Genomic DNA, 57,671 nt, shown 5'->3' with positions numbered 1-57,671 from the left:
GGTTGGCGAAGGACACCATCAGGATGCCGTGCTTGGTGATGAGCCCGATCAGGGTGACAAGGCCGATCTGCGTGTAGATGTTGAGCGTGGCAAAGCCCAGGAACAGCGGCAGAAGCGCGCCCGAGATCGCCAGCGGCACGGTGACGAGGATCACCAGCGGATCGCGGAAGCTCTCGAACTGGGCGGCGAGCACCAGGAAGATGACCACCAGCGCAAAGGCGAAGGAGACCGTCAGCTGGTTGCCCTCCTGGACGTACTGGCGGCTGTTCGAGAGCCAGTCGACGCTGGTGCCCTCGGGCAGGTCCTGCGCCTGCAGGAAGGCGACCGCCTGTCCCATCGTCACGCCGGGCATGAGCACGGCCGACATTGTCGCCGAGTTCATCTGGTTGAACTGGGGCAGGAGGTTGGGCTGGGGCTCGATCTCGACCTTGGCGACGGTGGAAAGGGGGACAAGATCGCCCGATCCGGTGCGCACGTAGTAGCCGCCCAGATCCCCGGGGGTGGCGCGCTCGCCGCGCGGGACCTGCGTGATCACGTCGTAGGAGCGGTCGTGCCAGTTGAAGCGGTTGACGTAGTTCTCGCCCACCATCAGCGCCAGTGTGTCGGCGATTTCCGACATGGGGATGCCCATGTCGCCCGCCTTGTCGCGGTCCACCGTGATGTGCGCCTGCTGGCTGTCGAAGGCGAGGTCGGCATCGACGAAGGCGAACAGGCCGCTCTGCCAGGCCGCGCCCTTGAGCTGGTCGAGCGTGCGGTTGATCGCGGCGAAATCGTCGGGCGAGCGGATCACCATCTGCACGGGGAGGCCGCCACTGCCCGCGGGGAGCGGGCTGTCCTGGAAGACGGTGGAGGTGACGCCGGTGACGCCGGCGGTCTTGCCCGCCAGTTCCTGCTGCACGTCCTCGGCGGTTCTTTCACGCTCAGCCCAGGGCGAAAGGATGATGCCGCCAAAGCCGATGTTGGCGCCTTGCGCGCCGCCCATCGCGTAGAAGCTGCCGTCGAACTCGGGCAGGTCGTGGAACAGGGCTTCGACCTGCTTGGAGAAGCGCACGGTGTAGTCGACGCTGGCGTACTGCGGGCCCTTGGTCTGGACGAAGACGTAGCCCATGTCCTCGGGCGGCGCGAGTTCGCGCTTGGCGCCCAGGAAGAAGACGACGCTTGCCGCCAGGATCGCCGCCCCCGCGACGAGAACCGCCGCGCGGTTGACCAGCGTCTTGCCGAGTAGCCGCTCGTAGCGGTGGGTGAGACCGTGCATCGAACGCTCGATGGTCTTTTCCAGGCGGCTCTCGCCCATCTTGTTGTGGAGGAGACGGCTGCTCATCATCGGCGAGAGCGTCAGGGCCACGACGCCCGAGACGATCACCGATCCGGCAAGGGTAAAGGCGAACTCGCGGAAGAGCGCGCCGGTCAGGCCGCCCATGAGCCCGATGGGCGCATAGACGGCGGCAAGGGTGATGGTCATGGCGATGACCGGCCCCACGATCTCACGCGCGCCTTTGAGCGCCGCGTTGATGGGGGAAAGACCTTCCTCGATGTGGCGGTGGATGTTCTCGACCACGACGATGGCGTCATCGACCACAAGGCCGATGGCAAGGACCATCGCAAGAAGGGTGAGGAGGTTGAGCGAAAAACCGAAGAGCAGCATCAGCGCGGCTGTTCCCAGCAGCGAGAGCGGAATGGTGACGATAGGGATGATGACGGCCCGGAAGGTGCCGAGGAACAGGAAGATGACGACGATCACGATGATGACCGCCTCGATGAGGGTGTGCTCGACTTCCTCGATCGAGGCATCGACGAAGCGCGCGCGGTCGAACATCGATTTGATTTCCATACCCGGAGGCGCCATGCGCTCGAGCTGGGGCAGGAGTTCGTTGACCGCATCGACGATCTCGAGCGGGTTGCCGTCGGGCGTAGGCGAAATCGGCAGCAGGATCGCGTCCTTGCCCGCCCCCATCGCGGCATCGTCGTAGTTCTGGCCGCCCAGTTCGACCGTGGCGACGTCGCCCAGGCGCACGATGCCATCCGGCCCGGTCTTGACCACCATGTCGCGGAACGAGGCTGCGCTGCGAAGGTCCGTCTCGGCGGTGATGTTGATGGCGGTCGCGCTGCCCTTGAGCTGGCCGGGGGCGGCCTGGACGTTGTTGGCGCGCAGCGCCGTCGCAATGTCGCCCGCCGTCATGCCGCGTCCGGCGAGCTTGTCGGGATCGACCCAGATGCGCATGGCCAGCGGGGCCCCGCCGTTGATCTCGACCGAGGCAACGCCCGGAACCGAGGTCAGCAGAGGGCGTGCAACGCGGGTCACGAAGTCGTTGATCTGCGAAGGGGCCAGCGTCGGGCTGGTGAAGCTGATGTACTGCACCGCCGAGGCGCCGTCGGTGATCTTGGAAATGACCGGGTCGAAGGCCCCTTCGGGCAGGCGGTACTTCACCTGCTGCACCTTGGAGAGGATCTCGGTCATCGAACGGTCCGCGTCCGCGTTCAGCACCAGCTTGGCTGCGATATGGCTCTTGCCCGAGGTGGAAGTGGAGGAGAGGTACTCGATTCCGCTGGCGGTTGCGATCTCCTGCGCGATGGGGGTGGTGACGAAGCCCTGCATGACGTCCTGCGTGGCGCCGGGAAGCTGGGTGTCGATGGTGATCGTGGCGCTTTCCATGCGCGGGTATTGGCGGATCTGCAGCCCGAAGACGGCGGAGATACCTACCAGCAGGATCAGCAGGCTGACCACGATGGCCGCGATGGGGCGGCGGATGAACAGGTCGGTGAAGCGCATCTTACCGCGCTCCTGCATCGGCGTTGTCAGCCTTTGCCGGGGCAGGGGTCTTGGTGGCCTCGCTGCCGATCAACTGCGCGACGGTCACTTCGCTGCCCGGCTGCACGCGCAGCTGGCCTTGCGCAACAACGACGTCGCCGGGTGCAAGCTTGCCGGTCACGACCACTTCGTCGCCCATGCGGCGGCCGGTGGTGATGGGCACGATCTCCGCTTTGCCGCCCTTGCGCGCGTTCTCGCCGCGAATAACGATCACGCTGTCGCCCTGCGCCGAGGTCTGGATCGCGGTGACGGGAAGGACGAGCGCGTCGTCCTGTTCCCCCAGCTTCAACGCGACCGAGACGTACATGCCCGGGCGCAGCGCGCCGTCGGGATTGGCGAGCACGGCCTGCGCGGTCACGTTGCGCGTGTCCTTGCTCACCTGCGGCTCGATGGTGGAGATACGCGCGGTGAAGGTGCGCCCGGGCCAGGCATCGCTGGTCAGCGTCAGGCTGGCCCCGTCGCCCAGGCGCCCCAGGTCCTGCTGGGGCAGGGTGAAGTCGACGTAGAGGCGGTCGAGCGCGGTCAGCGTGGCAACCGGATCGCCCGGGTTCATGTACTGGCCCGGGTTCACGCGGCGAATGCCAAGCTTGCCGGAAAAGGGCGCGCGCACCTGCTTCTGGCGCAGGCGCGCTTCGATCTGGCCAACCTCGGCGCGGGCCTGCGCCAGTTCGGCGCGGCGCTGCTGGAGAACTTCGCGCGGCTCCGCGCCTGTCGGTGCCAGTTCTTCCGAGCGCTTGAGCTGAAGCGCGGCAAAGTCCGCGCGGGCGCGGGCTGCGGCCAGATCGGCCTTTTCCGGGCCATCATAGAGCTGGACGATCAGTGCATTGGCGCCCACGTGCTGCCCGGCGCGGAAGTGAAGGCCCGAGACGCGGCCGCTCGTTTCCGGCGCCAGCGTGACTTCGCGCACCGCGCTGAGCGAGCCGACGACGTCCATCGTATCGGGCACGGTCCGCGCGGCAAGGACGGTCGCGGTGACCGGCGTCGCCTGCTGCGGCCAGCCTGCGCCGCCGCCCATGCGCCAGGTCCGCCAGCCATACAGCGCGGCCATCAGAACCACCAGCACGAGCACGGTGAGAATGATGGCCCGCGTGCGGCGCGGCGAGGCGCTTGCGCGTTCCGGGCCTTGCGCTTCCGCCTGCGATTCGGGGCCGGTTTGCGATTCGCTCATGCCAGCCTCCCCATGCGGGCGGTCGAGACAGGGGCCGCCCTTTTCCAGGTTTTCGGCAGGTTTGCAGGCGAAGAATTCATGTCGGCTCCGGACGCTCGAGTTGCGCTGACTGGTGCCCCTTGTGGGGCGATCCGACACTTCACGTACAACCTCAACAATGGTTGAGGTCAAGCACTATCTGTGGCACTTCGTGGATCGCACGGACCGCTGCCTCTTGCAGCGAATGCAAGTGGAGAGGTTGGAGCGATGCCGGTCAATCGGGAAAAAGCGCTAAGTGTCGGGGAGTTGGCCCGCCGTAGCGGGGTTGCGGTCTCCACGATCCATTTCTACGAAAAGAAGAACCTGATCGAAGGTTGGCGCACAAGCGGCAATCAGCGGCGCTATGCCCGTGGCACCTTGCGCCGGATCGCGATAATCCGCGTCGCGCAGAAGGCCGGGGTTTCACTCTCGATCATCAAGCAGCACCTCGATCGCTTTCCCGCGACGCCGATCACGGTGGACGAATGGGCGAAGATCAGTCAGGACTGGCACGCGATGTTGGACGAGCGGATCACGGCTTTGACGCAGTTGCGCGATCAGCTTGGCTCGTGCATCGGATGTGGCTGTCTTTCCTTGAAAGATTGCCCTTTGCGCAATCCCGATGATGTCCTTGGAGAAGAAGGCGCCGGGCCACAATTGCTCACGACGCCGCAATAGATGCGGGCGCTTGAACGGTCAGAGACGAGGGAAATGGGTGAGGCGCCAAGATGGCCTTCGCGCACCAAAGAAGCGGGACAGGATTGACTATGATGGGTGAGGGCGTTCGCGCGAGGAAAACGGCGCGCAGCGTGAGGGCAGGCATTGGCCTTGGTGCGTTAGCGACGCTTCTGGCAGGAGTGCCCGCCAAGGGTGCGGAGTTGCAGGTGCAAGCCGTGCAGATCGATCCTTCGCGGCCCGACTGGGAGAACCCGGCGGTCTTCGCGCAAGGGACGCTTCCCGCCAGTTCTACGGGTTTTCCCTATGAAAGCCGTGCCAAGGCGCTCGAAGGCGATCCGCAAGGCTCGGATCGCTATCTCAGCCTCGATGGAATCTGGAAGTTCGCCTTCTCGCCCAGCGCCGATGCGCTCCCCGAAGGTTTCGAGCGCCCCGGCTTCGATGTGTCGGACTGGAAGGACATCGCCGTGCCTGCGGACTGGCAGGCCGAAGGTTTCGGGCAGGCGCGCTACAACAACTGGATCTATCCCTTCCCGGCCAACCGCCCGCTGATCCCGCACGAGACCAACCCGGTGGGCTCCTACCGGCGCGATTTCACCCTCCCGCAAAGCTGGAGCGGGGACGAGCAGGTGATCCTGCACATCGGGGCGGCCGGCTCGGCCTACTACGTGTGGGTGAACGGGCAGAAGGTGGGCTATGCGCAGGACAGCAAGCTGCCCTCCGAGTTCGACGTGACCTCTGCCCTGAAGCCGGGCGCGAACACCATCGCGATCCAGGTCTTTCGCTGGTCGGACGGCTCCTACCTGGAAGATCAGGACTTCTGGCGCGTCTCGGGGATCGAGCGGTCGGTCTACCTGAAGGCGGTGCCCACGCGCCGGGTGCGCGACGTCTTCGCGCACGCCGGGCTCGACGCCGCCTACCGCACCGGCGAACTGGCCGTGGACCTCGCCTTGACGCCGGGCACAGCGGCGCGCGCGCGGATCACCCTGCTCGACGGCGAGGACACCGTGCTGACGCGTGAGGCGAAGCTGGCGAAGACAGACACCGAGCAACGCGTAACGCTGTCCGGCGAGATCCCCGACGTGCGCCGCTGGAGCGCGGAAACGCCCAACCTCTACACGCTGCTCGTTGAACTCTTCGATGATCGCGGCGCGCTTCTCCAGGCTACGCCGACCCGGATCGGCTTTCGCACGGTCGAGGTGCTCAACGGCCAGGTCGCGGTCAACGGCAAGCCCATCACGATCAAGGGCGTGAACCGCCACGAGCACGATCCCGAAACCTTCCACGTCATCTCGCGCGCCTCGATGGAGCGCGACGTCGAACTGATGAAGGCGAACAACGTCAACGCCATCCGCGCCGCGCATTATCCCAACGATCCCTACATCTACGAGCTGGCGGACCGCTATGGCCTCTACGTCATGGACGAGGCCAACATCGAGAGCCACCAGTACATGGACTATGGCAACCGCCATCCCGAGGAGCGCGCCAAGTACCAGATCGGCTTCGATCCGGCGTGGAAGGCGGCGCACTTGGCGCGCGTTGCCAATATGGTCGAGCGCGACAAGAACCACCCCTCGATCCTGTTCTGGTCCTTGGGCAATGAGGCAGGAATAGGCCCGACCTTCGAGGAGGCGGCCAAGGCCACGCGGGAACGCGATCCGAGCCGCCTCATCAGCTATCTTGGCTGGGGTCCGCTGCCCTTCGGCGATCACCGCCCCAACTGGTATGCGGACATCTATGCGCCGATGTACGATCCGGCCGCGAAGATGGCCGACTACGCGACCAACTGGTCCTACGGCCAGCCCATGATCCAGTGCGAATACGCGCACATGATGGGCAATTCGGGTGGCAATCTGACCGAGTACTGGGACACGATCCACGCTCACCCCGAAACCTTGCAGGGCGGCTTCATCTGGGACTGGGTCGACCAGTCGATGTTCGGCACCACCGAAGATGGCACCCGCTACTGGGCGGATGGCAGCGAGTACGGCCCCAACCCGGGCGGCGACATCGAGTTCGGCGACGGGATCATCCAGTCCGACCGCACGCCCAACCCGGCCTTGTACGAACTGCGCAAGGCCTATGCGCCGGTAGCCTTCTCCGACCTTGACCTTTCGGGCGGTACGCTGAGGGTCCACAACCGGCAGGACTTCGCCGACCTCTCCGGTTACCGCTTCACCTGGGCCTTGCAGGAAAACGGCGTGGACGTCGCAACCGGCGATCTGGCCGCGCCCGACATCGCGGCGCGCGCGAGCGGCACGATGGCGCTCAATCTCGGCAGCTACCCGAGAAAGGCGGACGCGGAGTATTTCGTGACCGTGGAGGCCAAGGCGGGCGAGGGGCAGATTCCTCTGGTCGAGGCGGGGCAGGTCATGGCCTTCGAACAGTTTGCGCTGGACAGTGCGGTCCCGTCCTTGCCGCAGGAGGCCTCGGGCGCGGTGTCCCTGTCGGACGAGGGCGAAGAGGTCATCCTTTCGGCGGCGGGCAGTTCGCTTGCGATCAGCCGCAAGACGGGCCTCATCCGCAATTTCGATGCCAAGGGCAAGACGCTTGCCGAAGGGGGCGAGCCCTATTTCTGGCGCGCGCTGACCGACAGCAATGTCGGTACGCGCACCGGAGACCAGCTCGCCGTCTGGAAGACCCTGAGCGAGACCCGTTCGGTGTCCGACTTGCAGATTGAGCGCGCAATGGATGGCGCGCGAGAGGTCGCCGTCACGTTCACGCTGGGCGAGGGGCAGGCAACCTTCACCAACCGCTACCGCATGGCCGGGGACGGGAGCGTACGCCTCACGGCCCATTTCGAGCCGGTCGCAAAGGACCTGCCGCCGCCTTTCCGCATCGGCGTGAAGTTCGCACTGCCCGAGGCCATGGATACGGTCGAGTGGTATGGGCGCGGACCGCACGAAAGCTATGTCGATCGCAAGAGCTCGGCCCCGATTGGCTTGTGGCGCGGCGCGCTTGCCGACCAGGACCACGACTACATTCGCCCGCAGGAGACGGGCAACAAGACTGACGTGCGCTGGATGACGTTGAGCGGTCAGGGGCGGGCTCTGCGCGTCGCGGGAGATCGGCCGCTGATGATGAACGCGCTCGCGTTCCCCTATTCCGACCTCTACCGCCGCGCGCCCGGCACCTGGAAGTCGAGCGACATCCGGCCCCACGATCACGGCACGCTGCTGGTCGATGCGGCGCAGTGGGGGCTGGGCGGCGACACACAGTGGAGCGAGGAGGGTAAGCCTCTCGCGCGCTACCGCCCGAAGGTGGAGCCGACGACCTTCATCATTCGTCTTTCCTCCACCAGCGGCGAGCCCTCTGTGGGGGCGCGTCCGGGTGGGGACAGGTGAACCGGAATGGAGCGGGCAGGGTCTTGGTGCTTTCCCTTGTCAGGGTTAGCGTCTAGCACTCAGGCGATCTGAACGAATGAACCGGGATGTCTGAGACCACGCCGCCATCGGGCCTTGAAGCCGCCTTCCTTGCGCACCGCGAGACCTTGCTGCGCTTCCTGCGCGCGCGCGGCGCGGGCGAGGCGGCCGAGGACATCCTGCACGAGGTCTGGCTGCGCGTGAGCACGCGCGAAAGTGGGCCGGTGGCGGCGCCCTTGGCCTACCTGCATTCGGTGGCGAACTCGCTGATGATCGACCGCTATCGCTCGCAGCAGAAGGCCCAGGCGCGTGAGCGCGAATGGAGCGCGGCGCAGACGCTGAGCGGGGAAGCCTCGCCCCACCCCTCGGCCGAGCGCGAGGTCTTTGCCGCGCGCGAGGCCGCGCGCGTGCTGGCGATGCTCGATGGCCTTGGCGCGCGGGTCGCCCGGGTCTTTCGCCTCCACCGGGTGGAGGGCATGGCGCAGAAGGACGTCGCCCGCGAAGTGGGCATCAGTCTCAGCACGGTCGAGGGCGATCTGCGCAAGGCCTACCGCGCTCTGGACGAATGGAAACGGCACGGCGAAGGAGAGGAGCCATGAGGCTGCGGGCCGATGTCTCCGTCTGCGTCATGAAAGGAACGTGTGGTGCCCATTGACGAGACGATCCGCGCGCAGGCCCTCGACTGGGCGGTGCGGACACAGGACCCCGGTTTTTATGACTGGGAGAGCTTTACCACCTGGCTGGAGCGGGATTCGGCGCATGGCGAGGCCTATGATGCGGCCTGCGCGGCGGCGCTGGACGGCGCTGAGCTCCTGGCACGGGCCAGCCCTGCCAACGATACCGAGCCCGCCATCGCCTCGCCGGACGAGGCCGAGGGCAACGCGGCCTTTGTCGACGACACGCTGAAAAGCTACGCTCCCGTACCGCGTCGGCGCTGGCTGGCAGGCGCGCTCGCGGCCAGTGTGGCGCTCGTGGCCGGGATCGGCCTCTGGCACGAGAGCGGCCCGGCTACCTACGAGGTGGCCACCGCAGCTGGCGAGACGCGCACCGTGCGCCTGGGCGGCGAGACGACCGTGACGCTGGGCGGGGATACCCGCCTTGCGATGGAGCAGGGCAACGCACGCTTCGTTCGGCTGGAGCAGGGACAGGCGCTGTTCTCGGTGCGCCACGATCCCGACGCGCCCTTTGAAGTCGCCGTGGGCGAAGAGCGGCTGCGCGACATCGGCACCGTCTTCGACGTGCGGCACGTGAACGGGACGTTGCGGGTCGCCGTGTCCGAGGGCGAGGTCGAGGTCAATCCCGAGCGCGAGAAGGTCCGGGTGAAGCCCGGACAGGTCCTGACCCGGGCGGCCGGGGAGGATCGTTTCGAACTGGCCGCGATTGCGCCCGAACAAGTCGGGGAATGGCGGGCGGGACGCCTGACCTTCGTCGATGCCCCGCTGGGCGATGTGGCCTCCGATCTGACCCGCGCGACGGGAATCGCGTTTTCGGTGCGCCCTGAGGCGCGCGGGCGCACGGTTTCGGGATCCTTGCAGATCGAACCTATCCGCAACGATCCGCAATCGCTCGGCGCGCTGCTCGGCCTTGGTGTTGTGCGCGAAGGCGCAGGATGGAGCCTGGGTCCCCGCTGAGCCATGCGCCAGGTTCTGAGCCTTTCCCTGGGTGCTGTCCTGGTGCTGGGCAGCGTATGGCCCGTTTCCGCTGTCGCGCGGGAGCGGAAAGCCCGTGTCCACACTCAGGCCGGTAGCGCCTCGCAGGCGGCCATCGCGATTGCGCGCCAGACGGGGGCGAGTGTCGTCATTGTCGACCCCAAGCTCGCGCGCCGCGCGGTGCCCGCGCTCGACGCGCGTGTTCCTGCGGCCGAGGCCGTGCGACGGCTGGCGCGTGCGGCGGGGGGACGCGTTGTGGCGACTGGCCCGGCGGCCTGGCGCATCGAACCGGTTTCCCGTCCGGCCCGCACACCTCACGCCGCGCCGCAGGTGTCCGAAGCCCCCCGCGAAATCACCGGCGCGCCGATCATCGTCCTTTCCAGCAAGCGCGAGCTGGCGCTCAGCGACCTCCCGGCCCAGGTCGCGATCCTGGAGCCCGAGGAACTGGAGGCGGGCGGCCTCGGCGGGACCGAGAAGATCACTCGCCAGCTTCCGACGGTCGCCTCCACGCACCTGGGCAGCGGGCGCAACAAGCTGTTCATTCGCGGCATTGCGGATTCCAGCTTCACCGGCCCCACGCAGGCGACCGTGGGGCAGTACCTAGGTGACATGCGCCTCACCTACAACGCGCCCGACCCGGACCTGCGCCTCACCGACATGGCCCGCGTGGAGGTGCTGGAGGGCCCGCAGGGCACGCTCTATGGCGCAGGCTCGCTGGGCGGTATCATCCGACTGGTCCCGAATGCACCTGACCTTGACGAGGTGACTGGTTCCGCCGTTCTGGGCGGGTCTTTTACGCGCCATGGCGAACCCGGTCTCGATGGCAGCGCCATGCTCAATCTGCCTCTGGTGGAGGGGCGCGTGGGCCTGCGCGCCTCCCTCGATGCGCAGCATCTGGGCGGCTACATCGACAAGCCGCGCATCGATGGCCGCAACGTCAATGGCAGCGATATCCTGGGCGGGCGGGTGGCCTTGCGGCTCGAACCTGCGCCCGACTGGTCGGTGACGCTGATGGCCCTTGGCCAGCGGACCGACAACGCCGACAGCCAGTACGCCGACCGGGAGGGATCGGGGCTGGAGAACGGCGCGCGCGTGGCCGAGCAGGCCGATGCGGATTACGCCATGGGGCAACTCGTCGTGGCGGGAAGGCTGGGTGCGATCCACCTGCGCTCGACGACAGGCCTCGTGCGCCAGACCTTGCGGGAGAATTTCGATGCGACCCCGCAAGGCGGGCCGCCGCGCCTCTTCACGCAGGCCAACCGCACGCGCATGGTAGCCCATGAAACCCGGCTCTGGCAGAGCGAGCGCGGCGGCTTTGGGTGGGTCGCAGGGGTGAGTTTTACCCACAACGAGACGCGCCTCAACCGCTCGCTGACGTCATTTGCACTGCGCGCGGTCCCGGCTGGCGTGCGCAATGTCGTGGACGAAGGCACGGTCTATGGCGAGGCCAGCCTGCGCTTGGCCGAGCCGCTTGTCGCGACAGCGGGCGCGCGCATCACCCATTCGCGGCTGGGCGGCGGCGGGGAGGATATCCGCCCCGAGATCCAGCTTGCGAATGCCGCGATGGACATAGCCGCGCGCCGTTCCTTCACGCGTGTCCTGCCCTCGGCGGCGCTCAACCTGACACTCGCGCCCGAGGCCTCACTCTTCCTGCGCTACCAGGAGGGGTTCCGCCCCGGCGGCCTGGCTATCGAAAGCGACTACGTCCGGCGTTTTCGCGATGACCGCACGCAGACTTTCGAGGTGGGCGCCCGTCACGGCCAGCGCGGGCGCGGCGCATTCGATTTCGCGCTCTCGCTCTCCTACACGCGCTGGCAGGACATTCAGGCCGACTTTATCGACGCGAGCGGGTTACCGAGCACGGCCAATATCGGGGACGGGCGGATCTGGACGGCGAGCGCGTCCGGTGGCCTGCGCCTTGCCCGGGGGCTTCGGGCCGAGGCAGGCATTTCATGGAACCGCAGCAAGGTGGACGAGCCTGCACTGCCGCTCATGCTCCTCGCCACGCGCTCGATGCAGGTGCCCAACATTGCCCATCTGGCCGCGCGCGTGGCGATGAACTGGGATCGCGAGCTTCGCGGCGATATCCGGCTGAAGGCGCAGGGCTGGGCGAGCTACGTGGGGCGTTCGCGTCTCGGCGTCGGGCCCGAACTCGGCGCGCCGCAGGGCGACTACCTCGATACCGGCGCGCTGCTGCGGGTGGGCACCGAGCGTCTGGGCGTGACCCTTGGCATCACCAATATTGCCGATGTGCGCGGCAACCGTTTCGCCCTGGGGACGCCGTTCGGCACCGGGCGTGAGCAGGTCACGCCGCTGCGCCCACGCACGCTGCGCATCGGTCTCGACACCGCGTTCTGAACTTTTTTCAAGGCTGTCCGCCTGTGGCTCCGTCCTATCGGTCAAAACGACCTGAAGGGACTGAAATGCCGCGATACCTGCTAGCCTCTACTGCCGTTCTTGCCCTCGCCGCCGCCGCGCAGCCCGCGGCAGCCGAGGACGTCACCGACGCCCGCACATCCCCCTTGCGCACTTCGACCATTGCCGATGGCGCGCCCGGGTCCATCGCAATCACCGAGGATGGCTCGGTCACTCTCACGGGCGGCACGGCGGTGACGATGGACAGCAATCACGCCGTCTCCAACGCGGGCGAAATCGCGGTGAGCAACGGCGAGGCCGGGATCCTCGCCCAGGCCGGGACGCAGGGCGACATCACCAACACCGGCTCGATTACGGTGGATGAGCCCTATGCGCCTGAAGACGAGGACAACGACGGCGATCTCGACGGACCTTTCGCGCTGGGCTCGAATCGGTACGGCATCCGTACGATGGGCGCCCACGAAGGCTCGATCACGAACAGCGGCGAGATCGCCGTGCAGGGCAACGATTCTGCCGGTATCGCCCTTGGCGGTCCGCTGACCGGGGACCTTGTCCATGACGGCGAAACGGTGGTGACGGGCGATCGCTCGGTTGGCATTGAGGCCGGGGACATCTCCGGCGACGTGCGCCTTGCCGGGACGATCCGTGCGCAGGGCGAGGATGCCATTGGCGCGCGCGTCTCTGGCGATGTGGGCGGTGCGATGGTGGTGCAGGGCACGCTTGCTGCCACCGGCTACCGCTATACCAGTGTTCCGGCCGATCCTTCGGACCTTGATGCGGACGACCTGCTTCAGGGCGGCTCGGCGCTGGTGATTGGCGGCGATGTCGCAGGCGGCATCGTGCTCGCCGTCGCGCCGGCCGACGCGGACCCCGATGTCGATGATGAGGATGGCGATGGCCTACCCGATGCCGACGAAGGCAGCGCACGCGTGGTCTCCTACGGCGAGGCCCCGGCAATGGTCATCGGGGCAGCGGACAGGAATATCGCTATTGGCGCGGTCGAGAGCACGGCGCGTGGTTACGGGCTCCAGGTCGATGGCGTGATTGAGGGGCGTGGTCTCTACGAAGGCATCGATGCGAACGCGCTCGTCATTGGTGGGCAGGGCGGCGATGTCGCGATTGCCAACGGTATCGGCGTCAACGGCACCATTGCTGCGCTGTCCGATGGCGGCAATGCGACGGCGGTGCGTATCGGTGCGGGCGCGGATGTCCCCGAACTGCGCAATGCCGGGACCATCCGCGCCTCGGGCGGGGAGCAGGTCGCGGCCATTCACGTGGAGCAGGGCGCAACTCTTGGGGCGCTGCGCAACAGCGGTACGATCCAGGCGACGAGCGGCGAGGACGGCACGACCTACGCCGTGCGCGATGAGAGCGGCACGCTGACCGCGCTCGACAACAGCGGCGTAATCAGTGCGAGCGGTTCGGACGATGCGAACGTCGCCATCGACCTGTCCGCGGCAAACGCGGATGTGACCGTGCGCCAGACGGCCGTCGCGGCGGGATACGATGCTCCCGAGATTACGGGCGATGTGCGCCTTGGCAGCGGCAATGACACGCTCTCGATTGCCGATGGCACGCTGACCGGCAATGTCGCGTTCGGGGCCGGCGACAACACGCTGACGCTCTCGGGCGATGCGGTGCAGACAGGCGATGTGACGTTCGGCTCGGGTGCGGATCGGGTGAGCCTGGAAGGCTCGGCCAGCTACGAAGGTACGCTCGACTTCGGTGGCGGTGCGGACCGGCTGGACCTTGCCGGGAACGCCTACTTCATGGGCGCGCTCGCCAACGCGGGCCAGGCCGCGGTCACGCTCTCGGGCGGGGCGCTGGATCTGCGCAGCCCGGCCAGCATCGGCTCGCTCGAGGTAGGTGAGGGCAGTGTGCTTGTGGCCACGCTCGATTCTACGCCGGGACAGGGCAGCGCCTACAATGTGGCGGGTACCGCGCGGTTCGCCGAAGGTTCGCGTCTCGCTCTGCGGCTGGCCGATGTCACGACCGCCGAAGGCAGCTACGAGGTCCTGACGGCGGGCACGCTGGAAGGGCGCGACAATATCGAGACCGTCACCGATCTGGTGCCCTTCATGTTCAAGGCGCAGCTTGATGAAGAGGGAGGCGCCAACTCCATCGTCGTCGACATCACGCGCCGCACGCGCGAGGAACTGGGGCTCAACCGTTCGCAGGCGAGCGCCTACGACGCGGCCTTTGCCGCGCTGGCCGCAGATGAGGAGATCGAGGACGTGTTCCTCGCCATTACCGATGGCGATACCTTCCGCGACACCGTGGGGCAGATGCTCCCCGACCATGCGGGTGGTGGCTTCGAGGGGATCAGCCTGGGCGTGCGCACGCTGGCCCGCCAGCTCCAGGATCCGCCGCATCCCGCAGGCGATGAAAGCCGCTTCTCGACCAACGTAAACCTGGCCTTCTGGGGGAGCGAGAAGGATACCGGGGCGACTGCGGCCTATGACCTCAACGGCTATGCCTGGTCGCTCACTGGAGAATACCGCACCGGCATCGGCTATTTCGGCGCGACGGCCTCCTACATCTGGAACCAGCACACGAGTGGCGCGGCGAGCGAGGTCAAGTCCCAGTCGGTCGAGGGCGCGGTGCACTGGCGCGGGCACTTCGGTCCGATCGGAGGCTTTGCGCGCGCCTCCATCGGCCATGCCGACTTCGACAGTGAGCGCACCTTCTCGGGCGTGACGGCGCAGGAGACCGTCACGCGCACGATCGATGGCAGCTGGAACGGCCGCTTCGTCAGCGCCATCGGCGGCATCTCGGCCGAGGGAGGCAGCCAGCACTTCTTCTTCCGCCCGCAGGTCTCGCTCGACTACGTGCGCCTGAAGGAGGACGGCTACGGCGAAACCGGCGACGATGCGCTGGGCCTCTTGGTCGAGAATCGCACCAGCGACGAGCTCGGCCTCAATGCGGGGATGACCGTGGGCGTCGATGTGCTGGGCATGTCGGCGGGCGATGAAGGTTGGATGCGGATCGAGACCGAAGGCGGTTGGCGCGAAGTGCTGAGCGGCGGCCTTGGCGCGACCACGGCGCGCTTCGGTACCGGCGATGTCGAGCCGGGTGAGGCGTTTCGGCTCGATCCCGATGGTACGACCGGCGGCTGGTACGGGCGCCTGCGGGCCTATGGTGGCCCCAGTGGCTTCATCATGGGCGGCGAGCTCTCGGCGGATCGCCGTCACGGCGAGGTCGCCCTGGCGCTTCGGGGCAGCGTCACCGTGAAGTGGTAAGGCACGGCGACAGGCCGGAGGGGAGAGGACGGCGCCCAGGTGTCGCTCCCTCCTGGCCGCCTGTCGGGCATCACGCAGGAAGTGCCTCGGCCCCCGGTGCAGACCGGGGGCTTTTTACATGCCGCAGGACGGATCGTCACTGTCGCGGCTCCCCTTCAACGCAGATTCGCAAAGGCCCTCAGAACCGCACGAATCGGGGATTTCAGTGAGTTTTGAGCCCGGTCCACTGTGCGCATTTTGCAACGCATTATGGGGAAAGCCGACGCACAATCAGCGACTTGCCAATTTGGCTTGACGAAATTCGGGCAAATGATTTAGCGCTAAAAACAACAGGCCGATGCGGGTCGCATTGAAGCCTGACGTGTTTAGTGGAGAGGATCCGATGAATTTCCGAAAGACTGAGCTGGCCTGCGGTATCGCGGCCGGTGTGATGGCACTGGCGCTGGGCGCTCCGGCCTTCGCGCAGGACATGGCGGCCGAAGCCGCCGCCGAGGACACTGTCACCGGCAACGCCATCATCGTCACCGCGAACATGCGTGAGGAAACGCTTCAGGAAGTTCCCATCGCGGTTTCGGTTGTCAGCGGCGAGCAGCTGCAGGCAGCAGGCGTCAGCGCGGTCGAGGGTCTTGTCCAGGTCTCTCCCTCGCTCACCTTCACCCAGGGCGACAATCCGGGTGACAGCTCGCTCAACATTCGCGGTATCGGCACCACCGTCTTCTCGGTCGCGACCGAGCCTGCGGTCTCGATCGTCGTCGACGACGTCGTGATGGCGCGCGCCGGGCAGGGCTTCCAGGACCTCATCGACGTGCAGCGCGTCGAAGTCCTGCGCGGTCCCCAGTCGACCCTGTTCGGCAAGAACGCCTCGGCCGGTCTCGTGTCGGTCACCACGTCGGATCCGACCTCCTACCTCTCGGGCAAGGTCGACGGCAGCTTCGCCCAGGGCGGCGAATGGCAGGCGCGCGGCATCATCTCGGGCCCGGTGGCCAAGGATGCGGGCCTCAGCGTCAGCGGCTACTACAAGGATTTCGACGGCTTCATCGACAATGTCTCGGGCATTGGTGATGACAAGCTGGGCGGTTATCGCAACTATGGCGGCCGCGCCAAGTTTGTCTACGAGCCGCATGGCGACCTCAAGATCACGCTGATCGGCGACTACCGCAACGGCACCAACGATGCGAGCCCGACCCTGCGCGCGGTCGATGGCCAGGCCTATGCCGACGCCGTGTCCCCGGTCGTCCCTTCGGCGAAGAACCGCGACGTCAACCTCAACGCCGACACCACCAACGACAGCGAACAGTGGGGCGTCTCGGGCCGCATCCAGGCGCGCCTGAACGATGATTTCCAGGTGGTCTCGATCACGGCCATGCGCGGCTGGGACTTCACCGCCCGCGCCGACGTCGACTACACCTCGCTCTCCGAGCCCGTGCCCGGCGTGAACCTGTGGGACGTCAACACCGGCACCACCAGCCTCAAGCAGTACTCGCAGGAATTGCGCGTGGTCTCCGATGACCTCGGCGGCTTCGACGTGCTGTTCGGCGGCTATGCCTTCCTGCTCGACCTCGACACCGGCTTCCAGCGTCGCCAGATCTTCCCGACCGGCCCGCGCAGCGGCCAGTTCACGGGTTCGACCAAGAACACCAACCTTGCTGTCTTTGCCAGCACCAACATCTATCTCACCGACACGCTCGAGATGTTCGGTGGCCTGCGCCTCCTCCACGAGACGCTGGACTGGGACGTGTACCGCGACCCCAGCGACGTGCTCGTGGCTGGCGACAGTGCGCTTGGCGGCGCGACGGGCGTCCCGGCCGACTTCGATGGCAAGACCAGCGACACCGCGCTCGTCGGCAAGATCGGCCTGCGCTACCAGCTGGGCAGCCTCGGCAATGCCTACGCCAGCTACTCGCGCGGCTACAAGGGCAAGGGCTTCAACCTGATCTTCGGTGCGCAGGAAAGCTACGAGCCGGTCGACGCCGAGCAGTCCGACGCCTTCGAAGTCGGTGCCAAGCTGCAGAGCCTGGACGGCGTGTGGTCGCTTAACGCAGCGCTGTTCTACACCAAGTACAAGAACTTCCAGTCGCAGGCACAGCTGCCCGGTGACGTCGCGTTCTACCTGCTCAACGCCGGTTCGACCTCGACCAAGGGTATCGAGCTGGAAGGCACGGTCCGCCCGACTTCGCTGACCACGCTGAACCTGGGCATGACGCTGCTCGACGCGCGTATCGACTCCTTCCCGCTCGGCCCGTGCTATCGCGGCCAGACTGCGGCAGAGGGCTGCGTCGATGGGGTGCAGGATCTGTCGGGTGGCGATCTGCCCAACGCGCCGGACTTCCGTCTCACCGGCTCGCTGCGCCAGACAGTGCCTTTCGGTGACAGTGCGCCTGTCGACGGCTTCGTGATGGTCGATGGCAGCTACCAGACCAAGGTGTCCTACCAGATCGACCAGAACCCGCGCGCCGCGCAGGGGGGCTTTGGCCTGGTGAACCTCTCGGCCGGTGTGGAATCGAAGGATGACAGCTACTCGGTGACCGTCTTCGTGCGCAACCTGTTCGACCAGAACAACGTGTCCAACATCTTCGACTCCGGCTTCAATGGCGGTCGTACCTACCAGCAGGTCCTGCGCGATGGCGCACGCTACTGGGGTGTGCGCGCGTCCTACAGTTTCTGAGGGCCCACCCTCCCTCAGGAAAACCGTCTGGCGGCGGCCCGCTCTCTCCTCCTCCTCCCAGGGCCGCCGCCAGCACATCCGCCACCAAGATGGACCTGGCCTAGATGACCGACTGCGAACTGAATGACCCTGTGACCATCGATCCCCTGGCGCTTTCGTCCGAGGATCGGGCCTGGGTCGAGGGCACGCTCGACACGCTCAGCGTCGAGGGCAAGGTCGGTCAGCTCTTCGCACTCAGTTCGATCGGCGATGACCTCGCCGAAATTTCCCGCCACTGCGCACTGGGCGTGGGCGGGATCCATCGCTTCCCCGGGCACGACCTCAAGGCGGCCTGGGAAGCGACCCGCGCGGCCATTCAGGAATCGCGCATTCCCCCGCTCATCAGCGGGGATATCGAAGGGGGCACGGTCAGCCAGGCCTTCGCCACCGCCGTTCCCAACCAGATGGGCCTTGCCGCCTGCGCGGACGAGGACCTCTCGCGCCGCATCTCGGCGATCGTCCTTCGCGAAGCACGCCGTCAGGGCTTCAACTGGACCTTCAGTCCGGTCGTCGACATCAACCGCAATTTTCGCAACCCGGTCGTGGGCACACGTTCCTATGGCTCGGACATGGCGACGATCCTGCGCGAAGCCGGGATCATGACCGAGGTGCTCCAGGCGGGCGGCATCGCCACCTGCGCCAAGCACTGGCCGGGCGATGGCATCGATGATCGCGACCAGCACCTCGTCACCAGCGTCAATGGCCTCTCCATGGACGAGTGGCACGCGAGCTTCGGCAAGATCTACCGCACCATGTTTGCCAAGGGCGTGATGTCGGTGATGTCCGCGCATATCGCGCTGCCCGCCGCCTTTCCCGCGGATGCCGGGGCCGGGCGGTTCGTGCCCGCGTCGGTTTCGAAGCGCCTGAACCTCGAACTCCTGCGCGGCGAACTGGGCTTCAAGGGCCTGATCGTGTCCGATGCGACGCCCATGGGCGGCCTCACCGGCTGGCAGGAGCGCGCCGAGGCCGTGCCCGCCGTGATCGAGAACGGCTGTGACATGTTCCTGTTCTCGCCCGATCCGGGCGGGGACTATCGCCACATGATGGACGGCCTTCGCCGCGGCGCGCTGAGCGAGCAGCGTCTGGAAGATGCCGTGCGCATGATCCTGACCCTGAAGGCCCGGCTTGGCCTTCACCGCATGACCCTGGATGAATGGGTGCCCCCGCTTGAGGAGGGCACGACACGCCTCTCCACGCCCGAGAGCGAGGCTGTGGCGGCCGAGGCGAACGCGCGCGCCATCACACTGGTCAAGGATACGCAGGAGCTTCTGCCGCTCGACCCTGCGCGCCACAGGCGCGTGGTGCTGCTGGCCGAGGAAGGCTGGAATTTCATCTCCGGCGCGCTGCCGCGCAGTCTGGATGTGTTCTGCGAGGACATGCGCAGGGCCGGTTTCGACCTGCGCATGTATGACGCGGAGACCCCTCCGGCTCCTGAGGACACCGACCTTGTCGTCTACCTCATCGGCCAGGAGGCAACCGCCAGCCTCTCGCACATCTACCTGGACTGGACGGCGCTCCACGGCGGCGCGCGCAAGGCGATGAAGCGCTTCTCGCGCGAGATACCGACGCTGATGATCTCGCTGGGGCAGCCCTATTACCTTTACGATGCGCCTGACGTGCGCACCTACATCAATGGCTACAGTGCGCTGCCTACAGTGCAGACCGCGCTGGTCGAACGGCTGCTCGGCAAGGCGCCGTTCACGGGCGTGAGCCCGGTCGATCCCTTCTGTGGCGAAGAGCAGCTTCGCTACTGAAACCAGAGCGCTTCGGGTCGCAACGCGCCTCAGGACGAAGGGGGCGCAACCGAATTTCGCTCGATGATCTGGTAGTCGACGAAGGTGGTTCCGCCCGGAGCCGCCTTCGTCTCCTTGTCGCGCGCCTGCAACTCGGCCACCAGGTGGCGCGTGGCGACTTCGGCGATCTCGCCAAGCGGCTGGCGCACGGTGGTGAGCGCGGGCCAGATCTTCACCGCGATGGGCGTATCGTCGAAGCCGACCACCGAGATATCTTCGGGAATGCGCAGGTTCGTGCGCAGCGCCACGTTCACGAAGGCGGCGGCCATGTCGTCGTTGCCTGCGAACATGGCGGTGATCGCGCGCTTGCCGGGCAGTATTTCCTCGGCGAGGCGCAGGCCCGCATCGAAGGTCGGCCGGGCGTTCCAGACCAGCGCTTCATCCAGCGCGAGGCCATGGTCGGCGAGCGCGCGGGCGTAGCCGGCAAAGCGGCTTTCCCCGGCAAGGCTGGGAATGCGCACGAAGCCGATGCGGCGGTGGCCTGCGCGCAGCAGGATGCCGGTCGTCTCGTAGGCCGCCTGTTCGTCGTCGATGCGCACGCAGTGCATGTTGCCCAGTTCCCGGCCCGAGGCGAGGGCGACCATGGGCACGTCGTATTCCTCAGGTAGGCCTGCCGCGCTCACCCGTTCGCACAGCGGCGGGGGCAGGAGCAGGCCGTCGGGTGACGTGCTCAGGAATTCGCGCACCGAATCGAGCGGGCTCTTCTGGTCGTAGACCTTGATGTTGAGCTGGACGCCGAGCCGGGCCGAGGCATTGAGCGCGCCGACCAGCATCGCGCTCAAAAGCGCGCTGTCGCTGTCGCGGTGGAACAGGCCGATGCGGTAATTGCTGGCGCTGGCCAGCGCTCGCGCGGCGGTGTTGGGCCGGTAGTCGAGTTCGGCGATGGCCTTGAGGACCGCCTCGCGCGTGGCGGGAAGAACGCTAGGCTTGTTGTTGAGAACATTGGAAACCGTCATCGAGGAGACACCGGCGTGGCGCGCGACGGCGGCCATCGTGACCCCGCCGCCCGAACGCCTGCGCGACCGTGTGCCCACTTTCTTGTCCATCATCCACGTCCCCGGTCTTCCCCGGGCTGGTTGACAAGGGCCCGAGCTTTTACTAGCAATTTAGCGCTACATTGCGTCATGCCGTCCTGTCTTGCAAGACAGTTCGTACAGGTGCAATCGCTTCGTGTCGCCAGACTGCACGCTAAAGAACACGGCGCAAACGATAATGCGCACTGCGAGAGGATCCCGATGACCGCCACCCCCGCATCCGAGGCCGCCACCGAGGCGCCCTGGCCACCTGCGCGCGAAGCGTGGACCGCCGCGATCCTGCTTATGCTGGCCTACACGCTGGCTTTTGTCGACCGCCAGGCGCTGGCGCTCCTCGTGCAGCCGATCAAGGAGGACTTCGGGGTCAGCGATACCGCGATGAGCCTGCTTTACGGCCTCTCGTTCACGCTGTTCTACGTCCTTGTCGGGATCCCGGTCGCCTGGGTGGCGGACCGCTCGAACCGGCGCAACATCATTGCGGCCTCGATCTTCATCTGGAGCCTTGCGACGGCGGCCTGCGGTATGGTGCGCAGCTTTACCGGCCTGTTTACCGCGCGCATCGCGGTGGGCGTGGGTGAGGGCGGCCTTTCGCCCTCGGCCTACTCGATCCTCGCCGACTATTTTCCCAAGGAAAAGCTGGGCCTTGCGATGGGCGTCTACAACATGGGCGTCTACTTCGGCGGCGCGGGTGCGCTGATCCTGGGTGGTCTCATCGCAGGCGCGATCCCGCCCAATTCCGATGTTCTCATTCCGATGCTCGGCACGATGAAGGGCTGGCACATCATCTTCCTGCTGCTGGGCATTCCGGGCGCGCTGCTTTCGCTGGCGATGTTCCTCGTGCGCGAGCCCAAGCGCCGGGGCAGCGTCAGTGACGCTCAGCCTGCAGCCGCGCCCATGGGCCATTTCTTCAGCCAGCTGCGCACGCATGGGCGTGCCTATTTCGGGATCATCGTCGGCTTTTCGCTGATGATCTTCGTGGGCAACGGCACAGGCGCCTGGATCCCGGCCTTCCTGGAACGTTCCTACGGCATGAACATCAGCGAGATCGGTGCGTCCTATGGCTGGATCGTGTTCTTTTGCGGCACCGGCGGCGCGCTTTCGGGCGGCTTCGTGGCGAGTGCGCTGGAAAAGCGTACGCCCTATGGCAACCTCAAGGCGGCCGTTATCGGCTTTACCGCGCTGATCCCGCTTACCATCGGCTTCCCGCTGATGCCGACCGCCGCGCTGGCGCTCGCCGGGATCGGGGCGATGAACTTCTTTGCCGGGTTCAACTTCGGCGGCGGCCTTGCCGCGCTGCAGGGGCTGACGCCCAACCGCATGCGGGCGATGGTCTCGGTCGTCTACATGCTCTCGATCAACCTGATCGGCTCCACCCTCGGCCCGACGGCTGTGGCGCTGGTGACCGACCTCGTCTTTGGCGACCCGGCGCGGGTGGGCGAATCCATTTCGCTCGTGTGCGCGGTGGCCTCGCCGCTGGCTCTCGTCCTGCTGCTGGTGGGCATGGCCGGCCTCAAGGCATCTGCCCGGAAGGAAAGTGTGGCATGAAGAACCTGCCCTCGCGCAAGAGCCCGCTTGGCGCGCGCATGAAGAAGCTCGCCCTTGCTCTCGCTGGCACGGCGGCGATCGCCAGCCTGCCGCTCTCCACCGCGCCGGTGCAGGCGCAGTCGGCGGCCCCTGCGGCCGAGGCGGGCGCGCAGCCGGTGCGCACCGTCAATGGCAAGCCGATGAACATGATCTTCGTGCTTGTCGATGACCTGCGTTTCGATGCCATGGGCTTCCTGACGCCCGGTCTCAACACGCCCAACATCGACTATCTGGCGAGCCACGGGACCTATTTTCCCAATGCGGTGGTGACCTCGTCGCTGTGCAGCCCGAGCCGCGCGACGATCCTGACGGGCCAGACCGCGCGCAACCACGGCGTGATCGACAACACCAATTCGAGCGAGAAGGGCCTCACCTTCTTTCCGAGCTACCTCCAGCAGGCGGGTTACCAGACCGGCTTCTTCGGCAAGTGGCACATGGGCGATGCCAACGCGGACCCGCGCCCCGGCTTCGACCGCTGGGTCAGCTTCCAGGGGCAGGGCACCTACTTTCCGACCGAGCGTCTTTCGCCTGAGGAGATCGCGGCGGGCAAGCGCCAGCAGCTCAATGTCGATGGCGTGGAGGTGAACCGCAAGAAGTACATCACCACCGAGCTCACCGACTACGCGCTCGACTGGCTGAAGGAGCGCGACACGAAGCAGCCCTTCTTCCTCTACCTCAGCCACAAGGCGGTCCACTCCGACCCGACGCCCGAGGAGAGCCACAAGGGCGAATACGCGGACCTTGCCGTCGATCTGCCCGAGAGCTGGGCGGACACGCCGCGCAACAACGAAGGCAAGCCCATGTGGGTGCGTAACCAGCGCAACAGCTGGCACGGCGCGGACTTCCCCTACCACACCGACGAGCCGCTGCCCGAGTACATCCGGCGCTATTACGAGACGCTGGGTTCGGTCGACGACAGCCTTGGCCGCATCCTCGCGTACCTGCGCACGAACAAGCTCGATCGCAGCACGATGATCGTGTTCTATTCCGACAACGGCTTCCTGTTCGGCGACCATGGCCTGATCGACAAGCGCAACGCCTATGAGCCTTCGGTGCGCGTGCCGATGGTGGTCTGGGCGCCCGAGATCGTGCCCGAGGGCAAGACCGTGCCCAACCTTGTGCGCAATCTTGACCTCGCCCCGACGTTCCTCGATCTGGCGGGTGTGGCCGAGCCCGAACAGATGGAAGGCAAGAGCTTTCTCTCGCTCGCCGAGGGGCGCACCGCGCCGGAGAACTGGAACGCGGGCGACTTCGTCTACGAGTATTACTGGGACTGGCAGTTCCCGCAGACGCCGACCACGTTCGCCATCGAGCGCGACGGGTGGAAGTACATTCAGTACCACGGCATCTGGGACACCGAGGAACTCTACAACGTCGCGCAGGACCCTGAGGAACTGCACAACCGCATCGAGGATCCTGCGCAGCTTGACCGCAAGAACGAGCTGCGCGCCGCGCTCTACGCCGACCTCGCCAACCAGCGCGGCAAGCACGACATCCCCTACACGCAGCGCGCCAGCAAGGGCCTGGTCCTGCGCCACAAGGATGGGCACCGCGCGGCTGACTTCCCGAGCGAGTGGTACGCAGAGCCCAACCTTCCGGGCAAGATGAACGACCTCTATCCCGACACCGAGGCCAAGATCGAGGCCGACCGCAAGGGTGAGCGCTACGTGCCGGATCGCCGCGGCCATTGAGCCAGGCATCTGCCGATGTGAAAAAGGCCCGGTCGCTCGTGGGAGCGGCCGGGCCTTTTCGTTGGTTGCATGTCAGTGCGGAACGCTCATGTCTCCGGCCAACATGCAGAAGCTGGCGGGCGGCGGGGTCAGTTCCGGCCCGACCCAGCGTGTCCATTCGCTGTGCCAGAGGCGCTGCATCTCGGCGAGTTTCTGCGGGTGGCTCGCGGCAAGGTCATGGGCTTCGGCAAAGTCCTCGGCCGTGTTGAAGAGTTGCCACTGATCGTGTGCAAAGGTGTCGGAGGCGCAATCGTGCAGGGCAACGGCACGCCAGTTTCCATCGGTGATGGCGCGGTTGCCGCGCAGCTCGAAGAACTGGCGCTGGCGGCCCGGGGCCTGGGCATCGTTCAGGGTGCGCAGGAACGAACGACCGGCCACGGGGCGCTGCGGCGTTCCGTTCACCGTGGGCGCGAAGTCGAGACCAGCGGCGTCCAGCAGGGTCGGGCCGACATCGATGACATCGACGTACTGCTCGCGGATCGCGCCGCCTGTGCGGACATGCGCGGGCCAGGACACGATCAGCGCGGTGCGTACCCCGCCCAGGAACGGCCAGAGCTTGTAACGGCGAAACGGGGCCGAGCTCGCGCTCGCCCAGGGGCGGGGGTATTCGGACTGTGTGGCGACCGTGCCGAGCTCGATCATGCGCGCGCGCTGCTCGGCAGGTGTCAGCGTATTGGCCTGGTAGAGCCCCTCGAAGAAGCCACGCTGGCCTGCCTCCGACGCGGCCCCGTTGTCCGAGAGGACGAGGATCAGCGTGTTTTCGAGCAGGTCGTGGGAGCGCAGATGCTCGACCAAGCGGCCGATCTGGGCATCGGCATGCTCGATGAAACCGGCGTAGACTTCCATGTAGCGGGCGAAGACGAGCTGTTCGTCCTCGCTCAATTCGTCCCAGGCGCGGTCATCCTCCTCGCGCGGGGGCAGGGTGCAATTGGCAGGGATCAGCCCCATCTCCTTCATGCGCGCGAAGCGCTCGCCCCGCACGATGTCCCACCCGCGCCGGTAGCGGTTGGCGTAGCGCGCGGAGAATTCGGCCGGGGCCTGGATCGGCGAATGGGCAACGCCCATGCCCATCTGCAGGAAGAACGGACGATCCCGCTCGCCATTGTCCACGTGGGCCGAGACGAGCGCCATGGCCTTGTCCGCCATGTCGACCGAGAAGTGGTAGTCGCTGGGCAGGTCCGGGTCGATGTAGTCGTCGTTTTCGACCAGGTCGGGCCTGTACTGGTCGGTCCAGCCTTTGGCGAAGCCGTAGAAATAGTCGAACCCGCGCTGGCGTGGCCAGTTGCGGCGTGAGGTCCCCGGCTCCAGTTCGTCGCTGGGGATCAGGTGCCACTTGCCCAGTAGCCAGGTCGCGTAGCCGCCGTCCTGCAGGACCTCTGCCGTTGTCTGGATGTCATCGGGCAGGCGGAAGGCGTCGGCGTCGTAGCGCTCGGCGAAGGGCCCGAAGTTGGTGTCGGGCACGTCGGGGAAGTTGACCGAGTGGCCATTGCGCCCGGTAAGAAGCGCCGCGCGCGTGGTCGAGCACACGGCCTTGGTGTCAAACCGGTTGTAGCGCACGCCGCGCTTTGCCAGCGCGTCGATGTGGGGCGTGCTGATTTCCCCGCCAAAGCAGCCGAGGTCCGAAAAGCCGATATCGTCGAGCACGATGGTGACGATGTTGGGCGTTCTCGGAGCCTGCCGGGTCGCCGCACGGGACTGTCCGGCCAGCATGGTCCCGGCCAGCAGGGCGCCTGCGAACCGGCGTCTGGAAAGCTGTATCATCAAATTCGTGTCCTGTGATTTGTCCGGGCCCGGGGATGGCGTCGTGGCCTGCCAGTCCTTCGCGTATCGCAATCCAGGGCAGGGCAAAAGGTTGCGAGGCCCAAGGGGCTGGGAACATTCGCCGTTTTCAAGCGTGCCGCGCTGGTCTAGCTCTGCCTTCGCCAAAAGGACTGCGGGAGGGACCCGCGAGAGAGAGGATGAGTTAGCCCATGCGTCATGCCGCCACCGCGATTGCCGGAGCCCTAGCCCTGAGCGCAGCGCTCGTGGTGCCTGCCGGAGCGCAGACGCGCGTGGACGGCGATCCCCATGCGCAGGACCCGGTGGGCATTGTCGAGGAGCCGTGCCCGCACCATCCCATGCCCAGTGATGGTGAGGGCTGGCACATCTGGAACCTCCATATGCTGACGCGCGACTTCGGCCAGTTGTGCCGCTACGCCGAGGCGAACACGGAGCTCAAGGCGAAGAACGCTCCGGTGGAGGTCGTCTTCATGGGCGATTCGATCACCGACAACTGGCAGAACATCGACCCGGATTTCTGGACGGGCGGCCGGGTGGATCGGGGCATCTCGGGCCAGACCACGCAGCAGATGCTGGTGCGCTACCGCGAAGACGTGCTCAATCTGAAGCCCCGCGCGGTCCATATCCTGGCCGCGACCAACGACATCGCCGGAAACACCGGAGCCGCGACGATGGAACAGGTCACCGGCAACATCGAGACCATGGCCGAACTCGCCCGTGCGCACGGGATCAAGGTGATCCTGGGCTCGGTGCCCCCGGCAAAGGCCTTTCCCTGGGCGCCCGACAAAACGCCCGATCCGCAGGTGCGCGCGCTCAACGCCTGGCTAAAGGCCTATGCGGCGCGCGAAGGGCTCACCTATGTCGACTACTGGAGCGCACTTGCGGCCCCCGACGGGGCGATGCGGGAGGGGCTCTCTTCGGACGGCGTGCATCCCACCGCGAAGGGCTATGCGATCATGGCCCCGCTGGCGAAGGCCGCCATTGCCCATACGCTTGGGAACGCCGATTAAGGACAGTCGTCGGGCGGCTCGGCGTGGAAAGCGGGCGTGAGAAGTTCGTGATCGAAGGCCTCGACCCGCTCGACCAGCTTGCCGCAGCGGTGAATTGTTTCCAGGCGATAGACACCGGGCGCTAGCGAATAGCCCATTTCGGCAAGGCGGCGCGGATCGTCGGTTCCGCTCTGGATGACGGTGCGTGTCTCGCAGCCGTTGTACTCGGTGGTCTCCAGCCCGCGGCCGTGCCCGGGAATGTCGAGGGGATGGCTTTCGCGCCGCATCGAGCCGTCCAGGTTGTAGGCCGCGCCGCGCAGGAAGCGTCCCGCCTCGTCGTATTCGGCCAAGGCGAGGAGAGTGCCGTCCTTGCTCCACAGCGGTTGCGGACCGACAGGACGCCCCATGGCGTAGTGCTTGTGGCCGACCGCGCCTGAAGCCCGGTATTCCACCTGGTCGCCATCGGCACGGCCCTTGCGGTAGTTACCGTATTCCTTGAGCCGTCCGTCGCGTGCGTAGTTGATGTAAGGCCCGTCGCGCTTGCCCTCGCGCCAGTGCGCCTTGGAGGCAAGCTGGCCGTTTTCGTGAAAGACGTAGTAATCGCCCTCAAGTCCGCTCGGGCCATAGGTCCAGCGTTCGAGGAGGGTGCCCTCGTCCGACCAGTGGCGGTAGGGGCCATCGAGCGCGCCCTCGCTCCAGCTGCGCTCCACCGCCAGGACGCCCGTGGGATAGAACTGGCGGTCGAGGCCGTCCTTACGCCCGTCGCGGCATTCGACACGGCGGCGCAAGGTGCCATCGGCTGCGCGAAGATCGAGAATGCCGGTGAAGGCATCGCGCTGCGAAACGGCGCAGAGTTCGGCTTCGGAATAGTCGCGCTGGTAGGGCTTTTCGACCGCCTCGGACGGCGCGCCATGGGCAGGGGCGACGACGAGCGCGGCGGCGATGAGGGGCAAACTTCCGTGAATATGCAAGGACATGGGGCGCGTTCTAAGGATTACGCCCCCGACCTTGCAAGGGACCTACGGTTCAGGCGGTCACTGCGCGGGTCTTCTGGAAGCGGGCAAGCGCGATGGCGGCGGCGGTCGCTAGGGTGAGGACAAGCGCGCTCACCATGAACTCGTGCACGGCGCCTAGCGTGTCGAAGCCGATCCCGCCCAGCGTCGCGCCCAGGGTAATGGCGACCTGGATGATGGCGACCATCAGGCCGCCACCCGCTTCGGCGTCTTCGGGCACGGTGCGGGCCAGCCAGGTCCACCAGGCGACGGGTGCGGAGGTCGCGGCAAAGCCCCAGATGGCGAGCAGCGCGATGGTAACAGGCAGCATGTCGCCGAACTGGGCAAGGGCCAGCGCGACCACCGCCATGACCGCCGGAAGCGTGGCAAGCAGGGCAAAGAGGCGCCCCTCTACGATGCGCCCGATGACGAGCGTGCCGACGAAACCCGAACCGCCCACGATGAGCAGCAGAGTGGAGAGCAGCGAGACGCCCACGCCGGTCACCTGTTCCAGGAAGGGGCGCAGGTAGGTGAAGAGCGAAAACTGGCCAATGAAGAGGAGCGCGACCGTCACGAGGCCCGCGGTCAGGGGAGCATGGCGCAGCAGGTCGAGCAGGCGTCCGCCCTCGGTCTTGCGGTCAGGGTGCAGGCGCGGGAGCGCGAAGGCCTGCCAGGCCACGGCCAGGACCGCCAGCGGGACAACGCACCAGAACGCGCCGCGCCACCCGATCCACCCGCCCAGCAGGCTTCCCAGCGGCGCGGCCAACGTCATCGCCAGCGCGTTGCCGCCGTTGATGATCGCCAGCGCCTTGGGCACGTCGGCATCGGGCACGAGGCGGATCGAAACGGCCGCGGACATCGACCAGAATCCGCCCAGGGCAAGGCCCAGGAACGCGCGCCCGGTCATCAGCACGGCGTAGCTGGGCGCCAGCGAGACAAGCACGCTCGCGATGACGAGGAGCGTGGTCAGGGCCAGCAGGACGTGCTGGCGCTGCAAGCTGCGGGTCAGACGGCCGAGCGAGAGGCTGGCGATGACGGCAAAGAGGCCGGAGGCCGCAATCGTCTGACCGGCCTGACCTTCGGTGAGGTCAAGCGAGGCGGCCATCGGGCTCAGCAGGCTGACGGGCAGGAATTCGGAAGCGACCAGCACGAAGCTGCACAGGGCCATGGCATAGACCGCGCCCCAATGGGCCGGGCTTTCAGACGGCGGTGGCGAGGTGGGGGAGGTGTGCGGGGAGCTCATGGTCATCAGGTCCGGTTCGGGCAGGTCTATGCCGTGCGTGGTCGGGGAGTGTGCCCTCTAGGGGATCTTTCGCAATTGAATTAGAGGGTGTTTTCTTGAATGCTTTATGAGTACGGCTCAGGAATGGAACGCCATGACCTGTCCGACTTCGTTGCCTTCGTCACGATCGCGCGCCTGCGCAGCTTTACCCGCGCAGCGGCACAGCTGGGGGTGACACCGTCAGCGCTCAGCCATCGCATGAAGGCGTTGGAGGCGCGTCTGGGCATCCGCCTCCTCAACCGCACGACGCGCAGTGTCTCGCCGACCGAAGCCGGGGAACGGCTGCTTGGGTCGGTCGGGGCCAAACTCGATGGGATCGAGGCCGATATCGCCCGGCTGGCCGAGCTGCGTGACCGGCCGGCGGGAAACATCCGGGTGAACTCGGACGAACTGGCCGCGCACAAGATCCTCTGGCCGATGCTGCGCGATTTCCTACCGCGCTTTCCCGACATCAACGTCGAAGTCACCATCGACAACGGCTTCACGGACATCGTGGCGAGTGGCGCCGATGCGGGCGTGCGGCTTGGCGGAGTGGTGGAGAAGGACATGATCGGGGTCGCGATTTCGCCGCCGCTGCGGATGCTCGCCGTCGCTGCGCCCGACTACTTCGCGAAACATGGACGGCCCAGGACGCCACGTGATCTGGTCGATCACGCCTGCCTCAACTACCGCTTCACATCGAACGGGGGGATCTACGCCTGGGAGTTCGAGGAGCAGGGGCAGGCGCTCGATGTGCGCGTGGGTGGCCAGCTCATCTTCAACAGCATCTTCCCGATCATGCAGGCCGCGCTCGATGGGGCGGGGATCGGGTGCGTGCTCGACATCCATGCCGCCGAGTATCTGGAAAGCGGAGCGCTGGAGGCCGTGCTGGAAGACTATTCGCTGCCTTTCGAGGGCTACCAGCTCTATTACCCGAGCCGCCGCCAGCCCACGCCCGCCTTCTCCGAATTCGTGAAGGCGCTGCACTACCGGGGCAGATGAACCGACCCGGTCGCGCAGCGCTGGGGTATCACGAAATACGGCGCAGGTGCCGGAAGCGGCCGTAGCGCGTCAGGAGGTCGTCGATGACCTGAGCACGGGAGAAGCCGGTGACATCGTGCGGGGCACTGGCGTCGGAGGCCTGCGCCATCGCGCGGAAGTGGCGGCGTTCGGAATCGTGGGACTTACGCGTTTCGGCCCAGACGAAGCTGGGCTTGAGATAAGGACGACTGCGCACCTGGTATACGAAATCGCCGCGATCGCCGTGGGCCACGGTCAGGCGTACATGGCCCTTGTCCGCGTCGAGTTCGGGCACGAGGCCGTTGTCGCGCATCTCGTCCGCCACGGCGTCGAGCGCGGGGCCGACGGTGTCGGTGAGGAAGGCGTCGATCTCGGCCTGGTGGAAGACACCGGCAATGTGGCCCAGGCGCTGCTGCCAGTTGATTTCGGCGCGCGGCGCTGCGGGCGTGAGCGAGGCCGAAAGGTCGCTCGACTCGCCTTCACGTTCGCCGTTCAGAGCCTTGAGCAGGCCATAGCACATGAAGACCATGATGATCGCGAAGGGCAGGGCGCTCGCGATCGCGGCGGTCTGCAGCGCGTCGAGGCCGCCCGCGACCAGGAGAGCCGCCGCAATGCCGCCTGCGCAGACCGCCCAGAAGACGCGCTGCCACACCGGCGGGTTTTCCGCCGCGCCCGAGGTGATCATGTCGATCACGAGCGCGCCGGAGTCCGCCGAGGTCACGAAGAAGGTGACGATGAGGATGGTCGCGATGAACGAGGTGATCATGCCGAAGGGCAGGGCCTGCAGCGTCTCGAACAGGGCGACGGGCATGTTGTTCTTCACGGTTTCGGCAATCGGGGCGACGCCCGACATGTCGAGCGAGATCGCGGTGTTGCCGAAGACGGTCATCCACAGGAAGGTGAAGAGCGCGGGGACGAGCAGCACGCCGCCCACGAATTCACGAATGGTGCGTCCGCGCGAGATGCGCGCGATGAACATGCCAACGAACGGCGACCAGGCGATCCACCAGCCCCAGTAGAACAGGGTCCAGTCCGCCAGCCAGGGGTTGGGCTCATAGGCGTACATCCGGAAGGTGCGTGAGACGAGGGCACCCAGATAGGCGCCGATGTTCTGGACGTAGGCCTGGAGCAGGAACACGGTCGAACCGGCAAAGAGCACGAAGCCCAGCAGCAGCACGGCCATGATGATGTTGAGTTCCGACAGGCGCTTGACGCCCTTGTCGAGCCCAAGGACGACTGAGAGCGTGGCGAGCGCGGTGATGACGGCGATCAGGACCAGCTGCACGGCGGTGTCGATGGGAAGGCCGAAGAGGTAGCTGAAGCCCGCGTTGACCTGCAGCACACCCAGGCCAAGCGAGGTCGCGACACCGAACATGGTGCCCAGTACCGCGAAGATGTCGATGGCATCGCCGATGGGGCCGTTGATCTTGCGCCCGATCAGCGGGAACAGCGCCGAACGGATGGTGAGGGGAAGGCCACGGCGGAACGAGAAGTAGGCAAGGGCCAGGCCAACGACGATGTAGACCGCCCAAGCGTGCACGCCCCAGTGGAAGAAGGTCAACACCAGCGCGCGCCGGGCCGCCTCGATGCTGCCGGGCTCGCCGCTTGGCGGCGAGGCGAAGTGCTGGATCGGTTCGGCGACCCCGAAGAAGACGAGGCCGATGCCCATGCCCGCGCTGAACAGCATCGCGAACCAGGACAGGTAGCTGTACTCCGGCTCGCTGTCGTCAGGCCCCAGCTTGATGTTGCCGTGGCGGCTGAGCATCAGGAAGATCACGAAGACGAGGAAACCCGCCACCGCCAGGATGTAGAACCATCCGAAATTCTGGACCAGGAACTCCTGGACGTGGGTGAAGATCCGCTCCGCGCGCTTGGGGGCAAGCACGGCCGCCAGTGCGAAGGCGAGGATCAGGACTGCGGACGTGAAGAACACCGGTGGATTGACCGCCATGCGGAAGCCGGATGGGCGCTCTGTCAGTTCGCTGACGTTCGGATTGGGGGGGGTATCTTCGCTCATCAGGGCCATCGTCTACGTATTGAGATTGCATGAGGCAACTTTTGAACGGGAAACTTGTTGCCCCCCGACGTGAAACAAATCGGCAATGGGGCGTGGCGGACGTGCGCTGAACGGTGCCCACGGTGGGAACGAAGCTGTCAGATGTTGGCGCTTTCATCGGTTGACAAAGACAACCCAATCTCTCAGTTGACCTAAATCAACTGAGAGATTGGGTTCAATTCATGGTAGATGACACGAAGGACGCGGTCCTGCGGGTGGGGCGCGGTTGTCGCTGCGCCGGTGCCGTCGGGCGCGGCTGAACGGGTATGGACAAGAAGCCCCTGCTGGGCCTTGCGGGCGCGATCGTTGCGGCCATGGCGGCCGAATTCAACGACCAGGTCAGCGCCATTGCCCTTGTCGACGTGCGCGGCGCGATGGGCATCGGCCATGACGCGGGCACCTGGATCGAAAGCCTCTACGTGACTGCGATGGTGATCGGCATGGCGCTTTCGCCGTTCTGGTCGACGGTCGTGACGTTGCGGCGCATCGTGCTCTTTGCGATCGGCCTTAATCTCGCATCAAGCGTGCTCATCCCCTTTGCACCCAATATCGAGATTCTCTACCTCCTGCGCATCTTCCAGGGCCTTGCCCAGGGTTTCACGATTCCCCTGCTGATGGCCGCCGCGCTGCGTTTCCTTCCCCCGCCGATCCGGCTCTGGGGGCTGTGCTGCTATGCCCTTACCGCCACCTTCTTTCCCAATCTCAGCGCGGGCGTGGCGGCGCTGTGGACCGAGTTCGTCGACTGGCGCTTCGTCTTCTGGGAAGCGATCCCGCTGTGCACGCTGGCGGGACTTCTGGTGTGGCACGGTATGCCGCAGGACCCGATGAACCTGGCGCGCATCCGCCAGTGCGACTGGAGCGGAACGGCCCTTGTCATTCTGGGGATGGGCGCGCTGACGACGATGCTGGAGCACGGCAACAGGCTCGACTGGTTCAACTCGCCCCTCATCTGCGTGCTCGGGCTGGTGAGCGCGGTAGCTGTGCCGCTTTTCGTCCTTAACGAATGGCGCAGTCCGGCTCCGCTCATCGGGGTGCGTCTGCTCGGACGGCCCAATGTGGCCTATGCGGTGATCACGCTGTTCTGCTTCATCATGATCGGCATGTCGTCTTCGGCGGTGCCGATGGCCTACCTCGCCGAAGTGCAGGGCTACCGCCCGCTCCAGTCGGCCACGATTATGCTGGAGATCGCTGCGCTCCAGTTTCTCTACCTGCCGCTCGCGGTCTACGTGCTGAAGCAGGACTGGGTGGATTCGCGCTGGGTGAACGGTTTTGGCCTCGTCTGCGTGATCGTCGCTTGCATCGGCTGCAGCCAGCTGACCTCGGCCTGGAACCGTGAGCAGTTCTACATGTGGCAGGCGATCTCGGGCCTGGGTCAGGCGTTCGTCGTCGTCTCGCTGCTGATGATGGGGACGAACGCGGTGGTGCCCCAGGAGGGGCCGCAGGTCTCCCCGCTTATCAACATGCCGCGCGCGGTGGCACAGGCGCTGGGCACGTGCCTTCTCGAACTGGTCGCGCATTTTCGCGGCGAGCTGCATGCTACGCGCCTGATCGAACGGGCCGGGAGCCATGCCTTCGCGCTGATCCGTGGCCCCGTGCTCGACCCGCGCCACGCCCCGCCACTGGCCGCAGATGGCAGTGCGCGCAGCGCAGAGGCGCTGGGCGCCTTCCATGAGGCCATCGTGCGCCAGCAGGCGGTCATGGTGGCAAGCGACCAGTACCTGTTCCTGGCCGGGCTGGCCGGTTTCGTCCTCCTCGTCCTGATCGTGCTGCCGGTGCGCACCTATCCACCGCACATCGCGCTGGTGAAGGCGGCGCCGGGCAAAGCACCTCCCACAAGGACCGGGATGCCATCGGCCCCGGCTCCTGTGCCAGCCTGAACAGCGCATAGTTCTCTTCTTCTCTCCCATCGCCGAACTTCCTGGAACCCCTTATGTCCAAGACACTCCCTCCCGCCGAGCGCGGGCCGCGCCGCCCCTGGATCGTCGGCTCGATCATCATCCCGGGTGATAACGACCGCTACGTCCTCCACCCGCACTGGCCCTGGTACGCGGGCGGGTTCGTGATCCTGGCTTTCATCGCCTACGTCCTGTTCAGCCTCTTCGTGCCGCGCTCGGAGGTTGCCACCGACGATGCGCGTGTCACCGCGCACTACGCCGTGATCGCCCCGCGCGTCGCGGGCCAGGTCGTCTCGGTCGATGTCGAGGACAACCAGATGGTGAAGAAGGGGCAGCTCCTTGCCCGCCTTGATGATCGCGATTTCCGTGTGGCGGTGGACGAGGCGCAGGCGCAGCTCGACCGTGACCTTGCGCAGGTCGCCAACGCCGAGGCCGCGCTGGCGCGTCAGCCCGCGCTGGTCGCCCAGGAGCAGGCGCAGGTGCGCCAGGCCAGCGCGCGTCTCGACCTCGCCGAGGCCAACGCCACGCGCTACGACAACCTCGCCAATTCCGGTTCCGGATCGCGCCAGGCCCAGCAGCAGGCGCGCGCGACCCAGCGCGAGCAGGCCTCGCGCGTGGAGGAGGCCCGGGCCGCCGTCCAGGCCGCGACCCGCGAACTGGCCGTCCTGCGCGCCGCGCGCGAGGCCGCGCTGTCGGCTGTAAAGGCCGACCGGGCACGGCTCGCACAAGCCAAACTTGACCTCGGGTACACCCGCATCACCGCTCCGGTCGATGGCATGGTCGGCCAGCGCGAGGCCGAGCCCGGCAACTATGTTGCGCCCGGCTCGGCGCTGATGGCGGTCGTGCCGCTGGAGGAGACTTTCGTCGAGGCGAACTACCGCGAAGTTGCGCTCAAGCACGTGGCGCCGGGGCAGCACGTGCGCATTCACGTCGATGCCTACGACATTGACCTCGACGGCGTGGTCGACAGCGTGCCACCGGCGACCGGCGCGGCGTTCTCGCCCGTGGGGCCGGAGAACGCGACCGGCAACTTCACCAAGATCGTCCAGCGCCTGCCGGTCAAGATCCGTTTTTCCGCAGGGCAGCCCGAGGTGCGCCACCTGCGCATGGGCATGTCGGTCGAGACCCGCATCGAGACCCACTTTGCCAATGTCATCGGGGGCGAGACGCAGACCGCCTACTTCGGCAGCAAGGAGGCGGTGGAGTGATGCCGCGTCGTCTCGCCGCGCTCGCGCTGGCCGCAAGCTCCCTTGCCGCACTTTCGGCCTGCACGGTTGGCCCGGACTACACCCACCCCGTGGCCGAAGCCCCGCCGCAGTGGGCCGAACGTCCCGAGGCCCCCAGTACGACCATTGGGGGCGAAGTCGACGGGCGCTGGTGGGAAACCTTCCAGGACCCGCAGCTCTCGGCGCTGGTCGAGCGCCTCCTGGCGCAGAACCTCGATCTGGCTGTCGCCGCCGAGCGTATCCAGCAGGCGCAGGCCCAGAGCCGGGTGACGGGGGCGCAGGGGCGTCCCCAACTGGGCGCGCAGGCAAGCTACGCGCGTACCCGCCGCAGCCCGCAGGGCCTCTTCTCGCAGTTGATGCCAGCCCCGGGCTCGAACCCGGAAGTCAACGAGTTTGCCGATACGCTGGGCGCTTCGTGGGAACTCGATCTCTTCGGCAAGGTGCGCCGCGCCGTTGAGGCGGCCGACGCGCGCACCGGTGCGCTGATCGAGGCGCGCCACGCGGTCGCGCTCGATGCCGTGGGGGAACTGGCGGCCCGCTACATGGAGCTGCGCGGGGTGCAGGCGCGTGAGGCGATTGCACAGGACAACCTTGAAACGGCGCAGCGGACCTTGACGGTGGTCGAGGACCGCTTTGCCAATGGTCTTGGCACGCGCCTCGATGTCGCGCGGGCGAGGGCGCAGGTCGAGGCAATCTCGGCGCGCCTCCCCCAGCTGCACAGCCGCCGCGTCCAACTCATCAACGCGCTCGGCACGCTCCTTGCCAAACCTCCGCGTGAACTCGAGGCCGAGCTGGCGCCGGTGCGCGCGCTGCCGGGGGTACCGCCTACCGTGCCGGTCGGCCTGCCCGGAGAACTCATGCGCCGCCGCCCGGATATCCGCGAGGCCGAGCAACGCCTTCATGCCGCAACGGCCGAGACCGGCGTTGCGGTGGCGGCCTTCTATCCCTCGATCAGCCTTGGCGGCCGCTTTGGCACGGAAGGTTTCCACGCGAAGAATATCGGCGAGTGGGCAAGCCGGGCGTTCAGTGTCGGCCCGGTGATCAGCTTGCCGATCTTCCAGGGCGGGCGCCTCAAGGGCACGCTGGAGCTGCGCGAGAGCGAGCAGCGCGAGGCCGCGCTGGTATACCAGAAGGCGGTGGTCGAGGCGCTCAACGATGTCGACAACGCGCTGGTCTCCTACGCCGATATTCAGGCGCAGCGCGACCGCCTGGCCCGCGAAGTCGCGCAGGACCGCACCGCGCTTGGCGCCGCGCGCGACATGTACCGCGAAGGCGCGGTGGGGCTGCTGGATGTCACCCTGGCGCAGGCGGCCCTGCTGGAAGGCGAGGATCGTCTGGCCCTGTCCGAAACGGCTGTCAGAGGAGGGCTGGTGCGGCTCTACAAGGCACTCGGTGGTGGCTGGGAGGCTGCCGATGCGGCGCCGCACAATAACCTGACGCAGAAGGCTGAGTAGTTAGGTAGCTATACAAATATATACGCGCTGGAAATCTTCGGAAGAATCGGTAACCTCGGCATGAAACGCACGAACAATACGGCGTGACCATGACGGAGAGTGCTGAAATGATCGAAGGAAAGGGTGGGCCTGCGGGTGGAGCCTGTGTCGATACGGACTTCGCGGAAGTCGACAGCGGCGACAAGGCCATGATCCTTCTGCAGACGATGATCTGTTACCTGCGCGAGAAGAACATCCTTTCACGCGCCGACATCGAAGTCCTGCGCGAGCGGGTCGAGTCGCGGATGGAGGATGCGCGGGCGGAAAAGGCGGTTCGGGCCGAAGCGTCCGGTTCGGCGGACCTTCCCTGTGATGCAGCCATTGCCCGCGCCGCCGCGCGCGAGATGCGCGAACTCGATGAATATTGCGGCAAGCGCTACGGCGGCAAGCACCGTCGCCGCGTGAACTGATCCCGTTGCCTCTCGGTGGGGCAGGTCCTTGCGCTCCGCCGAGCAGGCCAGGTATCGGCCGGTCAGATAGAGAAATTCGAAAAAACCAAGGGGATGGGGCGGTTGACCGGACATATTTCGGATCAAGAACCGCTCTAGCCCCACTTTTGCGCTGGGCTAGTCGATACCGATTTCGCGCCGTACCAGCGCCGTGACGTACGTGCGCAAGGCCGCGCGATCCATCGCCGGGTCGAGCTGTTCGCCTGCGGCGATACCCCAACTCAGGACCTGCACCAGATTGATGATGAGCGTGCGTGCGCTCTCATCCAGATGCGGCGCGATCGAGGTGAGGGCGCGGTTGAGCTGTGGGCGAAAGCGCCCCAGGATACAGGCATTGATCTGGGCGATGCTCTCGCTGCGCCCGGACTCGGCCATGATCTCCATCAGCATGCGCCTTTCCTCGAACTCGTACTCCTCCTGGAGCAGCCGTGTGATCCACTCCGTGATCGTGGCCTTGTCATCTTCGGCGATGGCCCGGTTGAGCGTCTCCTCCTCGAGCCAGACCTGCAGGCTCTCCTCGCAGATGGCGGCAATGACCGCTTCCTTGCTCGCGAAGTCGCGATAGATCTGCCCCACGGCAATGCCCGATTCGCGCGCGATCTGGGATACGCCGGTCAGGTGAAAGCCCTGATTCGCGAACAGTCGGCGCGCCGTTGCAATCAGCTTGCGGCGGCGCTCGTCGCAGCGCGCTGTCCGTTGGCTGGCGGTGTCTTCCATCATTTTTATCCCGTGCGTCGCTTGTGCTTTTTGCTGCATTGCAGTAGTGGGCCGTGCAATCGTGAGTGAACGATCGCTCACACAATGCATATCATCGTTATCGGGTGCGAACCATGAAGAAGTTGATCCCAATCCTCGGGCTGCTCGTTTCGGCGTGCGGCGGCGGGTCGCAACAGGCTGAGCCGCAGCCGCCGGAAGTCGGCGTGATGGCCGTGCGCACCGAGACGGTCGATCTCCAGGCAGAGCTCCCGGGGCGTACCAGCGCCTATGAGACCTCGGACGTGCGTCCGCAGGTCAACGGGCTCATCCTGCGCCGCCTGTTCGAGGAAGGCGACAACGTGCGGGCCGGTCAGGCGCTCTACAAGATCGACCCCGCGCCCTACGAGGCGCAGGTGGCAAGCGCGCGCGCCGCGCTGGCGCAGGCCAAGTCGCAGATCGCCGCGAGCGAGGCGCAGGCCCGTCGTTATGGCGAGCTCGTCAAGATCAACGCGATCTCCAAGCAGGAGGCCGAGAACGCCGAGGCCGCCGCCGCCCAGGCCCGCGCCACCGTCCAGGCTCAGGAAGCTGCGCTGCGCAGCGCGCAGATCGACCTCGCCCGCACCACCGTGCGCGCGCCGATCTCGGGGCGCATCGGACGTTCGACCTACACCACCGGCGCGCTCGTTTCGGCCTCGCAGGCCGAGCCCCTGACGACGATCCAGCACCTCGACCCGATCTACGTCGACATCCAGCAGTCGAGCGCGGACGTGCTGCGCCTGCGCCAGGAGATCCTTGCGGGGAAGCTCGCGGGCAACGGCTCGGCCGCGCAGGTCAATCTGACGCTGGAGGATGGCAGCACCTATCCGGCCGAGGGGCGCCTCAAGTTCACTGACGTGACCGTCGATCCCAGCACGGGCAGCCAGGTCATCCGCGCGGTCTTCCCCAACAAGCAGGGCCTCCTGCTTCCGGGCATGTATGTGCGCGCGAGCTTCGTGGAAGGCACCAAGGCCGACGGCCTGCTGGTTCCCCAGCGCGCGGTGCAGCGCGATGAAAAGGGTCAGCCCGTCGTCCTCGTCGTCGGCAAGGACGGCAAGGTTTCGCAGCGCGTGATCGAGACCGACCGCACCGCGGGTACCAACTGGCTGGTCACGGGCGGCCTCAAGGAAGGCGAGAAGATTGTTGTCTCGGGCCAGCAGAACGCGCGTCCGGGCGCGACCGTCACACCGCAGTTGATGAAGCCGGGCGAAGTCGGCGACCGCTCGGGCAAGGAGGTCGAGGCTCCCTCGACCGAAGCTGAAAATCCGTCCGAGGGGCGTTGATCCCACATGGCACGCTATTTCATCGACAGACCCATCTTTGCATGGGTCATCGCCATTGTCGCGATGATGTTCGGCATCCTCGCGATCCGCAGCCTTCCGGTCTCGCAGTTCCCCGAGATCGCGCCGCCCACGGTCACCATCAACGCGACCTACCCGGGCGCGGATGCGGACACGCTGGAGCAGACGACCACGCAGATCATCGAGCAGCAGCTCAAGGGCATCGATAACCTGCGCTACTTCTCTTCGCAGTCGTCTTCGGCGGGTGCGGTGACGATCACGCTGACCTTCGAGCAGGGCACTGATCCCGACATCGCGCAGGTCCAGGTCCAGAACAAGCTGCAGGCCGCGCAGTCGCTGCTGCCCCAGCCGGTGCAGCGCCAAGGCGTGACCGTCGCCAAGTCGGCGGCGAGCTTCCTGGTCGTGGTCGGCCTCTATTCCGAAGACGGTAGCCACAGCGCCAACGACCTTTCGGACTATGTCGTCAGCCAGGTCCAGGACCCGGTCAGCCGCATCAACGGCGTGGGCGAGCTCATGGTCTTCGGCACCCAGTACGCGATGCGCGTCTGGGTCGATCCGCTCAAGCTGCGCAGCTACAACCTCACGATGGGCGACGTGCGCGCGGCTATCGAGGCCCAGAACGCGCAGGTCTCGGCCGGCCAGATCGGCCAGCTGCCGGCCTCCAAGGAACAGCAGCTCAACGCCACCGTCTCGGTCCAGTCGCGTCTGACCTCGCCCGACGAGTTCGACAACATCCGTCTTGCCACCAACGCGGGCGGCGGTGTCGTGCGTCTGAGCGATGTCGCGCGCACGGAACTGGGCGCGGACACCTACGGCTTCGACGTCCAGTACAACGGCAAGCCTGCCTCGGGCTTTGGTGTGCGCCTGGCCTCGGGGGCGAACGCGCTCGACACGGTCGAGGCGGTCAAGGAAGAGGTGTCGCGCATCTCCGAAGGCTTCCCGCCCGACGTGAAGGTCGTCTACCCTTACGATACCACGCCGTTCGTGCGTCTCTCGGTCGAGCAGGTGATCCACACGCTCGTCGAGGCGGTCGTGCTCGTCTTCCTCGTCATGTTCCTGTTCCTGCAGAACTGGCGTGCGACCCTGATCCCGACCATCGCGGTTCCGGTCGTCCTTCTGGGCACCTTCGGGATCATGGCGGGGATGGGCTACACCATCAACCAGCTCACCTTGTTCGGCATGGTGCTGGCGATCGGTCTTCTGGTCGACGATGCCATCGTCGTGGTCGAGAACGTCGAGCGTCTGATCCAGACCGAGCACCTGTCTCCCAAGGACGCGGCGCGAAAATCGATGGACGAGATCAGCGGCGCGCTGATCGGTATTGCCATGGTGCTGTCCGCGGTGTTCCTGCCGATGGCCTTCCAGAGCGGTTCGACGGGCGTCATCTTCCGCCAGTTCTCGCTCACCATCGTCTCCTCGATGGTGCTCTCGGTGCTGGTTGCGCTGATCCTGACCCCGGCGCTGTGCGCTACGATCCTCAAGCCCCACGATCCCTCCAAGCTGGAAGGCAATGGCCTGCTGGCGCGCTTCTTCCGCTGGTTCAACGAGACCTTTGATCGCGGTACGGACCGCTATGAGAAGGGCGTCAAGCGCACCGCGCGCAGCTGGAAGCGTTCGGGCCTCCTTTATCTCCTGCTGGTGGCGGGTGTGGGCCTCATCTTCTTCCGCCTTCCCGGTGGTTTCCTCCCCGACGAGGACCAGGGCGTCGTCCTGACCCAGGTCATGGCGCCTCCGGGCTCGACCCTGCCGCGCACCGAGGAAGCGCTCAAGGAAGTGCGTCGCCACTTCCTCGAGGACGAGAAGGACAACGTCCAGGCGGTGTTCACGATCTCGGGCTTCTCGTTCATGGGGCGCGGCCAGAACACGGCCATCGCCTTCGTGCGCCTGAAGGACTGGGAAGAGCGTTCGGGCAGCGAGAATGCGGCGCAGGCCATCGTCGGCCGCGCCATGGGGGCACTGGGTCAGTACCGCGACGCCACCATCTTCGCGCTGATCCCGCCCGCCGTCTCGGAACTGGGCAATGCTGCTGGCTTCGACGTGTGGCTGACCGACACCGATGGCATCGGCCACGAGAAGCTGCGCGCGGCGCGCAACCAGCTGATGGGCGCGGCGATGGCCGATCCGGCGATCATGCAGGTCATGCCCGTCAGTCTTGACGATGCGCCGCAGCTCAAGGTCGATGTCGACCAGGACAAGGCCAGCGCGCTGGGCCTTGACCTGGGCACCATCAACACCGAGATCTCGACCGCCTGGGGCGGGGCCTACGTCAACGACTTCCTTGATCGGGGCCGCACCAAGCGCGTCTACCTGCAGGCGCAGGAGGAATACCGCGATTCGGCTGATGACCTGGATTCCTTCTACGTGCGCGGAGCCGATGGCCAGATGAGCCCCTATTCGGCGTTCTCGGATGTGTCCTGGCGCAATGCACCGACCATGCTCACCCGCTACAACGGGCGGCCTGCGATGGAACTCCAGGGCGTTCCGGCTGACGGGCTGAGCACGGGCGATGCCATGGCCAAGATGGAGGAACTCCACGCCCAGCTTCCGCCGGGTACGAGTCTCGATTGGACCGGCCTTTCCTATGAGGAACGTATGGGGGCGGGCCAGGCGCCGGCACTCTATGCGCTCTCGCTGGCGGTCGTGTTCCTGTGCCTTGCCGCGCTCTACGAAAGCTGGTCGGTGCCGATCGCGGTGATCCTCGTGGTTCCGCTCGGCGTGCTCGGCGCGCTGGGAGCGGCCTGGCTGACCGGGCTCAACAACGACATCTACCTGCAGGTGGGCATCATCACCACGATCGGTGTCTCGGCCAAGAACGCGATCCTCATCATCGAGTTCGCCGAGGAGCGCGTGCAATCGGGCATGGATGCCTTCAGCGCGGCCATCGAGGCGGCCAGGCTTCGCCTGCGACCGATCCTGATGACCTCGCTGGCCTTCGGCATCGGCGTGATCCCGCTCGCGATCTCCTCGGGCGCGGGTGCGGGCGGACAGAACGCCATCGGCCGTGCGGTCGTCGGCGGCATGTTCACCGCGACCGTCCTCGCGATCTTCTTCGTGCCGATGTTCTTCGTGGTCGTCAGCCATCTCTTCGGACATGGCCGCGACAACGAGACCTCGCAGGAGGAAGACAACGAAGCGAACCAGGGCGCTGCCTCGGGCAGCCAGGCCCCGGAGGGCAACTGAGATGAAGACACGCATTCTACCGATCGCGGCGGGCGCGCTGCTCCTGGCCGGGTGCAACATGGCACCCGACTATGAGCGGCCGACCGGCGCCATTCCCCAGGCCATGCCGCAGGGCGGGGTCTACCCGAGTGCGGCAAGCGATGCCCCGGACATGTCGCGCACGGGCTGGCAGGACTTCTTCCTCGAGGAACGTCTGCGCCAGGTCATCGCGATGGGGCTGGAGGAGAACCGGGATCTGCGCATTGCCGCGGCCAATGTCCTCCAGGCCCGCGCCCAGTTCACCACCCAGCGCGCGGCGTTGTTCCCGACGCTGAGCGCGGGGGGCACCGCGACCTACACCAACAACTTCGCGGCGATGACCGGGCAGACCCAGAACTCGAGCGATATCGAGATCTACCAGGGCACGCTGGGTATCTCGGCCTTCGAACTTGATCTGTTCGGGCGCGTGCGCAACCAGTCGCGCGCGGCGCAGGAGCAGTTCTTCGCGAGTGAGGAAGCGCAGCGCTCCACCCGGATCAGCCTGATCGCGGAGATCGCCAACGCCTGGCTGACGATGGCGAGCGATGCGGACCAGCTGGCGCTTGCCCGCCGGACCAAGGACGCTTTCGAGAAGACGCTGGATCTCACTCGTGCGCAGTTCGAGATCGGCACCGGCAGCGAGTTGCAGGTGCGCCAGGCCGAAACCAGCTACGAGGGGGCGGTCAACGACATCGCCGTGCTCGAGACTGCGCTGGCGCAGGACCAGAATGCGCTCAATCTGCTGGTGGGGACGACCGTTCCGCGCGAACTGCTGCCCTCGACGCTGGGCACTGAGGATCTGGTACGCCAGGATCTTCCAGTGGGGCTGTCCTCCGATGTTCTCCTCTCGCGTCCCGACGTGCTCCAGGCCGAGCACCAGCTGATTGCCGAGAACGCGAACATCGGCGCCGCCCGCGCGGCCTTCTTCCCGACGATCTCGCTGACGGGCACCCTGGGCACGATCAGCACCGCGCTGTCCGGGCTCTTCAAGGACGGCAGCTACACCTACAACGCCTCGCCCTCGGCGAGCTTGCCGCTGTTCGATGGTGGCGCGCGTTCGGGCAACCTGGCCTATGCCAAGGCGTCCAAGCAGGCTGCGGTGGCCACATACGAGAAGGCGATCCAGACCGCGTTTCGCGAAGTCAGCGACGCCCTGGCCCAGCGTGGCCGCATCAACGAACAGGTCACCGCGCAGATGCGCCGGACCAAGGCGGCGCAGGTCTCGGCCAACCTGGCCGAGGCACGGTTCCGCAACGGCGTGGATTCGTTCCTGACGACGCTCGACAGCCAGCGCACGGCCTATGCCGCCGAACAGCAGCTCGTGAATACGCGGCTATTGGAAGCGACCAACCTGATCGAGCTTTACCGCTCGCTTGGTGGCGGGGCCGATGTCGTGGTCGAGGACGAGGCAGGCGCGAGCGACTAAGTCGCACCTGACTGACCTACTTACGAAAACGCCTCTTCGACCGGAATGGTCGGAGAGGCGTTTTCGTATGCGTAGGAGAGAGAGAGAGAGAGAAGGGATCAGCCCGCTCTGCGCTCGTCCTTGCGGGGCTGGGCGGCCTCGACGCGGTTTCGTCCCAGGTCCTTGGCGCGGTAGAGCGCCGCATCGGCGGTGCGCACAAGCTTGGCTGCCGGGCAATGATCGGGTGTGCTCGCCAGTCCGACAGAGACAGTGACCGGACCGAGCGCTTCGCCATGATGCAGGATTTCAAGGCTGCCGATCCGTGCACGCAGATCCTCGGCGCGCTCCATCGCCTGCGCGCTGTCGGCGCCGGGCAGCATGACGAGGAATTCCTCGCCGCCGTACCGGAAGATCCGGGTGTCCTCGCGCATCGACTGGCGCAGCGCGGTGCCCACGGCGCGCAGGACCGTATCGCCAGCCTCGTGACCAAAGCCATCGTTGATGCGCTTGAAGTGGTCGATGTCCAGCATCAGGAACGAAAGGGCGCTTGCATCCCGTTCCGCCTTGGCCAGCGTGAGGGGCAGCTCCTCTTCGAAATTGCGGCGGTTGGATAGCCCGGTCAGCGAATCGGTGAGTGCCATGGCCTGGAGCCGCTCGCGCAGCCGCAGGTTGGAGAGTGCGAGGCCGATATTCTCGCTCAGCATCTGGAGATAGTTTTCCGGGAAGCGCTGCTCACCCCGGGCTTTACGCGATTCGAAGTAGATCAGCCCCAGCGTCTGGCGCTGGGCAATCAGCGGCAGGCAGAGCGTGTCGGGAAGCGCGTCCGCGCCGTCCAGATCCAGGTGCGCGCAGGGCACGTCGATGGTCTCGCCCGCCGGGCGGTGCGGCAGGCCGCGACGAAGCGCCCAGCAGTCCAGCGTCGAGAACGCGGGGCCCGAGTGCTGCGGATCCAGCCAGTTGCCGGTTTCTTCCAGGCGATTGCTGTCCGGGTCGAGCACATAGAGCCGTCCTGCAAAGCCGGGCACGATCTCGGGTACGAAGCGTTGGACCACGTCGGTCAGCGCATCGAGCGTGTCGCAGCCCTGCATGCGCTGGGTCATGCGGGCGAGCAGGGCACGTGAGGCGCGTTCGGCCTCCTGGACGGCTTCGAGGCGCTGACGCTCGATGCCGTTCTCGCGGAACACGCGGATCGCCTGGGCCATGTCGCCGATCTCGTCGACATCCTCGTACGTAGGGGGCTCCACGCCGTAGTCCTGCGCGGCGAGACGGTTGACGACGTCGGAGAGGCGCACCACCGGGCGCAGGACCCGTCGCTTGAACACGAAGTAGAGGACGCACAGGAACAGGAACGCGGTGATTGCCAGCATGACCTCGGAGGTCGTGCGCCAGATACGGGAGATTCGGGTCGCCTCGGCGATCTCGATTTCGGTGCGTTGGTCGAGCTGCTCCTGGAAGCGTTCGACCATGGTGATGGCGCGATCCAGTTCGCGTTCGTATTCGGCCCCGAACAGGATCTGGCGCGCGCGCGACGTGTTGCCATCGGCCTGCGCGGCGAGCGCCTCTTTCTGCTCATCGCGCAGCGAATCGGCCCAGCGCAGTCCTTCGCGCAGGACCGCGAGCTCTGCGGGGGTGGCCCCGGCCTCGGCGATCCGGCGCAGCCGTTCTTCCAGCTTGTCGGTATCGGCCGCTTCGCGGGTGTAGAGCACCTGATAGGTGGCATCGCCGGTGTTGAGATACTGGCGCGCGCGATCGGTCAGCCGATAGACGTCCTCGGCAAGCCGCTCGGTCGCGCGGTCGAGGGCAAAGCGGCGCTCCACGGCGACACGCTCGTGTTCCTGCGCGCTGGAGGAGAGGAGCATCGTGGTGCCGGACACGATCGTGAGGAGAACCGTGGCCCCGTAGGCCCAGTTGGTGATGGTAGCGAGCCGCATGGTCCTCGGCGGTTAGGAGCAGGGTGCTGAATTTCTTCTTAAGTCACACGTATTCTCATAAGCCTAACACGCAAAGAGCCCGCCGCGACAGTCTTATGGAAAGGTGAGTTCGCCCGTACCCGCTCAGGCTCGCCGGGGAACGCGGAGCTCGACAGTTTGGGGAGCCCGAGGGCGATGGCCCTCGGAACTCATTTTCCGACCCTGTGAGAATTGATTATCCGGCAAAAACCTTCGCCGGATCGGCATTCCATGTGCCGCCCAGGAGCCCCTCTGGTGCAAACAGGAGGCAGGCCAGTTCGGTGTCTTCATGTGCCCGGGCCAGCTTCGCCAATTCATCAGCCATGGGGTCTTCCAGCGGGCCGTTCGCGCCGCGCAGGTGGCAAAACCAGGCCTTGAGTGCGGCGAGGATGGCCGGGCAGGAGCGTCCGGCCTCACGGTTGGCTTCGAGGGTCTCGAGCCAGCGCTGCGGAATCTTCTGGCTACCGTCCATCGCGATCTGGGCGAGGCGATGCGCCAGTGCGGGATTTTCGAAGCGTGCCAGCAGGGCCTTGGCGTAGGCATCCAGGTCCTGGCCGGGCGCGGGTGTCAGCGTGGGCGCGGCTTCCTTGCGCATGAGGTCCTCGATCCGCGGGCGGATGGCCGGGTCGGCCACGGCCTCGTGCACGAAGGTGTGCCCGGCGGCGAGGCCGATATAGGCGAGCGCGGAGTGTGCGCCGTTCAGCATGCGCAGCTTGGCCGCCTCGTACGGCGTGACCTCGGCAACGATCTGCACGCCGACATCCTCCCAAGCAGGGCGGGGTCCTGCGAAGCGATCCTCGATTACCCACTGGCTGAAGGCCTCGGTGACGACGCAGGCTTCGTCGGCCAGGCCAAGCTGCTGGGCGACAGCCGCGCGGTCGGCGTCGGTCGTCGCGGGCACGATACGGTCGACCATCGTGCCGGGGAAGGTGCAGGTCTGTGCGATCCAGGCCCCCAGTTCGGGATCGTGATGCGCACACCATTGGCCCAGCAGCCGCTCCAGCGTGCGCCCATTGTCCGCCAGGTTGTCGCACGACAGGAGCGTGAGGCCCGGCAGCCCCTGTGCCCGGCGGCGCGCGAGTCCTTCGCCAAGGAAGCCGTAGATCGAACCTTCATCGGCGCGCTCGAGGTCGAGGCTCCCATCGGCCTTGCGGCAATAGCCCTTCTCGGTGACGGTGAAGCTGGCGATGTGCGTGTTCGGGGCTGCCAAGCGCTCGAGGATCGCGGCCCGGTCGTCCGGGCCCACGAGGACTTCGTGGACGCCGCCGACCACGCGCAGGCGCGGCGCGCCCGCGCCGCGCTCCGCGACGGTGTAGAGCCCCCCTTGCGGCATCAGCTGCTCGGCCACGCTGGCCGAGCGCAGCGAGACCCCGCAGATGCCCCAGCGCGTATCGCCCGCATCCATCGCGCGGTCGGTGTACCAGGCCTGGTGCGCGCGGTGGAACGCGCCGATGCCGAAGTGAACAATTCCGATGGTGGCCTGCGCGCGGTCATGCGTGAAACGCGCGTCCGCCGGGGCGCTGGCCAGGGTCTCAGGCGACAGGCGGGGCAGGGCGTCGGTCACAGCTTGTAGGCCTTTTTGGCAAGGTCGTAGGCGAGATCGCGGGCGAGTTCGGCCGCTTCCCAGTCTTCCAGGCGGTGCTCCATGACCAGTTCGGCGAGGAAGCCGCAATCGATCCGGCGCGCGAGGTCGTGGCGCGCGGGGATCGAGAGGAAGGCGCGGGTGTCGTCGTTGAAGCCCACGGTGTTGTAGAAACCGGCGGTCTCGGTGACCGAGCGGCGGAAGCGGCGCATGCCTTCGGGACTGTCGTGGAACCACCAGGCCGGGCCTAGGCGCAGGCAGGGATAGTGCCCGGCCAGCGGCGCCAGTTCGCGCGCGTAGACGCTCTCGTCCAGCGTGAAGAGGATCAGCGTGAAGCCTGCCTCGTTACCGAAACGGTCGAGCAGGGGCTTGAGGGCCCGGACGTACTCGGTCGAAACCGGAATGTCGGCGCCCTTGTCGCGCCCGAAACGCTCGAACACGCGGGCGTTGTGGTTGCGGTAGGAGCCGGGGTGGAGCTGCATGACGAGCCCGTCCTCCAGGCTCATCGCGGCCATCTCGGTCAGCATCTGGGCGCGGAAGAGTTCGGCATCGCCCGAGGTGCCCTTGCCCGAGACGACCCTGTCGAAGAGCGCTTCGGTCTCGGTGCGGGGAAGGTCGGCCGTGCGCGCGGTGGGGTGGCCGTGGTCGGTGCTCGTTGCGCCCATCCGGGCGAAGAAGGCGCGGCGTTGGCGGTGCGCGGCAAGGTAGCCCTGCCAGGTGCGGCAATCCTCGCCGGTGATCGCGCTGAAACGGTCAAGATTGGCCTGGAAGCCTTCGAATTCCGGGTCGATCACCGGGTCGGGGCGGTAGGCGGTGATGACCCGCCCCTGCCAACCCGAGGCGCGAATGGCCTCATGGTGCTCCAGCGTGTCGAGCGGGCTCTCGGTGGTCGCGATGACCTCGATGTTGAACCGCTCGAACAGCGCGCGGGGCGCATAGTCCGGGCTCGCCAGCTTTTCGGTGATGGTGTCGAAGTAGAGATCGCTCGTCTGTGCCTCCAGCGCGACGTCGATCCCGAAGGCTTCGGCAAAGACCCAGTCGAGCCAGATGCGTGAAGGCGTGCCCCGGAACAGGTAGTAGCGTTCGGCAAAGAGGCGCCAGGCCGCGCGCGGATCCGCGCCCGAGCCGCCAAGGCCCAGGTCTTCGAGACGCACGCCTTGCGAATAGAGCATGCGGAAGATGTAGTGATCGGGCGCGAGCAGCAGCTCGGTGGCGTTGCCGAAGGGCGCGTTGGTCGCAAACCAGCGCGGATCGGTGTGCCCGTGGGGGCTGATGATCGGCAGGTCGGCCACACTGGCGTACAGGTCGCGGGCGAGAGTGCGCGTGGCGGGATCGGCCGGCAGCAGCCGGTCGGGATGCAGGCGTAGCGGTCGGGTCATGGGTGTGTCAGGCGGTCAGCCGGGCGTAGATCGCGCGCTTCGAGCGCGAGGCCTCGCGCGCCTTTTCAACCGCCATTTCCTCCGTTGCAAAGAGCAGGCTTTCAAGAACCGCGCTCAGGTGGGCGCGCATGGCATTGCGCGCGGCGGCGGGATCGCCGGCCCGCAGCGCGTCGAGAATGGCCGAGTGCTCCTCGACCACGGGTTTGATATTGGCGGTGCGCGCCTTGGCGTGGACGAGCGCGCATTCGGGGGAGCTCTCGCGCTGGTTCCACAGGTGCTCCACCGCCTCGTAGATGGCGCGGTTGCGCGTCGCGCGAGCGATGCCGAGGTGAAAGTCGCGGTCGGCCAGCTCGCTTTCGGTGACATCGTTGGTTTCGCGCGCGATGGCCTCGAGCGAGGCGGCGATGGCGGCGATATCCTTTTCGCTCGCCTGCGTGGCCGCAAGAGCCGCGCTCTCGCCTTCGATCAGGAGACGCGCCTCGGTCAGCTCGAAGGCGGTGACGTTGATCCCGGGCTGGGCGGCCGCGCCTGGCATCTGCAGCACATAGGCGCCCGAGCCCACGCGCACTTCGACAACGCCCTGCACTTCGAGCGCGATCATCGTCTCGCGTACGGTGGTGCGGCTCACGTCATAGCGTGTGGCCAGTTCGCGCTCGGCGGGAAGGCGCGAGCCCACTGGGAACACGCCCTCGGAGATCTCGCGCAGCAGTGTCTGCGAGAGTTCCTGATAGAGGCGGTCCTGCGGCTTGGCGGGCGCGCTTTCCGAGGCGGAGGCCGGTGCGTGTGTCTGTCTGGACATCGGGTTCTCGTTGGTCTGACCAATTATTGGAGGATTGACAGACCAATTTGAGGCCGTCAAGACAGGACCTAACGTACCAGTCAGAACTCTGGGGGGGAATAGCCAAGATGAAGATTGAAGCGGCCCGCGTGATCGTCACGTGCCCCGGGCGCAATTTCGTGACCTTGAAGATCGTGACCGACCAAGGTGTCTATGGCATCGGCGATGCCACGCTCAACGGCCGGGAAAAGGCGGTGGTTTCCTATCTGGAGGACCATGTCGTGCCGTGCCTCATCGGCATGGATCCGCGCCGGATCGAGGATATCTGGCAGTACCTCTACCGCGGGGCCTATTGGCGGCGTGGCCCGGTGACCATGCGCGCCATCGCGGCGGTCGACATGGCGCTGTGGGATATCAAGGGCAAGATGGCGGGCATGCCGGTCTATGACCTGCTGGGTGGCAAGAGCCGCGAGCGGGTCATGGTCTATGGCCATGCCAACGGCAGCGATATCGACGAGACCGTCGAGGCAGTCGGCCAGTACATCGACATGGGCTACAAGGCGATTCGCGCGCAGACCGGCGTACCCGGTATCAAGGATGCCTACGGGGTGGGCCGCGGTAAGCTCTACTACGAGCCCGCCGATGCGCAGTTGCCCTCGCTGACCGGGTGGGACACGCGCAAGGCGCTGAATTACGTGCCCAGGATGTTCGAGAAGCTGCGTGCGACCTACGGCTTTGATCACCACCTGCTGCACGATGGGCACCATCGTTATACGCCGCAGGAGGCCGCGAACCTGGGCAAGATGCTCGAGCCCTACCAGCTGTTCTGGCTGGAAGACTGCACCCCGGCCGAGAACCAGGAGGCGTTCCGTCTCGTGCGCGAGCACACGGTGACGCCGCTGGCCGTGGGTGAGATCTTCAACACGATCTGGGACGCCAAGGACCTGATCCAGAACCAGCTCATCGACTATATTCGCGCGACCGTGGTGGGGGCGGGCGGCCTGACGCACTTGCGCCGCATTGCGGATCTGGCTTCGCTCTACCAGGTGCGCACCGGCTGCCACGGCGCGACCGACCTGTCGCCTGTCACGATGGGCTGTGCGCTCCATTTCGATACCTGGGTGCCCAACTTCGGGATCCAGGAATACATGCGCCACACCGAGGAGACCGACGCGGTCTTCCCGCACGACTACAGCTTTGCCGATGGACACCTGACGGTTGGGGACACACCCGGTCACGGGGTGGACATCGACGAGGAACTGGCCGCGAAGTACCCCTACAAGCCCGCCTACCTGCCGGTCGCCCGGCTCGAGGACGGCACGATGTGGAACTGGTAGGAGGAACCGGCGACGTGACGCGGATCGTGTGCCTTGGTGAAGCCATGCTCGAACTCTCGCAAATGGGGGAGCCGGGCGGCGTACCTGCGGATACGGCCTGGCGCATGGGCTATGGCGGGGACACGCTCAACACCGCCATCCACCTGGCCCGCTTCGGGCATGACGTCGCCTACATGACCGCGCTGGGCACAGATGGGCTGAGCGGCGATCTGGTGGAGAAGTGGCAGGCGCAGGGGATCGATTGCAGCCTTGTCCTGCGCCATCCCACGCGCCAGCCCGGTCTTTACGCGATAGCGACCGACGATGTGGGCGAGCGTACCTTTTCGTACTGGCGTGACACGAGCGCGGCCCGCGCCCTGTTTACGGGTGGCCCGGTCATGGGCGAGGCCCTGGCCGGGGCCCGCGCCGAAGTGGAAGGGGCCGACCTCTTGTCCTTCTCGCTGATTTCACTGGCGATCCTTCCCGACAAGGGGCGCGAGGCCTTGCTCGACCTGGCCCACGATGTGCGCGCCAAAGGCGGCAAGGTCGCGCTTGATGGCAACTATCGGGCGCGTCTTTGGGACGATGCCGGGACGGCTCGCCACTGGCGCGATGCAGCGATCGCGGTTGCCGATTTCGGCCTGCCCACGCTGGAGGACGAGACCCAGATTTCCGATGAGGACACAGCCGAGGCCGTGGCCGCGCATTGGCAGGGATTGGGCTGCGGGGAGACCGTGGTCAAGCTCGGGGCACAAGGCTGTTATCTTCCCGATGGAACGCTCCTTGCGCCACCCCAGCGGCTCGATCCGGTCGATACGAGCGGGGCCGGGGATGCCTTCAATGCGGGCTACCTCGCCGGGCGTATGCGCGGGATTGGTCCGGCCAGTTCCGCGGCGGCCGGTCATGCCATCGCGGGATGGGTCATCATGCGTCGGGGGGCCATCCCCGACAGGGATCAGGGGGCTCCCTATGGGGCTCCGGCAGCGGCGGCGCCCAGCGGATAGCGCCAGCCGGTCCGCGCGCAACAACGCACCCGGAACAAGGGAGCGCGCGGCAGCACACGGGATACAAGGGAGATGCTTGACGTGAAGACCAACACCCTGGCCGGCCTGGCGCCGATCGTCCTGGGAATGCCGCTCGTGCTGGGTGTGGGCCCCGTTTCGGCCCGTGCGCCGGACGCAGGCACGCAGGTCGGGGCGGAAGCCGGGCTTCACGCGAGCGGGCGCACGGTGACGCAGCTCGCCACGGGCTGGCGCTTTCGCAAGGCCAGCGACCTGGACACGTCCGCCGATCCCTCCTCTTCCGATTTCGATGCGTCGGCCTGGGCCGAAGTGGCGGTACCACATACCTGGAACCGCATCGGCACCTACGAGGCTGCCGCAGGTGTGCCCGGAGCGAGGAACCGGGAGCTCGACGACTACCGCGGCGTGGGCTGGTACCGCCTCGAACTGCCTGCGCGAGCATTGGCACCCGGGCGCAGGGCCTGGCTGGAATTCGACGCGGCAAGCCGGACCGCCGATGTGTGGCTGAACGGCGTCCATCTCGGGCGCCACGAGGGCGGTTTCAGCCGCTTCCGGTTTGAGGCCACGGCCGCGCTGCGCGCCGAGGGCCCCAACGTGCTGACCGTCAAGGTCGACAACACCGATCCCGCGCCGGGCAACGCCACGGCCAATACCTTGCCGCTCGCGGGGGACTTCTTCGTGCAGGGCGGGATCTATCGTCCGGTGCGCCTGATCGAGACCGCAGATGCGCACTTTGCGATGCGCGATTTTGGCGGGCCGGGCGTCTATGCCCAGACCAGCGCGATCACCGATGACCAGGCTCGGATCGAGGTGTTGGCGCGCCTTTCCAGCGCACGTGCGGATGGCGCGAAGGCCGCTCTGGAGCTGGAACTGCGCGACCGTGCGGGCAAGCTCGTCGCCCGCGAACGTCGTGCGTTGGAACTGGCTGCGGGAGAGGGGCAGGAGGTGCGCGCGGCGCTGGATGTCGCCGATCCGCACCTGTGGCAGGGCGTCGAGGATCCCTATCTCTACACGCTCGTTGCCAGGCTGCGGGACGGCGCGGGGGGCGTCCTCGACACGCTCGAGCAGGACTTTGGCATCCGCCAGTTCGCTATCGATCCGGACAAGGGCTTCCTCATCAACGGCACGCCGGTCCGCCTCCAGGGCGTAGGTCTGCATCAGGACACGATGGCGCATGGCTGGGCGCTCACGCGCGCGGATGTCGCGCGCCAGATCGACACGATTCGCGACATGGGCGCAAACACGGTGCGCCTCACCCATTACCAGCACGGCCAGCCGGTCCATGAGCTGGCGGACAAGTACGGCCTTGTCGTCTGGGACGAGATCGCGCTGGTGACCGCCTGGAGCCTCGATGCCGAGGCTGGACCGGCCCCGGCCGGCATCGTCGCCAACGCGCGCCAGCAGCTTACCGAGATGATCCGCCAGAACTACAACCATGCCTCGGTCGCGGTGTGGGGCGTGGCGAACGAGGTCGATTTCGGGCCCAGTCGGCCTGAGTTCCTGGGGCGGGGGAATAGCGCCGATCCTGCCGATCCCACCCCGCTCGTGGAGGAGCTTGTCAGCCTGGCGCAGGCGGAAGACCCCTTGCGCGCCCCGACGCTCGCGACCTGCTGCGAAGGGACGGGTATGCCCAAGGTGCCCGAGGTCGCGGACGCGGTGCCGGTATCGGCGGGCAATCGCTACTTCGGGTGGTACTATGGCAAGCCCGCTTTCGTGGGAGGGCACTTCGATACCTTGCACGCTGCGCGGCCCGACCAGCCCCAGGCCATTTCCGAGTACGGCGCAGGCGCGGCCTTCTCGATCCATACCGACAACCCGCAGGGCGGGCCGCACGACATGGGCGGGCGCGACCAGCCTGAGGAGTACGCCAGCTGGGTGCATGAACAGACCTGGCCGGAGCTGGCCAAACGGCCCTATCTGTGGGGCCGCTGGCTCTGGAATTCGTTCGATTTCGCAACCGTGACGCGCAAGGAAGGCGATTCTACCGACATCAACACCAAGGGTCTCGTCAGCTACGACGGGGCGATCCGCAAGGACGCCTTCTACTACTACCGCGCGCAGTGGTCGGATGCACCCACGGTCCATGTGACCGGGCGCCGCTATCGCCAGCGTGCCTATCCGGTGACCGACGTGCGGGTCTATTCCAACGCCCCGTCCGTCACGCTGCGCGTCAACGGGGAAGAGCTGGGCGAGCAGGGGGACTGCCCGAACCGCGTCTGTGTCTGGCCGGGCGTGCGCCTGGCCTCGGGTGCGAACCGGATCGAGGCGACGGGCCACTTTGCGGACGCTGCAGGTGGGGCCCAGGATGTCACAGACGCGATCGAGTGGCAGCTCGATGCTGCGCGCGCGCACGCCTTCTTCATCGATGCCGGCGCGCTGGTGGCGGCCCCCGGTTACGGCTCGGATGCCTTCTTCAAGGGCGGCGACGCGGGCACGGCCGATACGCCGCGACGCGGCCGCCCCCCGCTGCGCGCCGAGATCGCACCTGCTGACCAGCGCGACGCTCTGGCCCGCTTCCGCAAGGGCGACTTTGCCTATCACCTGCCGCTCACACCGGGGCACTACCGCGTGACCTTGCGCTTCATCGAGCCTGAGGTCGCTCCCGGTGAGCGCCGGTTCGACGTGTCGGCCAATGCCGCCAAGGTTCTGCGCGATCTCGACATCGCGGCGGAGGCGGGGGGCACCAACCGGCTTCTGGCCCGCAGCTTCGAGGTCGATGTGGCGGGAGAAGGGCTCGACCTTGCCTTTGCGCCCTCTGCGGGCACCACGACACCCGAGGCACTGGTCTCCACCATCGAGGTCGAACGGGCACGATAAGCCCGCCACCGCACAGGGAAGAGGATGAATACGCGAATGGGCCTTTCCAGGATCAAGCTGCGCTGGTGGATGATCAGCCTCGTGACGCTGGGCACGATCATGAATTACCTCGCGCGCTCGACGCTCTCGGTCGCCGCGCCCACGCTCAAGGATGAGTTCGGGATGTCGACCGAGGATTACAGCTGGGTCATCCTGGCTTTCCAGGCCAGCTACACGGTGATGCAGACGGTCGCGGGGACGGTGCTAGACATCCTGGGCACGCGCCTTGGCTTCTTCATCTTCGCGATGGGCTGGGCGCTGTCCAACATGGGCCATGCCTTTGCCAGCGGTTGGCCGAGCCTCGCGGCTTTTCGCGCCGCGCTTGGCGCGACCGAGGCCGCCGCCATTCCCGCTGGGGCCAAGGTGACGTCCGAGTGGTTTCCCGCGCGTGAGCGCTCGCTGGCGACAAGCTGCTTCCAGATGGGCACCAGTGTGGGCTCGATGCTGGCGCCGCCGCTGGTGGCCTTCTGCATCCTGTGGTGGGGCTGGCAGTCGGCCTTCCTGGTGACGGGCGGCATGAGCGTGCTTTGGGCCCTGATCTGGTGGTTCGGCTACCGGACGCCCGAACAGCACCCCCGCCTGCCGGCCGAGGATCTTGCCGCGCTGGAGGAGGATCGCCGGGCCAACGCCAGCGAAGTGCGCCCGGCCCGGCGCATGGAGGTGCTGCGGAGCCGTGGCTTCTGGGGCATTGCCATACCCCGCTTCCTCGCCGAACCGGCCTGGCAGACTTTCAGCTTCTTCATCCCGCTCTATCTCGTGACGGTGTGGAAGCTGGACCTGCGCGATGTTGCACTGTGGGCCTGGATGCCGTTCCTGGCCGCCGATTTCGGCTCGCTTGCCGCCGGGATCCTGCCCAATGTCCTCATGCGCCGGGGCGCGGCCATGGTAACCTCGCGCAAGGTGACGATGACGGTGGGCGCGCTGTGCATGCTGGGCCCGGCGTGCATCGGCCTCGCTACCTCGCCCGGCCTTGCCATCGCGCTGTTCTGCGTAGGCGGCTTTGCGCACCAGATGCTGAACGGGGCGCTCATCACGCTGTGCGCCGATGTTTTTGACACCCGTGCGGTCGGCACTGCGAGCGGCATGGCGGGCTCGATCGCCTGGATTGGCGGCATGGCTTTCACCTTCATCATCGGCCAGAGCGCGGATGAATTCGGTTACAACCCGCTGTTCGTGATGCTCGGCGCGCTCGACGTGCTGGCGGCAATCGTCCTGTGGAGCCTCCTGCGCACGCCGGGAGGCAAGGCGCCCCGCGTCGCCGCGAATGGGGGCTGAGCCCAAGTCGACGCATGTATTGCCGCTTGGCCCCTTCACCAGCTCTGGCCAGTTCGCCAAGCGGAAGGAGAGGGGCCAGTTTTGGGAGGCCGAGGGCGATGGCCCTCGGACCTTCCTTTTCTGCTCTTCCAGCCTTTCAAGCCGCCGGGGCGTTCCGTCTCCCGCTAGTTCGCCGCAGCGACGATGTTCGGGCCCGCCTGGTCCCGGATTCGTGCGATCAGCCAGGCGACACCATCGTCGTGCGCGCGGGTCTCGTGGAAATGGACGATCTGGCGCAGCGGCGGTAGATCGACGGGGAGAGAGACGCTGGCAAGGTCGAACTGCTCGCACACGACCCGCGCGAAGCGGCTGTGCATGAGCGTCAGTCTCCGCGTGCCCGCCAGCAGCCAGGGCACGGCGGTGAACGACGGGGCGGTGACTTCGATCCGCCGGGTATGTCCGATCGTGTCGAGCTGGTGGTCCCCCACGGTTGCGGTGCGCTCATTGCCGACCGAGACCGCGACAAAGCCGTAGTGCAGCATCTCCTCGAGGCTGAAGGCTCCTGCGAAGATGGGATGGTCGGTCGCTCCGACGAGAACGTAATGCTCTTCGTAAAGCAGCTGCGAGGGGACGCCGGGAATGGCGTATTCGCTGGGCGCGATGACGATGTCGGCCTCGCCCCGGCGCAGGCTTTCGGCCGCCGCCTGGCTTGGCAGGAGCAGCTGGAGGGCAATGCCCGGAGCCTCGTGCGCCAGGTCGCGCAGCAGGGGCGCGAGCACGGCGGCCATCACGTAGTCGGACGTCACGACGCGGAAGGTGCGCCGCGCGCGGGCCGGGTCGAAGCTGCTGGAGGTCGCCAGTGCGCCTTCGGCGCTGCGCAAGCATTCGCGCACGCGTGGCAGGAGAGTCTCGGCAAGCGGAGTCGGGTACATCCGGCGCCCCCGCACCACCAGCAGATCATCTCCGAAGAAATCGCGCAGCCGGGCAAGCGCGGCGCTCGTCGCGGGCTGGCTGAGGCCGATCTTCTCACCGGCGCGCGCGGTGCTGCGCGTTTCCATCAGGGCCTCGAACGCAACGAAGAGATTGAGGTCCATCCCTTTGAAACGCATGAAAGTATCTCCTCTCCCTGGCACCTCCTTTATGTGAGGTCGCCGATTTCAAAATTGTTCATACCAATTTGGTTTCCAAATTCAAATCAACTCAAACAATCAGTTTTTATTTGGCGTCGGATCGCCCTACCAATCCCTCACGAGCCCCGCACGAAGGGCACACAGGGAGATGATGATGCGAAGGAACCTTTCCGCCGTCCTGCTTTCCGCGACGATTCTCGGTGGTCTTGCCGGACAGGCACACGCCCAGACCGGCGGGCAGGAGAATGCCACGCGGACGTCCGAGCCGGCCTTCAACGAGATCATCGTCTCGGCCCAGCGCCGCAGCGAAAGTCTGCAGGACGTTCCGCTCAGCCTCTCGGCCGTGACGAGCGATGCGCTGGAAACGCGCCAGATCAACAACCTCGCCAGCCTCTCGGCCGCGGCGCCCAGCCTCCAGGTCGATGCCGACAACAATTTCTCGGTGCGCGGCGTGGGGACGCTCTCGTT

General features: G+C 66.5%; 37 protein-coding genes (2 of these 37 cut by a window edge). 24 read left to right on the top strand and 13 right to left on the bottom strand.

Annotated features, from left to right (window positions below):
- Together MTR65_RS01220 and MTR65_RS01215 are read right to left on the bottom strand one after the other, a co-directional pair.
- Positions 1-2,770, bottom strand: the 5' portion of a protein-coding gene (locus MTR65_RS01220) for an efflux RND transporter permease subunit (protein ID WP_243796458.1). The gene continues 326 nt to the left of window position 1, outside the view; only the first 2,770 of its 3,096 coding nucleotides appear in the window; it begins with the start codon at positions 2,768-2,770; its stop codon lies off the left edge, out of view.
- Position 2,771: 1 nt separating this feature from the next.
- Positions 2,772-3,977 (bottom strand): efflux RND transporter periplasmic adaptor subunit, encoded by a 1,206-nt coding sequence (locus MTR65_RS01215; RefSeq protein ID WP_243796456.1) that lies wholly within the window; start codon positions 3,975-3,977, stop codon positions 2,772-2,774.
- 246 nt (positions 3,978-4,223) lie between these two features.
- Here MTR65_RS01215 and soxR point away from each other — a divergent pair, with 246 nt between their 5' ends.
- The 8 genes from soxR (at position 4,224) to MTR65_RS01175 (ending at position 19,754) form a co-directional block, all read left to right on the top strand.
- Positions 4,224-4,673: a redox-sensitive transcriptional activator SoxR gene (gene soxR / locus MTR65_RS01210; protein WP_243796453.1), complete on the top strand. Its 450-nt coding sequence runs from the start codon at positions 4,224-4,226 to the stop codon at positions 4,671-4,673.
- A 92-nt stretch (positions 4,674-4,765) separates the two neighbouring features.
- Positions 4,766-8,014: a glycoside hydrolase family 2 TIM barrel-domain containing protein gene (locus MTR65_RS01205; protein ID WP_243796451.1), complete on the top strand. Its 3,249-nt coding sequence runs from the start codon at positions 4,766-4,768 to the stop codon at positions 8,012-8,014.
- Positions 8,015-8,100: 86 nt separating this feature from the next.
- Positions 8,101-8,631, top strand: coding sequence for an RNA polymerase sigma factor (locus MTR65_RS01200; protein WP_243796450.1), 531 nt, complete (start codon positions 8,101-8,103; stop codon positions 8,629-8,631).
- Positions 8,632-8,676: 45 nt separating this feature from the next.
- Entirely contained in the window at positions 8,677-9,663 is a 987-nt protein-coding gene (locus MTR65_RS01195; RefSeq protein WP_243796449.1) for a FecR family protein, read from the top strand.
- A gap of 3 nt (positions 9,664-9,666) precedes the next feature.
- The gene (locus tag MTR65_RS01190) at positions 9,667-12,039 is read left to right on the top strand and encodes a TonB-dependent receptor (protein ID WP_243796448.1); all 2,373 of its coding nucleotides are present in this window, start codon (positions 9,667-9,669) and stop codon (positions 12,037-12,039) included.
- A gap of 65 nt (positions 12,040-12,104) precedes the next feature.
- Positions 12,105-15,296, top strand: a complete 3,192-nt coding sequence (locus MTR65_RS01185; RefSeq protein WP_243796447.1) for an autotransporter outer membrane beta-barrel domain-containing protein — start codon at positions 12,105-12,107, stop codon at positions 15,294-15,296.
- A gap of 382 nt (positions 15,297-15,678) precedes the next feature.
- Positions 15,679-17,961 carry a TonB-dependent receptor gene (locus tag MTR65_RS01180; RefSeq protein WP_243796446.1) on the top strand — a complete coding sequence of 761 codons (2,283 nt, stop codon included), beginning with the start codon at positions 15,679-15,681 and terminating at the stop codon, positions 17,959-17,961.
- Positions 17,962-18,065: 104 nt separating this feature from the next.
- Positions 18,066-19,754, top strand: coding sequence for a glycoside hydrolase family 3 protein (locus MTR65_RS01175; protein ID WP_243796445.1), 1,689 nt, complete (start codon positions 18,066-18,068; stop codon positions 19,752-19,754).
- A 29-nt stretch (positions 19,755-19,783) separates the two neighbouring features.
- Here MTR65_RS01175 and MTR65_RS01170 read toward each other — a convergent pair whose 3' ends face one another.
- Positions 19,784-20,842 carry a LacI family DNA-binding transcriptional regulator gene (locus MTR65_RS01170; RefSeq protein ID WP_243796443.1) on the bottom strand — a complete coding sequence of 353 codons (1,059 nt, stop codon included), beginning with the start codon at positions 20,840-20,842 and terminating at the stop codon, positions 19,784-19,786.
- A gap of 186 nt (positions 20,843-21,028) precedes the next feature.
- Here MTR65_RS01170 and MTR65_RS01165 point away from each other — a divergent pair, with 186 nt between their 5' ends.
- Complete coding sequence (locus tag MTR65_RS01165; protein ID WP_243796441.1) at positions 21,029-22,372, top strand: MFS transporter; 1,344 nt, start codon at positions 21,029-21,031, stop codon at positions 22,370-22,372.
- Positions 22,369-24,102: a sulfatase family protein gene (locus MTR65_RS01160; protein ID WP_243796438.1), complete on the top strand. Its 1,734-nt coding sequence runs from the start codon at positions 22,369-22,371 to the stop codon at positions 24,100-24,102. Before MTR65_RS01165 ends, MTR65_RS01160 begins: the two co-directional genes overlap by 4 nt.
- A gap of 72 nt (positions 24,103-24,174) precedes the next feature.
- Here MTR65_RS01160 and MTR65_RS01155 read toward each other — a convergent pair whose 3' ends face one another.
- Positions 24,175-25,902 carry an arylsulfatase gene (locus tag MTR65_RS01155; protein ID WP_243796436.1) on the bottom strand — a complete coding sequence of 576 codons (1,728 nt, stop codon included), beginning with the start codon at positions 25,900-25,902 and terminating at the stop codon, positions 24,175-24,177.
- Between the two features lie 209 nt (positions 25,903-26,111).
- On the opposite strand from MTR65_RS01155, the gene MTR65_RS01150 reads away from it, so the two are divergent.
- Positions 26,112-26,930, top strand: coding sequence for an SGNH/GDSL hydrolase family protein (locus MTR65_RS01150; protein ID WP_243796433.1), 819 nt, complete (start codon positions 26,112-26,114; stop codon positions 26,928-26,930).
- Here the strand turns inward: MTR65_RS01150 and MTR65_RS01145 are convergent.
- Positions 26,927-27,886, bottom strand: coding sequence for a toxin-antitoxin system YwqK family antitoxin (locus MTR65_RS01145; RefSeq protein ID WP_243796432.1), 960 nt, complete (start codon positions 27,884-27,886; stop codon positions 26,927-26,929). The genes MTR65_RS01150 and MTR65_RS01145 overlap by 4 nt on opposite strands.
- 49 nt (positions 27,887-27,935) lie before the next feature.
- Entirely contained in the window at positions 27,936-29,144 is a 1,209-nt protein-coding gene (locus tag MTR65_RS01140) for an MFS transporter (RefSeq protein ID WP_243796431.1), read from the bottom strand.
- A gap of 123 nt (positions 29,145-29,267) precedes the next feature.
- Between MTR65_RS01140 and MTR65_RS01135 the strand changes: the two genes are divergently transcribed.
- Entirely contained in the window at positions 29,268-30,164 is an 897-nt protein-coding gene (locus MTR65_RS01135; protein ID WP_243796430.1) for a LysR family transcriptional regulator, read from the top strand.
- Positions 30,165-30,192: 28 nt separating this feature from the next.
- On the opposite strand, the gene MTR65_RS01130 is transcribed toward MTR65_RS01135, so the two are convergent.
- Positions 30,193-32,133: a BCCT family transporter gene (locus MTR65_RS01130; RefSeq protein WP_243796480.1), complete on the bottom strand. Its 1,941-nt coding sequence runs from the start codon at positions 32,131-32,133 to the stop codon at positions 30,193-30,195.
- Positions 32,134-32,504: 371 nt separating this feature from the next.
- On the opposite strand from MTR65_RS01130, the gene MTR65_RS01125 reads away from it, so the two are divergent.
- From MTR65_RS01125 to MTR65_RS01110, 4 genes are all read left to right on the top strand, one after another.
- Entirely contained in the window at positions 32,505-34,115 is a 1,611-nt protein-coding gene (locus MTR65_RS01125; RefSeq protein ID WP_243796429.1) for an MFS transporter, read from the top strand.
- A 53-nt stretch (positions 34,116-34,168) separates the two neighbouring features.
- Positions 34,169-35,341: an HlyD family secretion protein gene (locus MTR65_RS01120; RefSeq protein ID WP_243796428.1), complete on the top strand. Its 1,173-nt coding sequence runs from the start codon at positions 34,169-34,171 to the stop codon at positions 35,339-35,341.
- Complete coding sequence (locus tag MTR65_RS01115) at positions 35,341-36,813, top strand: efflux transporter outer membrane subunit (RefSeq protein WP_243796423.1); 1,473 nt, start codon at positions 35,341-35,343, stop codon at positions 36,811-36,813. The genes MTR65_RS01120 and MTR65_RS01115 overlap by 1 nt, the downstream gene beginning before the upstream one ends.
- A 107-nt stretch (positions 36,814-36,920) precedes the next feature.
- A complete protein-coding gene (locus tag MTR65_RS01110) occupies positions 36,921-37,262 on the top strand; it encodes a hypothetical protein (RefSeq protein WP_243796420.1) in 342 nt (113 codons plus the stop codon).
- 156 nt (positions 37,263-37,418) lie between these two features.
- On the opposite strand, the gene MTR65_RS01105 is transcribed toward MTR65_RS01110, so the two are convergent.
- Positions 37,419-38,021, bottom strand: a complete 603-nt coding sequence (locus MTR65_RS01105; protein WP_243796418.1) for a TetR/AcrR family transcriptional regulator — start codon at positions 38,019-38,021, stop codon at positions 37,419-37,421.
- Between the two features lie 110 nt (positions 38,022-38,131).
- On the opposite strand from MTR65_RS01105, the gene MTR65_RS01100 reads away from it, so the two are divergent.
- Genes MTR65_RS01100 through MTR65_RS01090 form a run of 3 tightly spaced genes read left to right on the top strand, consistent with a single transcriptional unit; the run spans position 38,132 to position 43,958 of the window.
- Complete coding sequence (locus MTR65_RS01100) at positions 38,132-39,316, top strand: efflux RND transporter periplasmic adaptor subunit (RefSeq protein WP_243796416.1); 1,185 nt, start codon at positions 38,132-38,134, stop codon at positions 39,314-39,316.
- A gap of 6 nt (positions 39,317-39,322) precedes the next feature.
- Entirely contained in the window at positions 39,323-42,514 is a 3,192-nt protein-coding gene (locus MTR65_RS01095; protein WP_243796415.1) for an efflux RND transporter permease subunit, read from the top strand.
- 1 nt (position 42,515) lies between these two features.
- Positions 42,516-43,958: an efflux transporter outer membrane subunit gene (locus MTR65_RS01090; RefSeq protein ID WP_243796414.1), complete on the top strand. Its 1,443-nt coding sequence runs from the start codon at positions 42,516-42,518 to the stop codon at positions 43,956-43,958.
- 98 nt (positions 43,959-44,056) lie between these two features.
- Here MTR65_RS01090 and MTR65_RS01085 read toward each other — a convergent pair whose 3' ends face one another.
- From MTR65_RS01085 to MTR65_RS01070, 4 genes are all read right to left on the bottom strand, one after another.
- Positions 44,057-45,868 (bottom strand): sensor domain-containing diguanylate cyclase, encoded by a 1,812-nt coding sequence (locus MTR65_RS01085; RefSeq protein WP_243796413.1) that lies wholly within the window; start codon positions 45,866-45,868, stop codon positions 44,057-44,059.
- 214 nt (positions 45,869-46,082) lie between these two features.
- Positions 46,083-47,450 carry a mannitol dehydrogenase family protein gene (locus MTR65_RS01080; protein ID WP_243796412.1) on the bottom strand — a complete coding sequence of 456 codons (1,368 nt, stop codon included), beginning with the start codon at positions 47,448-47,450 and terminating at the stop codon, positions 46,083-46,085.
- The gene (gene uxaC, locus MTR65_RS01075) at positions 47,447-48,847 is read right to left on the bottom strand and encodes a glucuronate isomerase (RefSeq protein ID WP_243796410.1); all 1,401 of its coding nucleotides are present in this window, start codon (positions 48,845-48,847) and stop codon (positions 47,447-47,449) included. The genes MTR65_RS01080 and uxaC overlap by 4 nt, the downstream gene beginning before the upstream one ends.
- 7 nt (positions 48,848-48,854) lie before the next feature.
- Positions 48,855-49,646 carry a FadR/GntR family transcriptional regulator gene (locus MTR65_RS01070; RefSeq protein WP_213501176.1) on the bottom strand — a complete coding sequence of 264 codons (792 nt, stop codon included), beginning with the start codon at positions 49,644-49,646 and terminating at the stop codon, positions 48,855-48,857.
- A 107-nt stretch (positions 49,647-49,753) separates the two neighbouring features.
- Here MTR65_RS01070 and manD point away from each other — a divergent pair, with 107 nt between their 5' ends.
- From manD to MTR65_RS01050, 4 genes are all read left to right on the top strand, one after another.
- On the top strand, positions 49,754-50,962 hold the full coding sequence (gene manD / locus MTR65_RS01065) for a D-mannonate dehydratase ManD (RefSeq protein ID WP_243796408.1): 1,209 nt from the start codon (positions 49,754-49,756) through the stop codon (positions 50,960-50,962).
- Complete coding sequence (locus MTR65_RS01060; RefSeq protein ID WP_327194305.1) at positions 50,950-51,945, top strand: sugar kinase; 996 nt, start codon at positions 50,950-50,952, stop codon at positions 51,943-51,945. Before manD ends, MTR65_RS01060 begins: the two co-directional genes overlap by 13 nt.
- Positions 51,946-52,026: 81 nt before the next feature.
- Positions 52,027-54,780 (top strand): glycoside hydrolase family 2 TIM barrel-domain containing protein, encoded by a 2,754-nt coding sequence (locus MTR65_RS01055; protein ID WP_243796406.1) that lies wholly within the window; start codon positions 52,027-52,029, stop codon positions 54,778-54,780.
- Positions 54,781-54,804: 24 nt separating this feature from the next.
- Complete coding sequence (locus tag MTR65_RS01050; RefSeq protein ID WP_243796405.1) at positions 54,805-56,094, top strand: MFS transporter; 1,290 nt, start codon at positions 54,805-54,807, stop codon at positions 56,092-56,094.
- A 164-nt stretch (positions 56,095-56,258) separates the two neighbouring features.
- On the opposite strand, the gene MTR65_RS01045 is transcribed toward MTR65_RS01050, so the two are convergent.
- Entirely contained in the window at positions 56,259-57,182 is a 924-nt protein-coding gene (locus MTR65_RS01045; RefSeq protein ID WP_243796404.1) for a LysR family transcriptional regulator, read from the bottom strand.
- A 169-nt stretch (positions 57,183-57,351) separates the two neighbouring features.
- Here MTR65_RS01045 and MTR65_RS01040 point away from each other — a divergent pair, with 169 nt between their 5' ends.
- Positions 57,352-57,671, top strand: partial view of a TonB-dependent receptor gene (locus MTR65_RS01040; RefSeq protein ID WP_243796403.1) — the start only. 2,080 nt of this gene lie beyond the right edge of the window; only the first 320 of its 2,400 coding nucleotides appear in the window; it begins with the start codon at positions 57,352-57,354; the stop codon falls past the right edge of the window.

Source organism: Novosphingobium mangrovi (assembly GCF_022818885.1).
GTDB classification, from domain to species: domain Bacteria; phylum Pseudomonadota; class Alphaproteobacteria; order Sphingomonadales; family Sphingomonadaceae; genus Novosphingobium; species Novosphingobium mangrovi.
This window is presented reverse-complemented; position numbering and strand designations above follow the sequence as displayed.

What these genes read in the sequence shown, in the direction of transcription:
- MTR65_RS01215 (WP_243796456.1), bottom strand. Translation starts at nt 3,977, where the DNA reads ATGAGCGAATCGCAAACCGGCCCCGAATCGCAGGCGGAAGCGCAAGGC.
- soxR (WP_243796453.1), top strand. Translation starts at nt 4,224, where the DNA reads ATGCCGGTCAATCGGGAAAAAGCGCTAAGTGTCGGGGAGTTGGCCCGC.
- MTR65_RS01205 (WP_243796451.1), top strand. Translation starts at nt 4,766, where the DNA reads ATGGGTGAGGGCGTTCGCGCGAGGAAAACGGCGCGCAGCGTGAGGGCA.
- MTR65_RS01200 (WP_243796450.1), top strand. Translation starts at nt 8,101, where the DNA reads ATGTCTGAGACCACGCCGCCATCGGGCCTTGAAGCCGCCTTCCTTGCG.
- MTR65_RS01190 (WP_243796448.1), top strand. Translation starts at nt 9,667, where the DNA reads ATGCGCCAGGTTCTGAGCCTTTCCCTGGGTGCTGTCCTGGTGCTGGGC.
- MTR65_RS01185 (WP_243796447.1), top strand. Translation starts at nt 12,105, where the DNA reads ATGCCGCGATACCTGCTAGCCTCTACTGCCGTTCTTGCCCTCGCCGCC.
- MTR65_RS01180 (WP_243796446.1), top strand. Translation starts at nt 15,679, where the DNA reads ATGAATTTCCGAAAGACTGAGCTGGCCTGCGGTATCGCGGCCGGTGTG.
- MTR65_RS01175 (WP_243796445.1), top strand. Translation starts at nt 18,066, where the DNA reads ATGACCGACTGCGAACTGAATGACCCTGTGACCATCGATCCCCTGGCG.
- MTR65_RS01170 (WP_243796443.1), bottom strand. Translation starts at nt 20,842, where the DNA reads ATGATGGACAAGAAAGTGGGCACACGGTCGCGCAGGCGTTCGGGCGGC.
- MTR65_RS01165 (WP_243796441.1), top strand. Translation starts at nt 21,029, where the DNA reads ATGACCGCCACCCCCGCATCCGAGGCCGCCACCGAGGCGCCCTGGCCA.
- MTR65_RS01160 (WP_243796438.1), top strand. Translation starts at nt 22,369, where the DNA reads ATGAAGAACCTGCCCTCGCGCAAGAGCCCGCTTGGCGCGCGCATGAAG.
- MTR65_RS01155 (WP_243796436.1), bottom strand. Translation starts at nt 25,902, where the DNA reads ATGATACAGCTTTCCAGACGCCGGTTCGCAGGCGCCCTGCTGGCCGGG.
- MTR65_RS01150 (WP_243796433.1), top strand. Translation starts at nt 26,112, where the DNA reads ATGCGTCATGCCGCCACCGCGATTGCCGGAGCCCTAGCCCTGAGCGCA.
- MTR65_RS01145 (WP_243796432.1), bottom strand. Translation starts at nt 27,886, where the DNA reads ATGTCCTTGCATATTCACGGAAGTTTGCCCCTCATCGCCGCCGCGCTC.
- MTR65_RS01140 (WP_243796431.1), bottom strand. Translation starts at nt 29,144, where the DNA reads ATGAGCTCCCCGCACACCTCCCCCACCTCGCCACCGCCGTCTGAAAGC.
- MTR65_RS01135 (WP_243796430.1), top strand. Translation starts at nt 29,268, where the DNA reads ATGGAACGCCATGACCTGTCCGACTTCGTTGCCTTCGTCACGATCGCG.
- MTR65_RS01130 (WP_243796480.1), bottom strand. Translation starts at nt 32,133, where the DNA reads ATGGCGGTCAATCCACCGGTGTTCTTCACGTCCGCAGTCCTGATCCTC.
- MTR65_RS01125 (WP_243796429.1), top strand. Translation starts at nt 32,505, where the DNA reads ATGGACAAGAAGCCCCTGCTGGGCCTTGCGGGCGCGATCGTTGCGGCC.
- MTR65_RS01120 (WP_243796428.1), top strand. Translation starts at nt 34,169, where the DNA reads ATGTCCAAGACACTCCCTCCCGCCGAGCGCGGGCCGCGCCGCCCCTGG.
- MTR65_RS01115 (WP_243796423.1), top strand. Translation starts at nt 35,341, where the DNA reads ATGCCGCGTCGTCTCGCCGCGCTCGCGCTGGCCGCAAGCTCCCTTGCC.
- MTR65_RS01110 (WP_243796420.1), top strand. Translation starts at nt 36,921, where the DNA reads ATGATCGAAGGAAAGGGTGGGCCTGCGGGTGGAGCCTGTGTCGATACG.
- MTR65_RS01105 (WP_243796418.1), bottom strand. Translation starts at nt 38,021, where the DNA reads ATGATGGAAGACACCGCCAGCCAACGGACAGCGCGCTGCGACGAGCGC.
- MTR65_RS01100 (WP_243796416.1), top strand. Translation starts at nt 38,132, where the DNA reads ATGAAGAAGTTGATCCCAATCCTCGGGCTGCTCGTTTCGGCGTGCGGC.
- MTR65_RS01095 (WP_243796415.1), top strand. Translation starts at nt 39,323, where the DNA reads ATGGCACGCTATTTCATCGACAGACCCATCTTTGCATGGGTCATCGCC.
- MTR65_RS01090 (WP_243796414.1), top strand. Translation starts at nt 42,516, where the DNA reads ATGAAGACACGCATTCTACCGATCGCGGCGGGCGCGCTGCTCCTGGCC.
- MTR65_RS01085 (WP_243796413.1), bottom strand. Translation starts at nt 45,868, where the DNA reads ATGCGGCTCGCTACCATCACCAACTGGGCCTACGGGGCCACGGTTCTC.
- uxaC (WP_243796410.1), bottom strand. Translation starts at nt 48,847, where the DNA reads ATGACCCGACCGCTACGCCTGCATCCCGACCGGCTGCTGCCGGCCGAT.
- MTR65_RS01070 (WP_213501176.1), bottom strand. Translation starts at nt 49,646, where the DNA reads ATGTCCAGACAGACACACGCACCGGCCTCCGCCTCGGAAAGCGCGCCC.
- manD (WP_243796408.1), top strand. Translation starts at nt 49,754, where the DNA reads ATGAAGATTGAAGCGGCCCGCGTGATCGTCACGTGCCCCGGGCGCAAT.
- MTR65_RS01050 (WP_243796405.1), top strand. Translation starts at nt 54,805, where the DNA reads ATGAATACGCGAATGGGCCTTTCCAGGATCAAGCTGCGCTGGTGGATG.
- MTR65_RS01045 (WP_243796404.1), bottom strand. Translation starts at nt 57,182, where the DNA reads ATGCGTTTCAAAGGGATGGACCTCAATCTCTTCGTTGCGTTCGAGGCC.